This window comes from Novosphingobium sp. (genome assembly GCF_049240505.1).
GTDB lineage: Bacteria > Pseudomonadota > Alphaproteobacteria > Sphingomonadales > Sphingomonadaceae > Novosphingobium.
On the sequence record NZ_JBMLSM010000016.1, the window covers coordinates 1 to 43233 of the forward strand.

36 protein-coding genes and 2 tRNA genes are annotated in these 43233 nt (G+C 62.3%); 21 read left to right on the plus strand and 17 right to left on the minus strand.

From position 1 onward, the window contains the following. Positions 1–85 precede the first annotated feature (85 nt). The gene (locus ACOVQ0_RS01685) at positions 86–712 is read right to left on the minus strand and encodes a gluconate 2-dehydrogenase subunit 3 family protein (RefSeq protein WP_421879367.1); all 627 of its coding nucleotides are present in this window, start codon (positions 710–712) and stop codon (positions 86–88) included. Positions 713–873: 161 nt separating this feature from the next. On the opposite strand from ACOVQ0_RS01685, the gene ACOVQ0_RS01690 reads away from it, so the two are divergent. The 8 genes from ACOVQ0_RS01690 (at position 874) to ACOVQ0_RS01725 (ending at position 7196) form a co-directional block, all read left to right on the plus strand. Further along, a tRNA-Pro gene (locus ACOVQ0_RS01690) sits at positions 874–950 on the plus strand. Between the two features lie 61 nt (positions 951–1011). Continuing rightward, on the plus strand, positions 1012–1590 hold the full coding sequence (locus ACOVQ0_RS01695; RefSeq protein ID WP_421879370.1) for a TetR/AcrR family transcriptional regulator: 579 nt from the start codon (positions 1012–1014) through the stop codon (positions 1588–1590). Between the two features lie 123 nt (positions 1591–1713). Beyond that, a complete protein-coding gene (locus ACOVQ0_RS01700; protein ID WP_421879373.1) occupies positions 1714–2349 on the plus strand; it encodes a Dabb family protein in 636 nt (211 codons plus the stop codon). Positions 2350–2406: 57 nt separating this feature from the next. After that, positions 2407–3612: an aromatic ring-hydroxylating oxygenase subunit alpha gene (locus ACOVQ0_RS01705; RefSeq protein WP_421879376.1), complete on the plus strand. Its 1206-nt coding sequence runs from the start codon at positions 2407–2409 to the stop codon at positions 3610–3612. After that, on the plus strand, positions 3609–3908 hold the full coding sequence (locus tag ACOVQ0_RS01710) for a putative quinol monooxygenase (RefSeq protein WP_421879379.1): 300 nt from the start codon (positions 3609–3611) through the stop codon (positions 3906–3908). The genes ACOVQ0_RS01705 and ACOVQ0_RS01710 overlap by 4 nt, the downstream gene beginning before the upstream one ends. 35 nt (positions 3909–3943) lie before the next feature. After that, the gene (locus tag ACOVQ0_RS01715) at positions 3944–5005 is read left to right on the plus strand and encodes an NADP-dependent oxidoreductase (protein ID WP_421879382.1); all 1062 of its coding nucleotides are present in this window, start codon (positions 3944–3946) and stop codon (positions 5003–5005) included. Beyond that, the gene (locus ACOVQ0_RS01720; protein ID WP_421879384.1) at positions 4998–5498 is read left to right on the plus strand and encodes a nuclear transport factor 2 family protein; all 501 of its coding nucleotides are present in this window, start codon (positions 4998–5000) and stop codon (positions 5496–5498) included. The genes ACOVQ0_RS01715 and ACOVQ0_RS01720 overlap by 8 nt, the downstream gene beginning before the upstream one ends. Before the next feature lie 45 nt (positions 5499–5543). Next, positions 5544–7196, plus strand: a complete 1653-nt coding sequence (locus ACOVQ0_RS01725; protein WP_421879386.1) for an FAD-dependent oxidoreductase — start codon at positions 5544–5546, stop codon at positions 7194–7196. A gap of 10 nt (positions 7197–7206) precedes the next feature. On the opposite strand, the gene ACOVQ0_RS01730 is transcribed toward ACOVQ0_RS01725, so the two are convergent. Next, complete coding sequence (locus tag ACOVQ0_RS01730; protein WP_421879389.1) at positions 7207–8697, minus strand: aldehyde dehydrogenase (NADP(+)); 1491 nt, start codon at positions 8695–8697, stop codon at positions 7207–7209. Positions 8698–8768: 71 nt separating this feature from the next. After that, complete coding sequence (locus ACOVQ0_RS01735) at positions 8769–11564, minus strand: TonB-dependent receptor (RefSeq protein ID WP_421879392.1); 2796 nt, start codon at positions 11562–11564, stop codon at positions 8769–8771. A 378-nt stretch (positions 11565–11942) separates the two neighbouring features. Here ACOVQ0_RS01735 and ACOVQ0_RS01740 point away from each other — a divergent pair, with 378 nt between their 5' ends. Both ACOVQ0_RS01740 and ACOVQ0_RS01745 read left to right on the plus strand, forming a co-directional pair. Then, positions 11943–13280, plus strand: coding sequence for an MFS transporter (locus ACOVQ0_RS01740; protein WP_421879395.1), 1338 nt, complete (start codon positions 11943–11945; stop codon positions 13278–13280). Then, positions 13277–15121, plus strand: coding sequence for a hypothetical protein (locus tag ACOVQ0_RS01745; RefSeq protein ID WP_421879398.1), 1845 nt, complete (start codon positions 13277–13279; stop codon positions 15119–15121). The genes ACOVQ0_RS01740 and ACOVQ0_RS01745 overlap by 4 nt, the downstream gene beginning before the upstream one ends. A gap of 3 nt (positions 15122–15124) precedes the next feature. Here ACOVQ0_RS01745 and ACOVQ0_RS01750 read toward each other — a convergent pair whose 3' ends face one another. From ACOVQ0_RS01750 to kdgD, 3 genes are read right to left on the minus strand one after another with little or no spacing between them, the layout of a single operon-like run. Beyond that, the gene (locus tag ACOVQ0_RS01750) at positions 15125–16609 is read right to left on the minus strand and encodes a carboxylesterase/lipase family protein (protein WP_421879401.1); all 1485 of its coding nucleotides are present in this window, start codon (positions 16607–16609) and stop codon (positions 15125–15127) included. A gap of 10 nt (positions 16610–16619) precedes the next feature. Beyond that, entirely contained in the window at positions 16620–17513 is an 894-nt protein-coding gene (locus ACOVQ0_RS01755) for a LysR substrate-binding domain-containing protein (RefSeq protein ID WP_421879404.1), read from the minus strand. Between the two features lie 17 nt (positions 17514–17530). Continuing rightward, positions 17531–18460 carry a 5-dehydro-4-deoxyglucarate dehydratase gene (gene kdgD / locus ACOVQ0_RS01760; RefSeq protein WP_421879407.1) on the minus strand — a complete coding sequence of 310 codons (930 nt, stop codon included), beginning with the start codon at positions 18458–18460 and terminating at the stop codon, positions 17531–17533. A 244-nt stretch (positions 18461–18704) separates the two neighbouring features. Between kdgD and ACOVQ0_RS01765 the strand changes: the two genes are divergently transcribed. From ACOVQ0_RS01765 to ACOVQ0_RS01790, 6 genes are all read left to right on the plus strand, one after another. Beyond that, positions 18705–20297, plus strand: coding sequence for an NAD(P)/FAD-dependent oxidoreductase (locus tag ACOVQ0_RS01765; protein ID WP_421879410.1), 1593 nt, complete (start codon positions 18705–18707; stop codon positions 20295–20297). A 13-nt stretch (positions 20298–20310) separates the two neighbouring features. Beyond that, the gene (locus tag ACOVQ0_RS01770; RefSeq protein ID WP_421879412.1) at positions 20311–20766 is read left to right on the plus strand and encodes a c-type cytochrome; all 456 of its coding nucleotides are present in this window, start codon (positions 20311–20313) and stop codon (positions 20764–20766) included. A 154-nt stretch (positions 20767–20920) separates the two neighbouring features. After that, the gene (locus tag ACOVQ0_RS01775) at positions 20921–22210 is read left to right on the plus strand and encodes an adenylosuccinate synthase (protein ID WP_421879414.1); all 1290 of its coding nucleotides are present in this window, start codon (positions 20921–20923) and stop codon (positions 22208–22210) included. An 86-nt stretch (positions 22211–22296) separates the two neighbouring features. Beyond that, the gene (locus ACOVQ0_RS01780) at positions 22297–22827 is read left to right on the plus strand and encodes a L,D-transpeptidase family protein (protein WP_421879417.1); all 531 of its coding nucleotides are present in this window, start codon (positions 22297–22299) and stop codon (positions 22825–22827) included. Positions 22828–22912: 85 nt separating this feature from the next. Then, positions 22913–23962, plus strand: coding sequence for a MarR family transcriptional regulator (locus ACOVQ0_RS01785; protein ID WP_421879420.1), 1050 nt, complete (start codon positions 22913–22915; stop codon positions 23960–23962). A gap of 253 nt (positions 23963–24215) precedes the next feature. Further along, positions 24216–24935, plus strand: a complete 720-nt coding sequence (locus ACOVQ0_RS01790; protein WP_421879422.1) for a cupin domain-containing protein — start codon at positions 24216–24218, stop codon at positions 24933–24935. Here ACOVQ0_RS01790 and ACOVQ0_RS01795 read toward each other — a convergent pair. From ACOVQ0_RS01795 to ACOVQ0_RS01810, 4 genes are all read right to left on the minus strand, one after another. Next, complete coding sequence (locus ACOVQ0_RS01795; RefSeq protein ID WP_421879425.1) at positions 24901–25536, minus strand: SCO family protein; 636 nt, start codon at positions 25534–25536, stop codon at positions 24901–24903. The genes ACOVQ0_RS01790 and ACOVQ0_RS01795 overlap by 35 nt on opposite strands. A 138-nt stretch (positions 25537–25674) precedes the next feature. After that, a complete protein-coding gene (locus ACOVQ0_RS01800) occupies positions 25675–27243 on the minus strand; it encodes a hypothetical protein (protein ID WP_421879428.1) in 1569 nt (522 codons plus the stop codon). Between the two features lie 83 nt (positions 27244–27326). Beyond that, positions 27327–28856, minus strand: coding sequence for a DUF4139 domain-containing protein (locus ACOVQ0_RS01805; RefSeq protein ID WP_421879431.1), 1530 nt, complete (start codon positions 28854–28856; stop codon positions 27327–27329). Between the two features lie 8 nt (positions 28857–28864). Continuing rightward, positions 28865–30337 carry a DUF4139 domain-containing protein gene (locus tag ACOVQ0_RS01810; RefSeq protein WP_421879434.1) on the minus strand — a complete coding sequence of 491 codons (1473 nt, stop codon included), beginning with the start codon at positions 30335–30337 and terminating at the stop codon, positions 28865–28867. 264 nt (positions 30338–30601) lie between these two features. Between ACOVQ0_RS01810 and ACOVQ0_RS01815 the strand changes: the two genes are divergently transcribed. From ACOVQ0_RS01815 to ACOVQ0_RS01825, 3 genes are all read left to right on the plus strand, one after another. Next, positions 30602–32353, plus strand: coding sequence for a cation:proton antiporter (locus tag ACOVQ0_RS01815; protein ID WP_421879436.1), 1752 nt, complete (start codon positions 30602–30604; stop codon positions 32351–32353). Between the two features lie 55 nt (positions 32354–32408). Next, a tRNA-Val gene (locus tag ACOVQ0_RS01820) sits at positions 32409–32484 on the plus strand. A 135-nt stretch (positions 32485–32619) separates the two neighbouring features. Continuing rightward, a complete protein-coding gene (locus ACOVQ0_RS01825) occupies positions 32620–33285 on the plus strand; it encodes an extensin family protein (protein ID WP_421879439.1) in 666 nt (221 codons plus the stop codon). A gap of 72 nt (positions 33286–33357) precedes the next feature. Here the strand turns inward: ACOVQ0_RS01825 and ACOVQ0_RS01830 are convergent, their stop codons facing one another. The 5 genes from ACOVQ0_RS01830 to ACOVQ0_RS01850 all read right to left on the minus strand — a co-directional run bounded on the left by ACOVQ0_RS01830 (position 33358) and on the right by ACOVQ0_RS01850 (position 38310). Beyond that, entirely contained in the window at positions 33358–33978 is a 621-nt protein-coding gene (locus tag ACOVQ0_RS01830; RefSeq protein WP_421879442.1) for a response regulator transcription factor, read from the minus strand. Between the two features lie 269 nt (positions 33979–34247). Beyond that, positions 34248–35006 (minus strand): peptidase, encoded by a 759-nt coding sequence (locus ACOVQ0_RS01835; RefSeq protein ID WP_421879444.1) that lies wholly within the window; start codon positions 35004–35006, stop codon positions 34248–34250. Between the two features lie 97 nt (positions 35007–35103). Further along, positions 35104–35916 carry a transglutaminase family protein gene (locus ACOVQ0_RS01840; protein ID WP_421879447.1) on the minus strand — a complete coding sequence of 271 codons (813 nt, stop codon included), beginning with the start codon at positions 35914–35916 and terminating at the stop codon, positions 35104–35106. A gap of 11 nt (positions 35917–35927) precedes the next feature. After that, the gene (locus ACOVQ0_RS01845) at positions 35928–36875 is read right to left on the minus strand and encodes an alpha-E domain-containing protein (RefSeq protein WP_421879450.1); all 948 of its coding nucleotides are present in this window, start codon (positions 36873–36875) and stop codon (positions 35928–35930) included. 1 nt (position 36876) lies between these two features. Continuing rightward, positions 36877–38310, minus strand: coding sequence for a circularly permuted type 2 ATP-grasp protein (locus ACOVQ0_RS01850; protein ID WP_421879453.1), 1434 nt, complete (start codon positions 38308–38310; stop codon positions 36877–36879). Positions 38311–38494: 184 nt separating this feature from the next. On the opposite strand from ACOVQ0_RS01850, the gene ACOVQ0_RS01855 reads away from it, so the two are divergent. Further along, positions 38495–40549: a molybdopterin oxidoreductase family protein gene (locus ACOVQ0_RS01855; protein WP_421879456.1), complete on the plus strand. Its 2055-nt coding sequence runs from the start codon at positions 38495–38497 to the stop codon at positions 40547–40549. Here the strand turns inward: ACOVQ0_RS01855 and ACOVQ0_RS01860 are convergent. Then, entirely contained in the window at positions 40546–41346 is an 801-nt protein-coding gene (locus ACOVQ0_RS01860) for an esterase/lipase family protein (RefSeq protein WP_421879459.1), read from the minus strand. The two genes, ACOVQ0_RS01855 and ACOVQ0_RS01860, sit on opposite strands and share 4 nt — an antisense overlap. A 93-nt stretch (positions 41347–41439) precedes the next feature. Then, the gene (locus tag ACOVQ0_RS01865) at positions 41440–41988 is read right to left on the minus strand and encodes a DUF3617 domain-containing protein (RefSeq protein ID WP_421879462.1); all 549 of its coding nucleotides are present in this window, start codon (positions 41986–41988) and stop codon (positions 41440–41442) included. Between the two features lie 124 nt (positions 41989–42112). On the opposite strand from ACOVQ0_RS01865, the gene ACOVQ0_RS01870 reads away from it, so the two are divergent. Beyond that, on the plus strand, positions 42113–43233 hold a 1121-nt coding region (locus ACOVQ0_RS01870), incomplete at its 3' end, for a DEAD/DEAH box helicase family protein (RefSeq protein ID WP_421879465.1).

Consider the following 43233-nt stretch of genomic DNA (forward strand, 5'->3'; position numbering starts at 1 on the left):
GCCGCCCAGCCGCCGGTGATCCCGGAGCCGACCACGATTGCGTCGAATTGCATGTTCATTTCCCCTGTGCGTCAGCCGATGCGTGTCAGCCGAAATCGACGGCGGTCCAGTCGTTGGAAATGGCCCGGTCGCCGGGCTTCAACGGCAGATCGGGATCAAAGCGTCCGGGCACTGCCTCGTAACGCAATTCTTCCGACCCACCCGGTTCGCTGGTGTAATACCCGGTCACGATCAGCGCCTTGATCGCCTTCCACGGGCTTTCACTTTCCCTGCTGGCAAAGGCCTCCGCATCAAGCGCGCTCAACAACGCAGCGCGGCGCGCACCATCGGCACCAAGAAAATCCCCGCCCGCGCCCAGATCGAGTTCGCGTTCCAGCCATGCCACATGGCGCACCGAACCATCGTTGCGCAGAAAACGGGCATAGGCTGCCGCATCCTTCACCGGCTTGCGGCTGTTTTCCAACCCATGCGCCAGTGCGAGAATCGCAAAGTCTCCCGCCCCAACATCGCCTGCGCCGGGGGTTGCCGAGCGCGGAATGACGAGCTGGCTCACCTCCTTCATCAACGCGCGCTGACGAGGTGTCGGGGCGTCCTTGTCGTCCAGTTCGGTAAAGGCAACAGCTGCTGTGGGCAGGCCAAGGGCAAGCGCCACCAATGCCGCTGCCCCCATGAAATCACGCCGACTCCAGCCACTGCGCTGACTGTCCTGCATAGGTCACATTCTCCCCGGACCCGCAGCACCGCCTGCCTTGATCCATATAAGAATGAATACTCTAATTTTGACCTGAACCGCAAGAGGGCTTTCAAAGATCACGCAATGCAAACAATCCCCCTTGCCCCGCCGCCCGCATCGGCCTAGGGGCCTCCGGGTGTCGGGGAGTAGCGCAGCCTGGTAGCGCATCTGGTTTGGGACCAGAGGGTCGTAGGTTCGAATCCTATCTCCCCGACCACTTCAATCGTTCAGCCCGTTGGCCCGTTGCGGGACCAAGGCGATGCGATCAGGTCTAATTCATGCCAATAATCGTCAACCGGGAAGAACGTCGCGCCGAAGTGGTCGCAATGGCATTCGAACTCGTGGCCGACCGGGGCATCGAAGCACTGACATTTCGCGAGATCGCGGCGGCGGCGGGATGCAGCACCTCGATCGTTTCGCACTACTTCGGCAACAAGAACGAACTGCTGTTCACCGTCTATCAGGTGGCCAACCAGCGAGCGACCGCGCGTATCCAGTCCATGCGCGAATCTGGTGCAGCCCTGCCTGCCTGTTTCGAGACGATCCTGCCCATCGGCGCTGAGGCGCAACGCAACTGGCGGGTTTGGCTTGCGTTCTGGGCGCGCGCGCATCTGGACCCTGCCTATTTCGAGGAACGGCGGCGCGCTGCTGAATTGAGCCTTGCCCTCTATCGCGAGATGATCGCACGATCCGCAGGACTGGAAGACGAGGCTCAGATTGATCTGGCAGCGCGGCGGCTTATTGCCGCAATTGCCGGGATCGGCCTTGAAGCCTGCTTCGCACCGGATGACTGGCCACCCCATCGCATTCGGGAAGTGCTCAGCGCCGAACTCGAATCGCTTGGCCTTGCGGAATAAAATCGCGCCCACCTGCTTAATATGACAGGCGTCATATCAAAGGCTACGGGTTAGCCTCCCTCTCATCAGGCACGCAGCTTCCGGCACAAAGCCGAGGCGCCACAAGCCCGAGGGAGAGACAAGATGATCCGCCATGTGGTCATGATCAAGTTCAAGAAGGACGCCCCGCAGGACAAGATCGACACCTTCCTGACCGAGGTGAAGAAATTGTCGCACCTCAACCGCGAAGTGCGCGATTACAGCCACGGCCTGTGTGTGAAAACCCGCTACCATTCGGGCGATTTCGATTTCGCCAACTGCTGCGACATCGACAGCTACGAAGCGATGGACCGCTACATGTCGCACTGGTCGCACTTGCGGATGACCCCGTTTCTGCCTGACATCCTCGACAACATGATCTCGTTCGATTGGGAAATCGACTATCACGGGCCAGAGTTCGACGAGAAGCTCGCCGCCGAGGAAGCCGCGCGCGAATCTGCCCGCGTGCTGCAGATCCATGCCGATCCGGCCAAGGCCTATGTCCCCGAAGTGCGTGGCCAGACCCGCGAACGTGCTCGCGAAATGTGCGATGCGGTGGGGCTTGTCCTGTCAGGCGATGAAGAGGAAATCATCGGATCGGTCTGGGCACCCAATCGCATCATGTTCGTCACGCCCGATGCGGGCACCGAAGTGGACAAGGGCAGCACCATCAAGATCGGCATCACCGGCAATTGGCTGACCGGCCCCGCCGTGCCCGAAGGTGACGGCCCCGCCTGGTGACATGCCGCCGCCGGGAAACCGGCGGCACCTTGCGGTTCTCCGGCGCGGGAGGATGCGATGACGACTATGCGTGAGGCCTACGGCAACGTGGCCGAGAAGCTGCTCGAATTCGTCGAACAGCGGACCACCGATCAGACGGGCGCCACAATGCAGGTGCCGGCGCGGGCCTATCTCGATGCCGACCAGTGGCAGCGCGAAATCGACCTTATCTTCAAGCGCCTGCCACTGATGCTCGCGTTGAGCATCGAACTGCCCGGCAATGGCGATTACAAGGCGATGGAGCCGCTGGGCATCCCCGTGCTGATATCGCGCGGGACGGATGGCCGCGTGCGAGCCTTCCTCAACGTATGTCGTCACCGTGCGATGAAGCTGGTGGACGAAGGTTCCGGCTCCTGCTCGCGCTTTTCATGCCCATATCACGGCTGGACCTATGGCAGTGACGGCAGGCTGATCGGCGTTGCCGAGGCCAGCACATTCGGCCCGGTAGACAAACAGCAGCTCGGCCTGCAGGAACTGCCGTGCGAAGAAGTTGCGGGCATGATCTTCGTGATCCTGACGCCCGGCATCGCTATCGACGTGCGCGAATTCCTTGGTGGAATGCTCGACGATCTGGCCGCGTTGAAGCTGGAAACGTGGTATTTTCACAAGTCGCGCAGCATGACCGGGGCCAACTGGAAAGTCGCCTATGACGGCTATCTCGAAGGCTATCACTTTCAGGCCGCGCATCCCGAAACGGTAACCCCGCGCACGCCTTCGAACCGCGCCTATTATGAGGCATTCGGCCCGCACATCCGGCTGGCCTATCCGCAGCACCGCATTGTTGAACTGCGCGATATCCCGCGGGATGAATGGGGCCTGCGCGAGAACCTGAACTACGATTTCATCCGTATGCTGTTTCCCAACTTCGCGATGTTTCTGGCGCCTGAGATGTGCCAGGTCGCGCAGCTTTTTCCGGGGTCCACGCCCGGAAGCAACGTCACCGTGATGAACTACATCTTCCCCCGCGCTCCGGCTGACGAAGCGGCACTCAAGACGCTGGACGAGATGTGCGACTTCTTCTTCGATGTGGTGGAGCGCGAGGATTATCACATGGGCCTGCGCGTGCAGCAAGGGCTGGAAGCCATGCCCGATGGGCACATCACGTTCGGGCGTAACGAGCCGGGCAACCAGTACTTCCACAAATGGGTGGACTACTACCTTTCCGAAGGCACCCTTCCCCCGCCCGCGCTGCGAAATGCGCCCGATGGAGACACACAGCCATGATCATTCTTGCCGGACACCTCAAGACCAGCCCCGCCAACGTCGATGAACTCTACGCCGCGTTGCGCTCGCTTGTGGCCGATACCCTGCAGGAGGACGGCTGCCTCGATTATCACTTCGCCATCGACGATCACGCCGCCGGGTCCATTCTCGTCTACGAACGCTGGCGCGATCAGGACGCGCTGAATACCCACCTTGCCCTCCCCGCAATCGGCGCAGTGCTGGGCGGCTGGGCCGACCGTATCGAGATTGCCGTGCGCAAGTTCGATGCGTCCAACGAGCGCGCCTTCACCGACTGAGGCACAACAAGAAAAAGCATTCCGGGAGAACCCTCATGGCCATGATGAACCGCCGCATCGTTTTGCAATCGCGCCCCACTGGGCTGCCGGTGGCGGAAAACTTCCGCGTTGAGGAAGTGCCTCTTCCCGATCTGGAAGAGGGACAGGTTCTGCTGGAGAACCGCATCTTTGCAATCGATCCCGCCGTCCGCGGAATGCTCGATGATGTGAAAAGCTATCTGCCGCCGGTCCAGATCGGCGGGTTGATCCCCACAATGGTGTTGGGCCGTGTGGTGGCATCACGCAATCCCGATTTCCGCGAAGGCGATTATGGCCGCGCCTTCATCGGCTGGGAAACCCATTCCGTCATCGCGCCGGGCAGCGTGGGCTTTGAAAACGTGAACGTTGCCACAGACCTTCCGCTCACCGCCTATATGGGCGCGTGCGGCTGGTCGGGCATCACCGCTTACGTCGGCCTCAAACGCTATGGCGAAATGCGCGAGGGCGACGAAGTTCTGATGAGCGCGGCAGCAGGCGCGGTGGGATCGGTCGGCGGCCAGATTGCCAAACTTTCCGGCTGCCGCGTGGTCGGCACGGTCAGCTCGGATGACAAGGCGCGCATCGTCACCGATGTCCTGGGCATGGATGCCGCGATCAACTATCGCGATTGCGCCAGCCTTGAGGATGAAATTGATCGTCATTTCCCCAATGGTATCGATCTGTATTTCGACAATGTTGGCGGGGCCACGCTCGATGCCGTGTTGCCGCGCATGAAAGCCTTCGGGCGCATCCCGGTGTGCGGCATGATCGCCAATTACAACAACCAGACCGATCCCTATAAGCTGCGCAACATCTGGCAGGTTCTGGTCAACCGCATCACCATGCGCGGCTTCCTTGCCTATGAAGCCGCAGACATGCTGCACGAAGCGGAAACTGCGCTGGCCGACTGGGTGCGTAATGGGAAACTGGTGGCAACCGAGAATGTGGCGACAGGGCTTGAAGCCGCGCCTGAATCGTTCATCCGCCTGATGTCTGGCCAGACGACGGGCAAGACACTGGTCCGGCTCGATGATCGCGTCTCCACTCTGGCTGATTGGCAGGCTGCGCGTCATGGCTGATGCAACGCACGAACGGCTCGCCACCCGCGCAGCCTTGCAGGATCTGGTGGCGGAATATGCCGCGCTGATGGATTGGGTAGACTGGGACAGGCTGGATCACGTCTTCTGGCCCGATGCACAGTTCGATTTCGGCATGTTCAAGGGCGATCTGGCCGCATACCGCGATTTCGTGGCGGCGCTGGAAGAACCCTATGCCCGCCGCCTGCACCTGTTCGGCCTGCCGGTGATCCGCATCAATGGTGAAAAGGCGCGCGTCGATGCGGGAAGCCTGATTACCTGCCGCACGGCAGACCCGGCCCCCGGCATCGATGACACCTTCTGGGGGCGGTATCTGTTCGACGCCGAGTGCCGCGATGGCGAATGGCGCTTTGTCCGCCTCACTTATCTGCTGAACCTTGCCGAACGGGTGGAACGCACTGTCGACGATACTAAAGGACCGATGAATTTCAGCGCAGACCTTTCGCCTGCACATCCGCTGGCATCGCGCAACTGAACGACTGTCACGCCGCTGGCACAAAGAACAAGAGAGGGTTGACCGATGGCTGAGGACCAGAACTGGGATCTCGAAATGGATGTGGTCGTGCTCGGATCAGGTGGCGCGGCGATGACAGCTGCCATCGCCGCGCACGATTTCGACGCGAAGGAGGTGGTGATCCTTGAAAAGAGCGGCATGGTCGGGGGTACAACCGCGATGTCGGGCGGAATGCTGTGGATTCCGAAGAACCATCACCAGACCGAAGCCGGGATCGACGACAGCGACGAAGATATCGTGGCCTATCTCGATTCCCTGTCCCCCGGCGCGCTCGATCCCGAAACACTGTGGGCTTTCATGGAAAACGGCCCGGAAATGGTCCGCTTCCTTGAAGAGAAGACCCCTGTCCGCTTCCACGCCTTTGCCGATTTCCCGGATTATCAGCCCTATATGCCCGGCGCGAAGCCCGATGGCGGGCGCTCGCTCGACAATGACGCCTTCTCGTTCGAACGGCTGGGCAAATGGGCGGGCCGCGTCAATCCCACCAAGATGGCCTACCCTGTTCGCGGCAGCCTGATGGAAGCGATTCAGGGTTCGCTCGACGAGGCGACCTTGGCTGAACGCGAACGCGGCGATTATCGCGGGTTGGGTCAGGCACTGGCTGGCGCGCTGTTCCTTGGCCTGATCGAACGCGACATTACGGTTGAGTTCGAGAAACGCGCCCGCAAGCTGGTGAAGGACGGCGATCGGATCATCGGCGTCATAGCCGAAGACGCCAGCGGCAAGGATTTTCGCGTGCGTGCCCGGCGCGGCGTGGTGATCGCCACGGGCGGGTTCGAATGGAACGAGATGCTGGTCAAGACCTTCCTGCGCGGCCCTCTTACCGGCCCGGTAAGTGTGCCGGAAAACGAAGGTGACGGTCTGCTCATGGCCATTGAGGCCGGCGCACAACTCGGCAACATGCAGAACGCCTTCTGGCAGCAGAGCGTGCTGGAAATGAAACCACAGCACCGTGCGGCCAAGCCCAACTACATGCTGGGATCGGACGAACGCGCCCGCCCCGGCGCGATCCTGGTCAACCGCGCGGGCAAGCGCTTCGTCAATGAAGCGGCAAACTATCACGCTATGGGCAAGGCGCTTCACGCCTTCGATGCAGGCACGCACACCTATGCCAACCTGCCCTACTGGCTGGTGATCGACCAGCGCTACAAGGACAAGTATCCCACCTTCACATCAACACCGGGATCGCCCATCCCGTCCTACATGATGCAGGCCGATACGCTTGAGGAACTGGCTGCGATGGCCGGGATCGATGCCGTCGGTCTGGTCGCCACGGTGGACCGCTTCAACCAGATGGTGCGCAATGGCCGGGACGAGGATTTCCATCGCGGCGAGAACACTTACGACAACTATTACATGTGGGGCGATACCGACTTCGAACCGCCTTACCGCACGCTGGGCCTGATCGATCAGGGACCGTTCTATGCCGTCAAGATGGAGGCAGGCGCTCTTGGCACCGCAGGCGGGCCGAAAACCAATGCCGATGGCCAGGTCGTCGATTGGAACGGCAACCCCATCCCCGGTCTTTACGCGGCAGGCAATGCAATGGCCGCCGTTCTCGGTGAAGCCTATGGCGGCGCGGGCGGGACGCTCGGCCCCGGCCTTACCTTCGGCTATATTGCGGGCCGCCATCTCGGCACGCACATATCAAACCACTGAGCGTCAGCCCTTACCCCGCAAGGTCATCCGGCAGGAGGCCTTGCGGAAAATTCTGGTAGCAGACGGGGCGCAGGAAACGGTCGATGGCAAGGCTGCCTACCGATGTCGTGCGCGCATCGGTGGTTGCCGGGAACGGGCCACCATGCACCATCGCATCACACACTTCGACACCGGTGGGCCAGCCATTCACAAGGATCCGGCCAACCTTGTGCTCCAAGATGGGCAACAGGGTTTTGGCAGCGGGCAGATCTTCATCGGCCATCTGCAGCGTTGCAGTAAGTTGCCCTTCAAGGCTGCGCAGAACGGCGGCAAGTTCATCTGCATCCGCACAGGCGACCACCAGCCCCGCCGGGCCGAACACCTCTTCATGCAGGCGCGGATTGGCAAGGAAAGTCGCGGCACTGGTGCGAAGCATCATGCTGCTGGCCTTGCGTTCCTCGGCACATGCTGCACCGTTCGCGGCAAGGGCAACGCCCTCAGCTTGTACCAAGGCGGTGGTATGCCGATCATAAGCATCGCGGATGCCATCCGTCAGCATGACCTGCGCAGAAACTTCGCTGATCGCCGCGCCCGCAGCCGCGCAGAACGCATCAAGTCCTTCACCCGCCACGCCAAGCACAAGCCCCGGATTGGTGCAGAACTGCCCTGCCCCAATCGTCAGTGACTGCGCAAATCCCTGCCCGATTGCCGCTGCGCGCGATTGCAGCGCGTGCGGCAAAAGCACGACCGGATTGATGCTCGACATTTCGGCATAGACAGGGATCGGCACCGGGCGTTCCTGCGCGATGCGCGCCAGCGCCAGTCCACCGCCGCGCGATCCGGTAAAACCCACAGCCGCGATGCGCGGGTCACGCACCAGCGCTGCGCCCAGTTCTGGCGATGGCCCCTGAACCTGCCCGAAAACGCCCGCTGGAAGACCCGACGCGGCAACCGCACGCCGGATGGCGTCAGCCGCCAGCAGGGCGGTGCGTGGGTGTGCAGGGTGCGCCTTGACCACAACCGGGCACCCCGCCGCCAGCGCCGATGCGGTATCTCCCCCTGCGGTAGAGAAGGCGAGCGGGAAGTTCGATGCGCCGAACACCGCCACTGGTCCCAGCGGGATCATCCGCATCCGCAAGTCAGGGCGTGGCAGAGGCTGGCGATCGGGCAAGGCCGGATCGATGCGGCGCTCCAGCCAATCGCCCTTGCGCACCACGTCGGCAAACAGGCGCAACTGGCCCACCGTGCGCCCACGCTCGCCTTCCAGCCGTGCGCGGGGCAAGCCGCTTTCGCGCATCGCGGTTTCGATAAGTTCGTCGCCAATGGCCACAAGCTCGTCACCAATCCTTTCGAGCAGGCTGGCGCGCACTTCGTGATCGGCCATGCGGAAAGGGTCGAAGGCCGCCTCCGCAGCGGCACAAGCAGCGGCCACTTCTGCCGGACCGTCGATGGGCAAAGGATCGCCAAAGCGCTCTCCACTGGCTGCATCGATCGAGAACAGGGGAGCGTCAGCAGCGGCCATCGTCAATTCGCCTCAAATGAAAAAGGCCCGGTCCGCGTAGCAAGGCGGACCGGGCAGGGAGCAGCGTCAAATCAGAACGTGAACTTGGCCCCAAGGTTGAACTGGCGGCCGCTGTGGGTCAGCACGTTCAAGCGGTTGGTTTCGTCCACGAACTGGTCGTTCTTGGTATCGAGCAGGTTGATCGCCTCAAGGCTGACCTTGAGATTGTCGGTGATCGCATAGGACATCTGCGCATCAAGGTTGGTCGTGCTGTTCGTGCCGTTGAAGGCATTGCCTTCGGTGCCCGGAACGGCGGTCAGATACTTCGAACGATAGGCCACCGAACCACGCACCGAGAACTTGCTGTCCTCGTAATAGAGCGTGAGGTTGGCTGCATTCTTCGACAGGCCGAGCAACGGCGCCGTGACCGAAGACTGCCCGTTTGCCGAAGTGAGATATTCGATATCCGACTTTACATAGGTGTAGTTTGCCAGCGCGCCAAAGTTCGCCAGCACGCCCGGCAGGAAGCTGAAGGGCTGCTGGACGTTGACCTCGAAGCCCTGCAGCTTGCCGCCATTGGAATTGACCGGACGGCTGACGATGAAATCATCGGTCGGGCTGGCGGTTGTGCCAGCCAGCAGCGAATCCGGCAGGCCCAGCGCCGCGAAGGGCACTGTCACCGCCAGCGTCTGCACAAAGGTGCCGATGTCTTTCTGGAACAACGCCACCGAATAGATCGCGCCCTTCGCCGGATACCATTCCACCGCGAAATCGAGGTTGGTCGATTCCGTGGGCTTCAGGTCAGGGTTGCCCGAACTGAAGCTGCGGTTGCCGCCCGAAACGTTCAGATTGCCACCGGGCGAAAGCGAGGCGATGCCCGCGCGGGCCAGCGTCTTGGCAGCGGCAAGGCGCACCAGCAGTTGCGGGGTCACGTCGAACACCAGATTGGCCGATGGCAACCAGCGATCGTAGCTGCGTTCTGCGGTCACGAAATTGATGCTCGCACCCTGGCTGGCATAGCCGGTCGAGAACTGCTTCGTGTTGACATAGCGCAGGCCCACATCACCGCGCAGCGGCAGCCCCGCGTCGGCCATGTTGAACGCGGTCATCGCCCACGCGCCCAGATCCTTCTCGGTCACCGTGATGTACGATCCGCGCGCCGTGGCGTTTTCCACGCCACCGGTCTGGTAAACCGGGTCGCTGTAGATGCCATAATTGTTGGCAAAGTAGTCGAGGTTCGGCACCACCCATCCGGTCGGCGTCCCCTGCGGCAGATTCAGCCCGCGTCCGAAGCCGCTGAACAGTTGCGTGCCCGCCGCAAGCTGCGATGCGGTAAGCGAATTGACCCGCGTCTCGCCCTGAATGCGGCGCTGTTCGGTGGAATTGTAGCTGAACCGGCGCCAGTCGACCCCGCCCTTGAACGTCAGGATATCGCTGGCCTTCCATTCCAGCGCACCCTTTGCCGTGGTGAAGGAATTGTCCACCGTCTGCGGGCGAATGCGCACTTCGGATGTGCCGTTGACGAAGCCGAAGCTGGCGGGTGACGTCACGTCAACGCCCGGCACGATGGCGGGGAAACGACTGGAGAAATCGTACTGGAAGTTCTGCGTGTTGACCGCATCGATGGTCACGGTCGTCTGCACCGGATTGCGGAACGCGGACTTCGAATAGCCGACAAGGCCTGTGAACTTGAGGCTTTCGCCCAGTTCCTGCTCAAGATTGCCGGTTACTTCATAGAAATCGGTCACCAGCTTGTCGAACCGCGCCTGCGAACGCAGGTCCACATTGTCGAACCGGCCGCTGACGATGTTGTTATCGGCATCGACCACGCCGTCACGAATGATCGTCTGCGGCTTGCCCGAACCTGATCGCGAGAAGCTGATCGCCTGAAGCTGCGCTTCGGCGCGCGTGCCATCAAGCCGCGAATACAGCCCGTCGATCGAGATCAGCGTGCTTTCGGCAGGGCGCATCTGCACGGCCAAGGCCGCACCAAGGCGCTTCTGGTTGATGTCATAGGAAACCAGGCCCGGAATGCGCGGGTGGAACAGGCCGTTACCGGTCGCATTGCTGTCATTGATCTGGGCAATGGTCTTGCCCGGCAGGGTGGATGCCGCATTGAAACCGCCGTTGAACCCGCCATAGGTCCAGCGCGTGATGTTCGCGCCCTCTTCCTTGATGCGGCGCTCTTCATAGGAGATCGACATGAGCACGCCGAACGTGCCTGCATCGTTGGTGGTTGTTGCCAGCGTTGAGATGCGCGGCGTCACCTTGCGTGACAGGTCATTGTAGCTGCCCTGCGCCGAGATGCTGACCGTCGGCTTGCGGAAGTCGAAGGGCCGCGCAATCGTCAGATCGACCGTCGCCCCCAGCGAACCTTCCTCGACATCGGCCGACGCCGTCTTGCGCACGGCAAGGCTGTTGAACAGGTCTGACGAAAAGATGTTGAAGTCAAAACCGCGACCACGGTTCACGCCGCCCGAATTGTCGGTGCCGCCGGTGGTGCCGATGGCTTCCATGCCGTTGATGCGGACGCGGGTATATTCAGGGCCAAGGCCGCGCACCGAGATATTGCGCCCTTCGCCGTTCACGCGGCTGATCGCCACGCCGGGAATACGCTGCAGCGATTCCGCAAGGTTGAGGTCGGGGAACTCGGCAATGTCCTCGGCCTTGATCGCGTCGATCGCCGCCGTCTCGTTCTTCTTCAGGCCCAGCGCACTGGAAAGGCTTTCGCGGAAACCGGTCACGATGATTGCCGATTCGGGCGGTGCCGCCTCATCCGCCACCGATTGCGCGGCATCCTGGGCAATCGCGGGGACGGCGGTCAAAGACGCCAGAGCCGATGAACAAGCCAGCGCAGCCCGTGCTGCGCGCAGATCGAAAAGTGCCATTTCGTATCCCCTCATACCTGGCCGTCGCGAAGCCGCGTGCCGACCAAATCATTCCCGGTCATGTTTGCCGGAGCGATCTTTGGATAGCGACGGTGCCTTGCCCAAGGCCAACCTCAATCGCGCATGGATCATTGCGCAACTTGCACCGATCGCGGCCACTCACTGCCGAGCGGCCACTCACCACCACGTCCGATACCCGCACCTGCTGCGCGATCAATGCGGTCCTTGGCTCAATCCCTGCGGAATTGGACTTGGACCGGCAATGCCGCTTTGGCTACCACAGCGTGGACAGCCTCCGGCAAGTGCGCGCAAAGCCCAGAAACACTGGGTGGGCCGCATCGGATGAGGGGCCGCGATAACGATCACCCGGAGAAGACGATGCCCAGCGAACCAGCGCCCAGCGGAACTGCCACGCGCCCTACCCGGATTCGCTTTCAGATCATCGCCCTGATCTTCCTGATCACCTCGCTGAACTATGCCGATCGCGCAACGTTCTCCATCGCTGGAGAAGCCGCTTCCACCGAACTCGGCCTCAGCGCAGTGCAGACCGGCTTCATCCTGTCCGCGTTCGCATGGGCTTATGTGCTGGCACAGGTGCCGGGCGGCGCACTGCTTGATCGCTTCGGGACAAAGCGGGTCTATGTCGCCGCCATTACCTTCTGGTCGCTCTGCACCGCGTTGCAGGGGTTCGTCGGCTGGATTCCCGGCTTGGCTGCGGTCACCACGCTGTTTGTCATGCGCTTCCTCGTCGGATTGGCAGAGGCTCCTTCGTTCCCCGGCAACGCGCGGCTTGTGGCCGCCTGGTTTCCGGCACGCGAACGCGGCACCGCATCGGCCATCTTCAATTCCGCGCAATACTTCTCGCTGGTAGCCTTCGCGCCGCTGATGGGCTGGCTGGTCCACACCTTCCACTGGCGCGCGGTATTCTGGGTGATGGGCGTGCTGGGGATCGCCGCCGCCGCAATTTTCATGGCGTTCATCCACGGGCCTGACCGGCACCCGTCCATCAATCAGGCAGAGCTTGATCTCATCCGCGAAGGCGGCGGCGAAATCGCCATGGAGCGCCCCTCCACTGCCGCTGCACAGCCAACATTCACATGGCACAACGTGCGGCAACTGCTGGCCAACCGCATGATGCTGGGCATCTATCTTGGCCAGTACTGCATCAATGTGCTGACCTATTTCTTCGTCACCTGGTTCCCGATCTATCTGGTCAAGGAACGCGGGCTTAACATCATGGAGGCGGGCTTTGCCGCCGCAGTCCCTGCGGTCTGCGGCTTCATCGGCGGACTGGCCGGCGGCATCGTGTCCGACCGCATCCTTGCCCGCACCGGCAGCATCGATCGCGCCCGCAAGGTGCCGCTGGTGCTGGGCATGACGCTGGCCACGCTCATCCTCGGATGCGTGTGGGTCGATGCCGAATGGCTGGTCATCCTGCTGATGTCGCTGGCTTTCTTCGGCAAGGGCGTAGCCTCGCTCGGCTGGGCCGTCATGGCCGATGTCGCGCCGCGCCAGCTTGCCGGGCTTTCGGGTGGCGTGTTCAACATGTTCGGTAACACGGCAGGCATCGTCACGCCCATCGTCGTTGGCTATATCGTCGCGGCAACCGGATCGTTCGACCTCGCGCTGGCGTTTGTTGCCCTGCACTGCGTTCTCACGATCCTTGCCTACACCGTTGTCGTCGGCCCGATCCGCAGGCTGGAGCTGGCGGCGTGAGGATTGACCGGCGCGCTGCCCTCATCGGCCTGACCACATTTGCCGCCAGCGGTTGCGCGCCTCTCCCCGCCCGTCCGCACGGCCTGCCAGCAGCGCCGCTGATGATCGATACGCCCATGTCCACCCCACGCTGGGCAGCCCTGCAGCGCGATCTTCTCGCCGCCCATGCCGAAGCGTGCGAGGCCTATTATGCCCGCTATGTCGATCAGAACGACGCGCTGCGCTGCTTCGTGCGCTGGGGCGCGAATGATGGGCCTGACGATGCGGCCGAATTCACCAACGACTGGGTTCTGCTCCACGCCCTCGGGGCGTCGGACCGCCTGCTCGACCTGTCGCAGCGTTTCTGGGAAGGGCACCTGCGCCAATACGCCACCGCCCGCACCAGCGAAGTGCCCATCGCGCGGCAGGGCATGTACCACCGCGATTTCCCGGTCCAGATGGACTGGCAGCACAACGCCGAAGGCCTGACCACCTTCAACGTCATGGGCCTCAGCGCGCCTTCAGACCCGCGCCTTACTGCCCGCACCCGCACTTTTGCTGATCTTTACACCGGGCATGATCGCTCTGTCGGCAACTATGATCCGCAAGCCCGTGTCATCCGCAGCCTGCTCAATGGCAGCCGTGGCCCCATGCTGCGCAAGGCGACACCGCTGGACTGGGCAGGCGATCCTTTCGATGCCTCGCGCTTTCACCTTGAACATGGTGAGGACGACTACAGCCAGTTCCTTGCCCATTACGCCGAATATACCGACGTTGTCGGCGACAATCCGCTGAACCTTCAGGCCACCACGCTCGGCCTCAATGCCTATGCGCTGGGTTTGGGGGAGCGATTCCGCACATGGACGCTCGATTACTTCGGCGCATGGGCAGACCGGATGCGCGCGAACGGCGGCATTCTGCCCAGCAAGATCGCGCTGGATGGCACTATCGCGCCAGACTGGTGGGGCGGCACCTATGGCTGGAACTTCTCCCCCGTGGTGCCGCAAACGGGCGAACGCGAACACCGCAACCGCGTGCCCCGCTCGATCACCGCGTTCTACAACGCGCTGCTGCTCAGCGGTGATATGGAATTCATGCGCCTGTGGCGAAAGCAGACCGCGATCATCAACGATGCCGGACGCATGGTGGACGGCACGTTCTCAACGCCAACGATGCACGGCCCGCAAGGCTGGCATGGCTGGAAGCCCGGCCCCTATCGCACCAGCGCTTTCGAGATCTGGTACGCCACGCAGGCACCTGAAGACCGCGCCATCGCAGGCGACGATCCGTGGATCGCTTTCCTCGAAGGCCGTGATCCCGACTACGCCGAACGTGCATTGCTGGCCGACCGCCAACGCCTTGATGCGCGCGTCGCCACCATGCGTGCCGATACCTCAACGCCCGAAACCCGGCTGGCGGACTGGACGCTGGACTTCAACCCCGCCAGCGCAAAAGCCCTGGTGCAGACCATGACCGGCGGTCTTCATATCGCCCGCCCCACATGGTCACGCACCAGCCCGCCACAGGGTGGCGTACCCCTGCACTGCCGCCTGCGCTATTTCGATCCGGTGCGCAAACGCGCAGGCATTCCCGAAGGCATAGCCGCGCTGGTCACGGCCATGTCGGACCGCGAAACCAGCGTCACGCTGATAAACACTGGCACATTCCCGCGCGAAGTGGTGGTTCAGGGCGGTGCCTATGGCGAGCATCGCATAGATGCGGTGCACAGCGGTGGCGTTCGCCGCGAAGTGGGCGGCAAGGCCTTTGCCATCCAGCTTGCGCCCGGCTGTGGCAGCGAACTGGCACTGGAAATGACGCGCTATGCTGCCCGCCCCACGCTTGCCTTCCCGTGGGACCAGTAAAGCTCAGCCACCGGGCTTGATATAGGGGATCGGGGCCAGCAACCTGCGCTCCGCCCCGCGCGGGTCGTTTTCCACGCGCACGGTCCTGTCAAAAATCATCGTCGCCCGCTGTTCCAGCGTAAAGCGCGGCCAATGCGGCAACGTCCCGCCGTTCGGATCGCCCGCCCGCGCCAGCCGGATAAAGGCATCCGCCATTTCCCCCGCCAGCCTCGCGGCGTCGGGCGTGTTTCCGGTGCGCGCTGCGAGCAAATGCGTGTTGGCAAAGACCAGCCCGATATCCAGCGTGTGGAACGCCCCCAGCACCCCGCCCGCTTCGGGCGAGGGATAATCGAGCTGGTACATCCATGTCGGCCCATTCTGCCGCGCCCGCGCTTCGGCCTGCACCAGATGGCCCGACCATGATCGTGCCGCAGTAGACATCGCCAGCAGCAGTTGCCCTGCCGACCGGTCTGGATAAAGCACGCGATACTGCGCCACCAACCACGCCGGGTCCGCGTCCTTGACGATCTGCCGCGCCACCCGCGCCTCGAGATTGTCCCAATCGGTATCCCCGGCCTTCAGGATCGGTGCGAGCCAGTACCCCGTCTCGTCATGCGTGTTGCCGATGATCAGGGGAATGTGCGCCGCTTCGGACGGGGCATCGGGATGAAACGGGTGCCGCTTCAGCGCGCGATGGTCGAGCGTGGATGCAAAGCTGATCTCGCCCTTGCCTTCGATCGGATCGGTGGCGCCCATCGCCTCGACCAGCCGCTCCATCGGCATCTCGCGAAGCGATGCGAAGCTCTCCGCACCCGCCGCTGTCATCCACGCAGCGGCGCGGCGTCGCGCGTTCATCGGGCCGATGGCGGTCACATGCTGGCCGCTCATCGTCGCAGCCGAATGAAACAGCGGTCGCGCCTCTTCCATCGCCATCAGCGAAACCACTTTGGCCCCGCCACCAGATTGGCCGAAGATCATCACCCGCCCCGGATCGCCGCCGAACGCCACGATGTTGTCCCGCACCCAGCGCAGCGCCATGCAGATATCAAGATTGCCGACGTTGCCCGATTCCTCAGGCCCGCCCACTCCTGCGAAATAGCCATAGCCGAACCCGGCAAGCCGGTGGTTCAGCGTCAGCACCACCACATCGCCACGGCGCACCAGATTGCCGCCATCATATAACGTGTCGGAGCCGGAACCATGCGCGTGCGCGCCGCCGTGCAGATAGACCATCACCGGGCGACGTGCATTGTCCAGCGCCGGGGTCCAGACGTTGAGGAAAAGGCAGTCCTCGCTGACAGGCTCGTCTGCGTGGGTCTGTGGAGCCGCCGCGCCATAGGCTGTGGCCGGGGCAATGTCCTGCCAAGGCGCAGGCAAGGCTGCGCGGGCAAAGCGGGTCGTCTGCGTGTCCGCGCCATAACGGACGCCGCGAAACACCAGCACCCCACCCTCGCGCAGGCCCCGCACCCGGCCATGCCGCGTCACGGCAACAGGATCGGTTGCGTTCACAAGTGCAAACCTAGTGCGCCAGGCAATCAAGGCACAGGCGGCGCACCGCGTCCAGCGCGGGATTGGGATTGCCGCGCTTCCACGCCATGAACAGTTCCACCGGCGCTTCGGGCGTGGTCACCAGCCGTCGAAACCGCACGGCATCGGGATGGAGGTCCACCGCCGAACGCGGAACGATCGCCGCCGCCACGCCTGCGCGCACCAGTCCCAGCATCGAATGGATTTGCGTAACATGCTGCACCACCACCGGACTGAGCGCGGCCTCATCGAAAAAGCGCATCAGCATGTCGTGGAAATATCCCGCGCCCTTGCGGGAATACATCGCCAGCGGCACGTCCTGCAGATCGGTCAGGGTCAGTTCTTCCTTGTCGCCACGCGGATCGCCATCGGGCAGGGCAACGACCAGCGGCTCTGACAATGCCAGCGCCGTCTCGAATTCGTTGCGCACGATGGGCGGGCGCATGAACGCGATGTCCACCAGCCCGGTCATCAGCGCCTCGGTCTGTTCGCGCGATACCATCTCATGCAGTTCAAGGTCTATGTTCGGCAGTGCCGTGCGCGCCTGCGCCACGATCCCCGGCACCAGCGAATAGCCGGAAACAGCGGTGAACCCGATGGAAACCTTGCCCGCATCGCCACGCGCCACGCGCCGGGCAGCAAGCGCCGCGTTCTCTGCCAGCCGCACGATCCGCTGCGCTTCGATCAGGAATACCCGCCCCGCAGGCGTCAGCGCCACATTGCGGCTGGTTCGCTCCAGCAGGGTCACGTCCAGAATGCGTTCGAGCAGCTGGATCTGCCTGCTCAGCGGCGATTGCGTCATGTTAAGGCGCTTCGCCGCCCTGCCGAAGTGGAGTTCCTCGGCAGCGGCGACAAAGCAACGGAGCTGGCTCAGTTCGAACATCATCTCCGTTGCTAACCCATTTACTCGGCCACCGCGAGAGAGCCTGCCGAAACCTTCTCCACCAGCGCGCGCAGTTCGGCGTGCTCGGCCTCGCTCAGATCGGTCAGCGGTGACCGCACCGGCCCCACATCGCGCCCGATCACGCGGCATCCCGCCTTCACGATCGACACCGCATAGCCCCGCCCGCGATTGCGCAGCGTGATGTATGGCAGCACGAAATCGCGCAGTTGCTTCTGCACTTCGGCATGATTGCCAGCGCGCACCGCGTGATAGAACGCCAGCGCCCATTCCGGCATGAAGTTGAAGATGGCGGAAGAATATGTCGTCACCCCCATCGTCAGATAAGGCGTGGCAAACGTCTCTGCCGTGGGCAGCCCGCCGATATAGGTCAGCCGGTCGCCCATGCGGTTATAGATGCGCTGCATCAGCTCGATATCGCCCACGCCATCCTTGTATCCCACAAGGTTGGGATTGCGCTCGCACAGGCCTTCCAGCGTATCGTCATCAAGGATCGCGTTGTCGCGATTATAGACGATCACGCCCAGCCCGGTGGACCGGCACACCGCCTCCACATGCGCGGCAAGGCCTTCCTGCTTCGACCCGACGAGGTAAGGCGGCAGCAGCAGAATGCCGTCTGCTCCCGCTTTCTCCGCACCCCGCGCAATTCCGGTGGCGATGGCAGTGCCATAACCGCAGCCCGAAATCACCGGCACGCCCGCCTTGCGCACGTCCACGGCGGCGCGCACCACATCGACCACTTCCTCAGGCGTCAGCGAGAAGAACTCGCCCGTCCCGCCAGCGGCAAACAGGCCTGACAGATCGTGGCGCAGCATCCAGTCGCAATGATCCTGGAACGCGGGGATATTGACCGCACCGTCATCAGCAAACGGCGTTACGGGGAATGACAGCAGGCCTTCGCCAAGCCGGCGTGCCATTGTGACGGGATCCATTCGAAGCTCCTCTCCACTGCGGCAAAGCGCAGACTTTCGGCTGCCCCGGAATTAGGCTGCGCGTCGCTTCGGGTCCAAACCAAACGCGCGATGAACCAATGCACGGATTGGCTAGATCGACCGGACCGGGCGCCGCCTCGCCGGTCCGAATGCGTCAAACGACGTATGCTCAAGGCGCGGGAACCATCCGACAACGCTGCACTGCAGCAAATGCACCAGAGCCGCGCTGCGCGGGGACACATCGATGCCATTCGATTCAGCGCTTCAGGTCAGCAAGCGCGATCTGCTCGCCCTGATCGGCAAGGCGGGTGGGGCATCGGCCATGTATCTCGCCATGACCAGCCTCGGTCAGGCGCAGGCATCTCCATTCAAGGGCGTGCCCCGCCTCGATGGCGGATCGAAGGGCGCCTCCGTGCTGATTCTCGGCGCAGGGCTGGCAGGCCTCACTGCCGCTTATGAACTGCGCCGCGCCGGGTATTCGGTGCAGGTTCTGGAATACAATGATCGCGTGGGCGGCCGGTCATGGACCCTGCGCGGCGGAGACACATTCACCGAACTCGGCGGCGCAACGCAAACCTGCACATTTTCGTCCGGCAACTATATCAACCCCGGCCCGTGGCGCATTCCGCACAATCACTATGCGATCATGCACTACTGCCATGAACTCGGCGTCGCGCTCGAACCGTTCATGCAGTTGAATTACAACGCCTATGTCCATTCGACCAAGGCCTTCGGCGGCACCCCGCAGCGCTACCGCCACATTCAGGCAGACTTCCTCGGCCATGTCAGCGAACTCCTGGCAAAGGCGGTGAAGAAAGACGCTCTGGCCGACACGGTGACCAAGGAAGACGGCGAAATCCTGCTCGAAGCGCTCCGCGACCTTGGCGCGCTCGACAAGGACTACCGCTATGTCGCAGGCAAACCATCAAGCGAACGGCGCGGCTGGGCGAAGGGGCCGGGCGGCGGCCTTTCGGCAGAACCCATCGCCTCCCAGCCGCTGACCTTCGAATCCGTCCTGCGGTCCGGCCTGTGGAATCACATTTCCGACAGCATGGGTTCCACCCACCATACCGCCATTTTTCAGCCCGTGGGCGGCATGGATATGGTCCCCCGCGCCTTTGTAAGGAAAGTGGGCGATTCCGTCCACCTCAACGCCAAGGTCACGCAGATCACGCAGGATGAAACCGGCGTCACCGCCGCCTATGTGGATACCAGAACAGGCGCAAAAGCCACCGCCCGCGCCGACTGGTGCCTCTGCACCATCCCGCTGTCGATCCTCAGCCAGATCGAAATGAATGTGGGCAACGATATGGCCGCCGCCATTGGTGCCGTGCCCTATGAAGCCTCGCTCAAGGTCGGCCTCGAATTCAAACGCCGCTTCTGGGAGCAGGACGAACATATCTACGGCGGCATCACGATGACCGATCTGCCCATCGGCCAGATCAGCTATCCCAGCACCAATTATGGCACCCCCGGCCCCGCCACGCTGCTCGGCGCCTATGGCTTTGGCGCATTCGCCTATGAATTCACCTCGCTCCCTCCGGCAGAGCGCGTGGCCCGCGCGGTCGAATGGGGCAGCCGCATCCACCCGCAATACAGGCAAGAATTCATCAGCGGCGTCGCGGTCGGCTGGCATCGCGTGCCGTGGACCCAGGGCTGCTTCGGCAACTGGAGCGATGAAGCCCGCGCCGAGCATTACAAGAACCTGTGCCAGATAGATGGCCGCATCCTGCTGGCTGGCGAACACGCCTCGTACATTCCCGCATGGCAGGAAGGCGCGATCACCTCGGCGCTCGATGCCATCGGGCGGCTGCACCAGCGCGTTTTGGCCGGATAAGGGGAAAGTAGTGATGAAACGCGGAACCGTCATCCTGAATGCAACTGCCGCCTTTGCGTTGGGCAGCATCGCGGCAAACGCTCTGGCCCAGTCGGCGGCAGAAGCATCAGGCCCGGCAGCGTCCGCTTTTCTGCAACCGGGAGATGCCGACGGCGCTTTCGTCAATGCCCGCCAGTTCAGTGAACCCGATGGCGAACGGCTTTACCGCCGCGTCTGTGCGGGGTGCCATATGTCCGATGCGCGTGGCGCAAATGGCGCAGGCACGTATCCCGCGCTCGCCGCAAACCCGAACCTCGCATCCGGCGATTATGCCGTGTTCGTGGTGTTGAAAGGCCTCCACGGAATGCCCGGCGTGGGCCGCATGATGACCGACGATCAGGTGGCCGATGTGGTCAACTACGTCCGCACGCATTTCGGCAACAAATACCGCGACAGGGTGACCGCTGCTCAGGTCAAATCCGTGCGCTGACAACCGACCACCGTTACAGCCTTGACTTGCCCGCCCTTCCCCTCCTAGGGCGCGCACCGAAATGCGGGGCCGCGCCTCGCCCATCCATCCGCTACGCCGAGTCCTGTCGAAGGGCGTTTTTGGATCCACCCTGGCAGGGTGGAGGAGTGTATTCATGGCCAACGTAACCGTGATTGGCGCCCAGTGGGGCGATGAAGGCAAAGGCAAGATCGTCGATTGGCTGGCCAGCCGTGCCGATGCCGTCGTCCGCTTTCAGGGCGGCCACAATGCCGGGCACACGCTCGTCGTGGGCGAACAGGTTTACAAGCTGTCGCTGCTGCCTTCGGGCATCGTCACCGGCACGCTGTCGATCATCGGCAACGGCGTGGTGCTCGATCCGTGGGCGCTGAAGGCAGAGATTGAAAAGCTCACCGGACAGGGCGTTGAAATCAATGCCGAAAACTTTGCCATTGCCGATAATTGCCCGCTGATCCTGCCGCTCCACCGCGATCTGGATGGCCTGCGCGAACAGGCCGCTGGTGCAGGCAAGATCGGCACCACCGGGCGCGGCATCGGCCCGGCCTATGAAGACAAGGTCGGCCGCCGCGCCATCCGCGTTTGCGATCTGGCCCATCTCGATGCACTCGATTCGCAGCTTGATCGCCTTTGCGCGCATCACGATGCGTTGCGTGCAGGCTTCGGCCAGCCGCCGGTCGATCGCGCTGCCCTCATCGAAGAACTGCGCGAAATCGCGCCTTACGTACTGCAATTCGCGCAGCCGGTGTGGAAGCGGTTGAACACCGTGCGCAAGGCTGGCGCGCGCATCCTGTTCGAAGGCGCGCAGGGCGTGCTGCTCGATGTCGATCACGGCACCTATCCGTTCGTCACCTCGTCGAACACCGTTTCGGGCACCGCTGCTTCGGGTTCGGGCCTCGGCCCCAATTCCACCGGGTTCGTGCTGGGCATCGTCAAGGCCTATACCACGCGCGTCGGCTCCGGCCCGTTCCCCACCGAGCTTGAGGACGAAACCGGTCAGCGTCTGGGCGAACGCGGCCACGAATTTGGCACCGTGACCGGGCGCAAGCGCCGCTGCGGCTGGTTCGATGCCGTGCTGGTTCGCCAGTCCTGCGCGATCTCCGGCGTCACCGGCATCGCGCTGACCAAGCTCGATGTGCTTGACGGTTTTGACAAGGTGAAGATCTGCACCGGCTATCGCCTGCGCGGAAAGGTGCTGGACTATTATCCTTCGCACGCCGCCGATCAGGCGGAAGTCGAACCGATCTACGAAGAAATGGACGGCTGGGACGGCACCACCGCAGGCGCGCGTTCATGGGCCGATCTGCCTGCGCAGGCGATCAAGTATATCCAGCGCGTGCAGGAACTTATCGAAACGCCGGTGGCGCTCGTCTCCACCAGCCCGGAACGCGAAGACACGATCCTCGTGCGCGATCCGTTTGTAGATTGATGCGCCAGAGGGCGGCAGCGCCGCCGTCCCCCTGACATACCAAACTTGGCATTCCCGCCGCTTGCCGTCGGGGCTATGCTGGGCACATGCGCCGCCGGATCGTCCTGTTACTGCTTCCCGCGGTTGTCGCGGCAACGGCATGGGGCGTGTTCCCCGGCTCTCCGCAGCCAGCCCGTGCCAGCGCGATCCGCGCCGAGGATGTCGCCTCCATCCGTGTCGAAAAATCGGCGCGCCGCCTGCTTCTGCTTGATGCTTCAGGCACCGTGTTGCGCCGCTATGATGGCATCCAGTTGGGCGATGCGTCGCAGGGGCACAAGCAGTTCGAAGGTGATGAGCGCACGCCCGAAGGCCGCTATGTCATCGATCATGGCAACCCGGATAGCGCCTACCATCTGTCGCTCCACATTTCCTATCCGAACGCGGCAGATCGAACCTTTGCCGAATCGCGGGGCAGATCTCCCGGCGGGCAGATTTTCATTCATGGACAACCAAACTGGATCGATATTGGCCGCGTTCCGGGGGATTGGACTGATGGATGCATTGCCTTGTCCAATGAGGAAATCGAAGAATTATGGACACTTGTGGGCGATGGCACGCCCATCGAGATCGTATCTTGATCCAAAATCGAGATAACCGGCCTTGACGTACCCCCTGTTTGTTCCACACCTGTTCGCATAAGTAGCGATACTAAGGAACAGGGCAATGGCACAGACAGTGGCACCGTTCGAATATCCCGGCAGCGCGGATCGGGGCTGGTCTGATGGCGCAGGTGTTGAAGATACCGCCCTGTTGCGCACCTTCTCGCCGCTCGCAGTCTCGATCTTTGCCGATCGCGCGTGGCTGCGCAGCGAAATGGCCGAAGATGCCGCCGCTGCGGGCTTGCGCGTCGCGCGCACTGCCGATCTGGCAACCATTGCTGCCGGGGCCGATGATGCCCCGCTGGGCGATCTCGTGCTGGTCGATTGCCCGGTTCTCGAAGGCACTGAAATGGCCGCCCTCGCCCGTCTGGATCAGCGGGTCGCCAATGGCGGCGCGCAGATGGTGGTATCCACCAGCATGGGTTCGCTCGATGATGTGTTCGGCTGCCTCGATCAGTCCGAAGCACAGATTCTGGTCAGCCCCAGCCGGGCGGATCGCCTGATGGCGCTTGGTCAGGTGCTGTGCGGCCAAGGTTCGCGGGTGCGCGAACTGTCGGACATCGATCGCATGTCGCTCCTCCGGCTTACTCAGCAGGTTTCCGAAATCGCGCACAAGCTTGAAGCGCTGTCAGGCAGTCCGCTTGAGGATGAAAGTGGCGATCGCGTTGGCGCTTCGGCGTTTTCGTTTGATGGCAGCAACGCGCGCGATCCCGCCACGCAGCGGCTCGTGCAATCATCGGCCCAGGCCGCACGCACTGGCCGCCCCTCGCTTCCCGATCCCCGCCTCGTGCGCAAGATCCTCCGCCAGCGCCAGTTGCGTTCGCGCTTTTTCGAAGGTGAACTTTTCGCCGATCCTGCATGGGACATGCTGCTCGATCTCACCGCCGCCCGGGCAGAGCATAAGCGCGTATCCGTCACCTCGCTGTGCATCGCATCGGGCGTGCCGCCCACAACCGCGCTGCGCTGGATTACGCAGATGACGAACGCAGGCCTTTTCTGCCGGGCCGAGGATGCTACCGACCGGCGCCGGGCATTCATCACCCTTTCGGACACCGCGACAGAGGCGATGGCCCGCTATTTCGCCGAAGTGGGCAGTGATCTTCTGGCGCTGTAACCGGTGTGTTTCTGAAGTGCACCTAGATGCACCTAACTGCACCTAAGCGCGCCTGAGCGACCTTTGGAATCACCTGCAAGGCGCTGAAAGGCGGGCAGAATGCACCCGTTTTCCTGGCCGCTCCGCACCGCAGTTTGCCATGCCGTCTGCGCCATCACGACCAGCCAATCCTGCCGTCAATCGTCGGACTTCGCCAACATCTGTGCCTGCCGCCCCGCTATCATCGCCTGCAAATCCAGCAAAAGCAGGCCCCATGACCGAAGCCCCCACCCGCGTCCGCTCCTTCATCGATCTCGCCGCCTTCGCCGCCCAGTCAGACCTCCTCGCCGCCAGCGGCGACGGAGCCTGGACAGCGAACCGTCAGGCGCTTTTCCTTCCCGATGGTCCGGTCAGCGTCGCGGTTCTGCGCCTTTCGGGTGAGGGAACGGAAGCGGCGCTGGCGGCGGATGAATTCGCAATCGTGCTGGACGGTGCGTTGGCCTTGCAACAAGGCACTGATCTTGTTGATGTTCCTGCACGCCGCAGCGTGGTAATCCCTGCAGGCCTGCCCTTCGCATGGACGGCGCGCACGGCCACCACAGTCATCATAATGCGCTGCTCCAGTGGCCCTGCAGGCGCAGATCGCCTTGTCCCGATCGATGAAGCCGCGCGACTCAGCCCATCCAACCCGCCGCTGGCCGAACTGCTCGTCGGGCCGACGCCATCGTGCCGGAACTTTACCGACTATCGCTCTGCCAACGGCGAATTCGTCTGCGGCACCTGGGATTCCACGCCCTACACTCGCATTGCTATGCCCTATCGCCATTATGAACTGATGCACCTGACGCAGGGCGCAGTTACGTTCGTCGATGGTGCTGGGCGGAAAGCAACCTATTGCGAAGGCGATGTTTTCCTTGTGGAACAAGGTGCCGAATGTTCGTGGGAAAGCACGGTGCAGGTCAAGAAGGTCTATGCGATTTATCGACCGGGGTGACATCTCCAGTCTGATCGGTCACCTTGAAAACGCCGCGCAGCTTTGCCAGTGCCGCCGCATCGCTGTCCTTCGGGCTGATCCGCGCAAAGAAATCGTCGTTGGCATCGTAGAGATAGGCATCACTGGTATGCTCTATCTGCGTGACACCGCCCGGCAGCATGGCACGGCGGACGAATATTCCGGCATTGTCGGCCACTTTCGCCACGACTTCGGCATTTCCGGTAAGCGCAATCACTCCACCGCCTACGCGATCAACGAACTGGCGAAGACGTTCGGGTGTATCGCGCCGCGGGTCGAGCGTGATCATCACGATCCGCACCGCGTCGTCACCCTGCCCATTGGCCTTGCGCAACCGTACCAGTCGAGCCAGCGTATCTGCGCTGCCATCCGCGCAATCGATGCAGCCATACCACACGAGAGAAGGTCGACCTTTGAGCATGGCGCGATCAAATACCGTGTTCCACGGCGTGACCAGTTGGTAGCGACCGTCGGCATCGACGCGCGATTGCGGCTGTTCAGGCTGGCTGCTGCCAGCGGTCAGCATCAGGAACGCTGCAGCGAGGCCGAGCAGCAGACCGGGAACGGCGACGCCGGGCAACATTGCTCTGGCCACGCCAAGCCACGAACCGCCTGAAATTCCGCCCCTATTCCCACCCATGACGGCTCGGTATCATCATGAAGCCATGACGTCAGCGACTTTTTGTTGCTGATGGCAGGTTCACGGGCGGCGCGCTTACTTTCAGGGTTGCGCAGTTGCCGCGGATGGCACGGTTTTTTGTGCCTCTGCCGCAGGACTTTCCGGTTTGGCCGGAGAATGCAAACCATCCAGCATCTTCCGCGCGGTATCGGCCAGATCGCCGCCGTGAGGATCATAGGCAACCGGTACCAGATGGAGCCGCGCCAGATCGGGCTTCCCCTCGGCGATATATTGCGTTGCCAGCGACAGATGCACCCCTTCGTCATAGGGTGCGAGTTCCGACGCCTTTTCAAGACCTTGGACTGCATTCTCCGGCGGCTTCACACCGCGTTCGGTAAAGCTGCGGTGAAAATAGATCAGCGGTATCGGATGATCGTTCTCCACCGCGTTGAGACGGAGGAAAGCGTTGTTCGCGATGCGGAAATCCTTGGCCTGCCCCGATTTCTGCGCCTGCGCGAACAAGGCATAGCCCTTTTGCACATGCGCCTGAACCTGTGCCGGATTGAGCGCAAGCGCGGCATCGGCGGCAACGATGGCTTCGGCATGGTTGCCAGCGTCGTATTCCGCTTCGGCCAGCACGGCCATCACGGCAGGATCTTTGGGATATTGCTGGGCGAATGTGCGCATCGCGGCGAGCAGGGTTTTGGCTGCCGCTTCGTCCACCCCGCGATTCTGGCGAATGCGCAGCGTCATGATCGCGGCTTCGCCTTCACGCAATTCGCGCACGGCGACGGGGCCAACCTTCAAGGCTTCCGCCTTGATCGTATATGTCATGAAGCCGCGACGCTTGGAATAGCCATCAAGTTCGCGGTCAAAAGCGGCGAGATCACCGAAGGCAGATTTGGCCGCGTCGAGCGAGGATTGACCAGAAACCAACCCATTGTAATAGCGGGCAAGCTGCCCCTGCCGCTTCGGCGACATCACCAGCGCGTGATAGAGCAGCCAGCTTCGCCCGTAGAAGGAATCGTAGAACTTGCTGCGTTTGGCAGCATAGAGTTCCGGGTCCATGAGTTCGGGCAAGGAAACATCGACCGCATAGGTGTTTTCGAGCAGGCGGCCGGGATTGGGGCGGCCGATACTGACCGAGCCGTCGCGTTTGAACGCGGCGGAGGCGAAAAATTCCGCAGTGCCTTCGTTCGCCCAGCGCGGCAGAGGGAAGCGGCTGGTGCTCATCACAAAATGGTGGGCATATTCGTGCAGCAGCACCTGAAGCGTATCGTTCCAGTCAGCTACCGTGGCCCCGATGATATCGGGCACTATGGCAAATGTATGGCCCGCGCGCGGAACATAGAACCCGCTGAGGTAGCGACTGGCCTCTTTCTCTCCATAGAGCTTGCGGACCTGATCGAGACTGCCCACCGAATAGACAGTGACGCGGTTGGACGGACTGGGATCGGGCACGTCCTGTTGCGTCGCCAGCGCCAAAGCCGAATGATACTTTTCCAGATTTTCGGCAAACTTGCGCAGCACGCTTTCGGATTCTTCGCCATAGATGACGAAATGCGTGGTGGAGGCTTCACGCCATGCAGCGTGAGCGGAACCGGTGATCAATAGCGCGGATGCGGCAAAAACCAGTTTGCCGCCGTACTTGCACCAATGCGACCAATTCATTGAACCACGCCCCCGATCTGGATGAGCATGGTTCAATATTGCCTGCCCATTGGCAAGCGCGAGTCATCCGATTGTGATCAAAATCACTCTGCTTCTACGAGGCGATAGGTCAGCGTCATTGTGCCGTTGGCAGGCACGGTGGCCGACCAGATATCGCGACCATCCTTGCGGGTGAGCCTTGCGCCGATGGGCTTCAACTGCGTTTCCGGGTTGCGCGCAATGCGGGCTTCGAAGCTGATGGGCACAGGCCGGGCGTTGGTGGCCGTAAGACGCACGGTGCGGGTGCGACCTTTACGGTCCAGTTCCTCCACCGTGGCGGTGACCTGGGTGGATGGGGAGAGAAGAATTTCAACGTCTTCGCCCACGGCGCGGTCCTGCAACCCGCCTTCGCCTGCGAGCAGTGTGGTTTCACCAAAAGGTTCGAACACTGTCACAGGGCCGCCGGGCAGCGGAAGGCCAAGGCCTTCTTCCTTGCGGTTGCGGGTGCGCAGCATCTGACGGACCGGTTCGTTACTGTCTTCCCAGATTTCCGTGCGATAGAGCGCGTCCATCTTGACGCCCGGCTTCTGCGCCAGCGCGACCTGCTTTTGGGCATTGGCGGCGACGGTGACAGGAACGGGGACGCGATAAAGTTTGAGGTCGCCCAACCCTTCCTGCTGGACGGTGACGGGGACATTCATGGCCTTGGCGCGCTGGGCCGTTACGACGATATCGGCGCTCTCCATCATCATCGCAGGCGCTGGAGCCATTGCCATCGGCGGAGGTGGCGGTGCAGGCGGCGGGGGCGGCCGCGAAGACAGGACGCAGCGCAGTTCGAGATCGCCGCCCGATGGCGCTTCGCCCCGTTCCGTATCTTCGCGGTTCACTTCGCCAGCAATCACCGCGGTTTCCGCATCGGCAAAGCTGGTTGAATCGCTGCTGGCCAGCGTGACCCATGCCGCAAGGTCTGCCGTGCGACCATCGGGGTTCATGTGGATCACATAGTTCGATTGCCAATCAAAACCCCAAGCGAGATAGGACAGCGACAGCGTGACCTTTTGCGGGGTGGCGCTTTCGGTTTCTATCGAGAGGGTGGGACGGGCCGACAAGTCCTCTGGTGCTTCGGCATAGAGGATTTCATCGTTCAGTCCGCCGCAATTGGCCACTTCGAACCCGGCGGCGGTTTGAAGAATCGCTGCGCCGTCGGGGCCGGAACGAATGACCGCGCGCTCTTCACGAATGCCGCCGTTGCCGGGAAGCGTGCGCCGCAGGATTACGGGCCTACCGAACATGCGCGCGTAGAGGCTGCGCGGGGACAGCAGATCAGCGTCGAGGTTCTTTTCCCGCACGCCGGACGGCAGGCCGGTGACTATGGCACTTTCGGGAAAAAGCCCTGCCGCCACGCCTTCAAAGCGGATCGTGGCCTTGCCTGCGGGGATTTCAACGGTGCGCTTTTCGGTGACCAGCGCGTAGCCTTGCAGCCAGTTAAGCTCCATCGCGGTGTCACTGCCACGATCGGGCGCGCGATAGACGCTGACCGAGACGGATTCAGGCGCGGCGGACGTGACCATGCCCTGCCCCAACGCGGGAGCGCTGGCGCATAACAACAGCGCGGCAAATAGTGCGCGGCGCACCGGGCGGCTCAATAACGTGTGTCGAACTGGACGGTGAGCGTCGTCTCGCCATTGGCGGGGACAGGCACCTGCCACACACGTTCATCGGCTGAGCGCTGTTCGCCCTTGATCGTCTCGCTGGGAACGCGCGTATCGTGCCACCAGTTGTCGAGGCCGCCCTGCACCACTTCGACGGTGACGGGCGTGGCCTTGGCATTGGTGACCTTGTAGGTCATCGTCGTGCGCCAGAAGACCTTTTCGGTTTCCACGGTGACTTCGGTGGGGGATTTGCCGGGCGTGGTCACGCGGTAGCGAACCGAGCGTTCCCATTCTCCGCTGTCGATCCGATCGCGCTTTTCCAGCATGGGCTGGACTTTCACGTCGAACGCCTCGCCCGTTTTCAGCGCAAGCGCGGACCCCATCGGGGTGTGCCCGATACCATTTTCGCCAATGAACTGCGGCTGTCCCCGCGCATCGCGCATATAGACACGCACGGTGCCAGCGGGCAGCGCATCGCCAAGGCCCGCCTCGCGCGCGGTGGAAAAGCGCAGCACGGTGTCGGCGCTTTGCGGTTCGGTCTGGTTCTGCAGCCACCCATTGCGGAAGTGATAAGCCTTGGTCGCTGGGGCGCCCGCCACATCAAGGAAGCTGACCTGCTTCTGCTGGGCATTGGCCACGGTGGTGCGGCCCGCGATGGGATAGACATAGAAATCGCCAAGGCTTTCGCGGTTGGCGGTCTGCGTGCCGGGGCGGTTGCCGGGCATGACCGGACGCTGCGGGCGGTAGCTTTGGTAACCGTTGTTTTCCTGCCCCACGGCCCCTGCAACGAGCAGCACCTTGGCCTGACCGAACGTGGTGCCGCTGTTGTTATTGAGCGTGATCCAGCCCTGCACGTCGATCTTGCCTGCAGCCTCATCGAACAGGGCGACATAATCCGCCTTCCATCCGAAACCGCGCGAGAGATAGCTGAGCGAGACGGGGCGGCTGCCGGGCGTGGTGGTATCGAGCGTGACCGATAGCGTGGGGCGCGCGCGAAGGCCTGCGGGCAGGCTGGGGAAGATTACCCGCGCGCCATATTGGTTGAGCACCTCGATCCGGTCACCAATGCGGACCACGGTGCCGCCATTGTTGGCAAGGATCGTTGCACTTTCGCGCGTTTCGGCCCCCGTGGCAGGATTGGTGCGGACGACGGTTACGGTTTGCCCCACGGCTTTGTCCATCAGCTTTTCCGGCGTGAGCAGATCATAGTCGAAGTTCTGTTCGACGATGCCGGTGCCGCCTGCATTAAGCGTAACCGTTTCGGGCCGGATTGCGGCGGATACATCGGGAAATTCCTGCCGGGTGCGGCCTGTGGGCAGGCTCATCTGGCGCACGTCCTGCACCAGCGCGAGATCGTTGTTATAGATGGTGAGCGAGACATCGCCCTGGGCGGAAGGTGGGTTTGACTGGGCTGAAGCGATTGCGGGCAGCGTTGCCGCCGCGAGTGCCAGAACCTTGCGCATGAATACCCCTCTGCCGTTTCGCTGCTTCGATCAAAACAAAACTCGCTGACAGGTTACCCGTCACCCTGAACTTGTTTCAGGGTCCATTTCTCGCCACGGACCGCCGCTCGGTGCCGTGGGATGGATGCTGAAACAAGTTCAGCATGACGAGTTATTGTGACGAATGTCGTTCTCGCATCTTTCTGGCTAGACTTTCCGCGACCGCAGATCAACGCAAGCTGAACGGTGGTTGCGGACACGCGCTGGTCGCCTAAAGGTAAGCGCATGGCCGAACACACTTCCATGTTGCGCGACGGGTTCCTCCTGCTGGGCTTTGCGCTGATATTCGTGCTGGTGTTCAGGCGGCTGGGCCTGGGTGCCACGCTGGGCTATCTCGTGGCAGGCGCTGTTGTAGGGCCGCAGGTGTTGGGATTGGTGGGCGATGCCGAACAGAAACTGGGCATTGCCGAACTCGGCATAACGCTGCTGCTGTTCCTTGTCGGGCTGGAACTGAACCCGGCACGGCTGTGGCGGATGAAGCGGGACATTCTGGGACTGGGCCTGTTGCAGGTCGTCTTCTGCGGGCTTGCGGTGACGGCGGTGATCGGCATGTTCACCGAATTCAGTTGGGAAGCGGCGCTGGCCCTGGGCCTGCCGCTGGCGCTTTCGTCCACCGCGCAGGTCTTGCCGATGCTGCAATCGTCGGGGCGACTGCGCACGCCCTTTGGCGAACGCGCCTTTGCGATGCTGCTGTTTCAGGACCTTTCGATCATCCCGTTGATCACGATCATCAGCGCGATGAGCCGCAATCCGGCTGATGCCGGTGGCCCTCCGGGCTGGCTGCTGGCGCTTTATACCTTGGGCGCGCTGGCCGGACTGATCGCGGCGGGGCGGTTCGTGATCCGTCCGCTGTTTCGCCTGATCGGTAATCTGGGCGAGCGCGAGATGTTCGTGGTGGCAGCACTGTTCACCGTCATGGCATCGGCGGCGGTCATGGAACTGCTGGGGCTTTCGACGGCGCTGGGCGCTTTTGTGGCGGGCGTAATGCTGGCGGACAGCCCATACCGGCACGAACTGGAGGCCGATGTCGAACCGTTCCGTTCGATCCTGCTGGGTCTGTTCTTCCTTGCCGTGGGGATGATGCTGAACCTTGAAGCGATTGCCGAACGGCCGCTGTTCGTGGCGGGCATGGCGCTGGCACTGATCGCGGTGAAGGGCGCGGTGATCTTTGGCATCGGCATGGCATTCGGCATGGCATGGCGCGGGGCGATGGCGCTGGGCCTGTTGCTGAGCCAAGGCGGTGAATTCGGCTTTGTGCTGTTTGCGCAGGCGCAGAGCGCGCTGCTGATCGCACCCGATGCGGCAAGCCTGTTCGGCGCCGTCGTCACGCTTTCGATGGCGACGACGCCGTTCCTGATGATGGCCACCGCCCGGTTCCGGCGCGAGGCGGAAAGCGCGCCCGGAGAACGCGAAGGACCGCAGCCCGATGGCGCAAATGCGGTGGTCGTGGGCTTTGGCCGCTTTGGGCAGAGCGTGACGCAGATGCTGCTGGCCAGCAATATCCCCGTGACGATGGTCGATACCGATATCGAGATGATCGATGTGGCCGCAGGCTTTGGCGCGAAGGTCTATTTCGGTGACGGCACCCGGCTGGACCTGTTGCGGCAGGCAGGCGCGGGCGATGCGGAGATGATCTTCTTCTGCATGGACGGCGATCAGGTCTCATCGGATTTCGTGGAAGCGGTGCATGAAGCCTTCCCTCGTGCCGCGCTTTATGTCCGGGCTTTCGACCGGCGAGCGGTGATTGCCCTGCGCGATGCGCCGGTAAATGCCGTGGTGCGCGAAGTGATGGAATCGGCGGTAAAGATGGCGCGAATCGCGCTGGCCGACGCAGGGCTTTCGGCAGAGGCGGTTGCCCGCAGCGAAGACATGTTCCGCGCGAACGACAAGGAGCGACTGAAACTGCAGAAGGAAGCGGGTGATATTCGCGTGGCGCGCGACCGTATCATCACCACGCCGCAGCTATCCGAAGGATAATACCAACCTGCACGGTTGACTGCCCCGCACTTTCCGCGCAATAGCGCAACCGCCGGGGCGCTTAGCTCAGTTGGTAGAGCATCTCGTTTACACCGAGAGGGTCGGCGGTTCGAGCCCGTCAGCGCCCACCATTTCTCCCGGCATTTTCCCTATCAACGAAAACGGATAGCTGGTGCCGCACTTGCGGTGCACGGTTTGCGACAGGCTGTGGCTTTGTCGCGCGCTGCTTTAACCCATTGATAACCATGAAGTGTCAATTTCACGCCATGTCCCGGCGCGCGATCCTTGTTGCGGCTTTGACCGCTTTGCTTTCGGGCTGCATCGGTGCGCCGGAGCAGCCAAAACGCCAACCTGCGCGCGGCACGGGCGCGTCGCTTTCGCAATCACCACAGGCGCGGGCCTGCCTGGCCAATCTGGGAACGACGCAGGCAAAGTTCACACCGCTGGCCGACCAGTATTTCGGCACTGGCTGTTCGAACCTTGGCACTGTGCGGCTGGCCGAACTGCGGGGCGACGACGCCCGACTGGAAGTGACCAATCTTGGGCCGGTCACTTGTCCGGTGGCAAGTTCGCTGCAAGGCTGGGCACGGTTCGGGGTGGACAGGGCAGCGCGGCAAATTCTGGGCAGCCCACTGGTGCGGATCGAGACGATGGGCAGCTATTCCTGTCGCAATGTGGCCGGCACCAACCGCCTTTCCGCCCATGCTACGGCCAATGCGGTGGACGTGGCGGCATTCCGGCTGGCCGATGGGCGGCGGATCAGCGTGGTTTCAGATTGGAACAGCCCCTCACCCCAGATCCGCGCATTTCTACGCACGGTGCGCGACAGCGCGTGCAAACGCTTCGGCACCGTCCTCACCCCGGATTATAACGCCGCGCACCGCGATCACTTCCATCTGGAACCGGGCGGGTTGAAGCCCTTCTGCCGGTGACAACAAAAAAGGCGGGATCGCTCCCGCCTTTTTGCGTTCTGGTTGTCGCCCCTGAAGCGTCAGGCCACAGCGTCAAGCCGCCACTTCATCCAGCCCGCTGGCTTCGATGCGAAGGCGGACAGCTTCGGCGGCATGGCGCGCGCCGAGTTTGCCCATCATCTTCATGCGATGGATTTCGACAGTGCGCGGGCTGATATCGAGTTCGCGGGCGATGGCCTTGTTGCTGCAACCTTCGGCAAGGCGGTCCAGCACTTCGCGTTCACGCAGGGAAAGGCGGGAGATGCGCTGGCGGGCTTCGGCCGCGCGGGCACGCTGAGCACGGTAGGAGTCTGCTTCTTTCGCGGCGTGGGCCACAGCATCGTTCAGCGGCGCGATCTGCGAGGGCATGGCGAGATAATCAAGCGCGCCAGCCTTGATCGCACGGACCACGGCAGATGTTTCTGGCGTTTCGGCAATAGCGATGACGGGCAACCAGTGCCCGGCGCGCATCATCGCCGCGATCAGGCGGGGGATGCCTTCGCCGACCGGCTCGTCCTGCGCCAGCACCAAGCCGCCTGACGGGGCGTGGGCCAGCAGCTCATCAGCCGAGGCATAGATTTCAGCATGATGGCCTGCCGCAAACGCCAAGCGTGCGAGCTGCGCCCTGCGGGCGGTATCACCATCGAGGATGTGGAGTGTGACGCGATCAACCATGTGGGCAGGTATGCGCCAGCAGAAATATTTGGCCACAAAGGTTAGTTTCGGAATGAACCGAAACTGAACCCTGTCAGGCCATCCTACACGTTTTTCCTAAGGAAGATCGCTTCGGGAACGGATGCAATCGTTTCAAAACGACCGACACCGGAGGACAAATTATGGAACGTTTCGACCAATCCGCAGAGAATCTGTTATTTTTCGGCAAGATAGCGTTAAGGGTGTCGAGCGGCTGTGAGCCGTCGTTCTGACCGCACCCGCGCAAGATTTCAGGCGCGGTGTTCACCATCTTCGGCAAAGGTATAATCGGGCAGCGAATGAAACGCCTGCCGCAGCGCTTCGCTCCAACTTGAAGAGATCGATTTGAAATAGGGATCGCTGGCAAGAATACGGCGCTGGTGCAGGGGTTCGAACCGGTCACGTTCCAGCACCATGAGATCGAACGGCAGGCCGACCGAAAGGTTGGCCGCCAGCGTTGAATCGAACGACACCATCAACAGCTTGACCGCATCTTCAAAACTCATCGTCCGGTCATAGCCGCGCAGCAGGATCGGGCGACCATACTTGGTTTCACCGATCTGGAAGAACGGTGTATCAAAGCTGGCTTCGATGAAGTTGCCTTCGGGATAGATCATGAACAGGCGTGGTTCCATGTCCCTGATCTGGCCTGCCACGATCATCGACGCTGTAAAGCGCGGGCCTTCGGACTGCATTCCGCCTTCCTGACGCCCCTCGATGACGCTGCGCAGCAAGTTGCCCACCTGTGTGGCAACCTGAAACATCGTGGGCGCTTCAAGCACCGAAGGGCGGCGGTCACTTGGCGCCTTGTTCCGCTCTTCCAGTTGCGAGATCACGGCTTGCGTGGTGGCAAGGTTTCCGGCCGTCATGATCGTGATCTGGCGTTCGCCCGGAACCGACCAGTGATACATCTTTCGGAAGACCGAGATGTTATCGACGCCGGAATTTGTGCGTGTGTCGCTCATCAGCACGAGGCCCTTGTCGAGCACCATTCCCACGCAATACGTCATCGATCTGCCCCGTCAGCCCGTTTTATCCGCAGACATCCAAGATCCGGTTATGACCGAATCCCGCCCCATTGTCTGCATCGGCGTGTCTTATCCCGGCTTATTGTTCCACACGCTGCTGTTCGACGGCAAGCTTCACATGCATGGATTCGTCACGCGCGCCGTATCGGATACCCGTGATGGGAGCCGCATCACGATAATCCCGACCGGTCGCCACGCGGACATAGCGGGCATCGGGACTGATGCCGTTGGAAATATCGAACCCGACCCAGCCCAGCCCTTCGACGAACGCTTCAGCCCATGCGTGGCCTGCGTCCTGCTCAACCCGGTCGTTCATCATCAGGTAGCCGCTGACATAACGCGCGGGAATCCCCAAAGCGCGGGCTGCACCGATGAAGACATGCGCATGGTCCTGACACACGCCCCGCGCCGCCGCGAGGACGCCTTCGGCCGTGGTCGCGGCATCGGTGTGGCCGGTGGAATATTCCACCCTTTCGCGGATCAGCGCGGAAAGGCCGTGCAGCATACCCAGCGTGTTGCCATCCTGCGTCAAGCCCGCCAGCAGAGCGCGGGTGCGCGGGCCAGAGCGGGTAAGGTCTGTCTGTTCCTGAAACTGCCACATCGGCATGAAACCCGAATGCTTCCCGATGATGCCGGATTCGTCGTTGGTATCGACCAGTCCTTCGCAGCGGATGGTCACTTCCTGCACGCCCGGTTCGAACGAGATCAGGGTGACGTTATTGCAGTTCGGATCATCGTATTCGACCTGCGCCTGCGCGCCATCGAAGTGCATGCTCCATTCAAGCACGCGCTGGCCAGAGGATGTCTTGGGCTTCAGTCGCAGACGCTGCATCCCGCGACTGACTGGGCCGGAAAAAACGTAATGCGTGGTGTGATCTATCGCGAGGCGCATGGCGTTCTGGCCTAATCGATGAAGCGGTAGTCGCGCTGGACTTGCAGCGCGAGCGAGGTGTTGTTGCGGATGAACCGCCCGATAAATTCGTGCAGGCCCTGTTCGAATATCCCTTCGATCGTGGCCTGATGGAACTGGCAATCGGCATCGCGCAGCAGTTCGTGGCTGTGCATTTCACCGCCATATTCGCGCGCAAGGCTGGCAAGATTCGACCGCAGCTTGGAATAGCAGAACGCAAGGCTGCGCGGAAACCGCCCATCAAGGATCAGGAATTCGGCAATGCCGCGCGGGTCCATCCGGCCCGCGTTCAGCCAGCGATAGGCACGTTCCCCGGCGACCGAGCGCAGCACGTTTTCCCACTGCACGTTATCGAGGCTTGATCCGACATAGGATATCGACGGGAGCAGCACGTAATATTTCACGTCGAGGATGCGCGCGGTGTTGTCAGCCCGTTCGATGAAGCTGCCCAGCCGCGCGAAATTGTAAATTTCATTGCGCAGCATAGTGCCTTCCATCGCGCCGCGCACTTGCGTTGACTGGCGGCGGACGAGATCGAGCACATCGCCAAGGCGGGTTTCCGGCACCGGGCGGGCCAGCGCATCCTTGAGCTGCATCCAGCCGTCGTTGACAGATTCCCACACCTCGCGCGTGATCCCGGCACGGACCATTCGGGCGTTCGTGCGCGCGCCCTCGGTCATCGCCAGAACGCTGCCGGGGTTATCCTTGTCACGCAGAATATAGTTGAACACGTGCGGCCCGGTATATTCCGAACCATAGCGCGCCTCATACCCCGGCCGCAGACCGAGCGTGACGATGAGCGAGCGCCATTCGTCCGAAGCGTCTGAAGCATCGCGGGTAAGCGCCATGCGAAAGCCCGCCTCGATCAGGCGTGCGGTGTTCTCCGCCCGTTCAAGATAGCGGAACAGCCAGAATATGCCGTTTGCAGAGCGTCCCAACATATCAGTCGTCCAGTACCCAGCTATCCTTGGTGCCGCCGCCCTGCGACGAGTTCACCACCAGCGATCCCTTTTTCAACGCAACGCGGGTCAGCCCGCCCGGCGTGATATCGATCCCGTTGGGGCTGACCAGCACGAAGGGGCGCAAGTCCACGTGGCGCGGGGCGAGGCCCGCCTTGGTCAGGATCGGCACAGTGGAGAGAGAGAGCGTGGGCTGCGCGATGTAGTTTTCAGGCTTGGCCCGTAGCTTGGCCTCGAACGCGGCGAGTTCCTTTTTCGAAGACGTTGGCCCGATCAACATGCCGTAGCCGCCTGAACCGTGCACTTCCTTCACCACCAGCTCGGCAAGGTTGTCCAGCACGTATTTGAGCGCTTCGGGTTCAGCGCAGCGCCAGGTCGGCACGTTCTGCAGGATGGGTTTTTCGCCAGTATAGAACTCGACGATTTCGGGCATGAACGAATAGATCGCCTTGTCATCGGCAATGCCGGTGCCGGGGGCGTTGGCGATGGTGATACCGCCGCCGCGATAGACGTCCATGATGCCTGATACCCCAAGCACCGAATTGGGATTGAAGGTCAGCGGATCGAGGTATTCATCATCAACCCGGCGATAGAGCACATCGATCGGTTCATACCCGCGCGTGGTGCGCATGGCGATGCGCCCATTCTCCACACGCAGATCGCTGCCTTCGACCAGTTCGGCGCCCATCTGGTCGGCCAGAAAGGCGTGCTCGAAGTAGGCCGAGTTGTAGATCCCCGGAGTCAGCACCGCGACGACGGGCTTCTTGCCTCCGAACCCGGAAGGCGCACAGGCGGCAAGGCTGCGGGCAAGACGGCGGGGATAGTCTGAAACCTCCCGCACGCGGACGCGGGTGAAGAGTTCCGGGAACATCGCCATCATCGTTTCGCGGTTCTCCAGCATATAGGAGACCCCGCTGGGCGTGCGGGCATTGTCTTCCAGCACCATGAAATCATCTTCGCCCGTGCGGACGAGATCGATGCCGACGATGTGGGTGTAGACCCCGCCCGGCGGCGTGAAGCCGACCATTTCGGGCAGGAACGCTTCATTGTTTTTTAGCAGGCGCGCAGGCAGGCGGCCCGAACGGACAATTTCCTGCCGGTGATAGAGATCGTGGAGGAAGGCGTTCAGTGCCCTCACCCGCTGTTCAATCCCGCGCGAAAGCTTGCGCCATTGCTGCGCGGTGATGATGCGCGGCACCATATCGAACGGGATCAGCCGCTCTTCCGCGTCCTCATTGCCATAGACGTTGAAGGTGATCCCGGTGCGACGGAAAAAAGCCTCGGCCTCACTCCCCTTGCGCCTTAACAGGTCGGGCGGTTGCTCATCATACCATTCGCGATAACCCGCGTAGGCAGAGCGCACCGAACCATCGGCGTGGAGCATCTCGTCATATGACGAGGGCGAGGTTTTTTTCATAGGCACATCCCGTTCATCGACGAAGCTTGCACAATGAAACGGCTTTGCCAAGCGCGCTCATGTTGCACCTGCGAAATAAATTTGCGCCGCATTGGCTGCGCCCATCGGACAAGCATTTGCGCTTGCCCGAATGGGTCAGGGATGCGATTTAATCGATCAGCTAAAATGATCCGGGAGAAGCGCGATGCCGACGATCCATCATCGCACCTGCCATATCTGCGAAGCCAATTGCGGCGTGCTGGTGGAAGTCGATGCCGGAAGGGTGCTTTCGATCAAGGGTGATCCAGACAACCCATTGTCGCGCGGGCATATTTGCCCGAAAGGCACGGCCTTGCAGGACTTGCAGGAAGACCCGGATCGGCTGCGCAAACCGCTGAAGCGAGTGGGAAGCGACTGGCACGAAATCAGCTTCGAACAGGCCTTTGCCGAGATCGGCGAAAAGACCCGCGCGATCCTTGCGAAAGATGCCGGTGCCTCGGCGGTCTATATCGGCAATCCGAATGCGCACTCCTATGGCAATGCGCTCAACGCGGAATATCTGGGGCAGGCGCTTCGGACGAAGAACAGGTTCTCGGCCAGCACCGTGGACCAGATGCCGCATCAGGTGGCGAATCTGCGGCTGTGGGGCCACGCCAGCATGTTCCCGATTCCCGATGCGGACCGCACGCAGACATTGGTGATCCTTGGCGGCAATCCGATGGCATCGAACGGATCATTGTGGACCGTGCCCGATTTCCGCAACCGGATGCGCGATCTGAAAGCGCGCGGCGGCAAGCTGGTGGTGATCGACCCGCGCCGCACCGAAACCGCGAAGATTGCGGACCAGCATCTGTTCATCCGCCCGGCCAGCGACGTGTTCCTGCTTGTGGCACTGCTCAAGGCGGTAATGGCGCGCACGCCTTTCCGCCCGGTGCAGGATTTCGTGACCGGACTGGATGAAGTGGCGACTCTGATAGGCCGATTTGACAGCGCCGCCTGCGCGAGTGCGTGCGGGATCGCGCTGGACGAGATCGAAGCGCTGGCCGAGCGGTTCACCAGCGGCCCCGCCGTGCTTTATGGACGCATGGGCGTGGCAACGCAGTCGCATGGCACGCTCAACGCCTGGCTGATATCGCTGATCAACATCGCAGCAGGCCAGCTCGACCGCGAAGGGGGTTGGGTGTTCGGCCTTCCTGCCGTCGATACGGTAAGCGTTCTGCCACCCGGCTCCATCGGCAAGTTCGCATCGCGCGTTTCCGGGCACCGGTCAGTGCTGGGTGAATTTCCTGCCGCCGCGATGGCTGAGGAGATCGAGACTCCCGGCGAAGGTCAGATCAGGGCGCTGTTCGTCGTGGCGGGCAATCCGGTGCTGTCCACGCCCAATGGCGCGCGGCTGGCAAAGGCTCTGGGCAATCTTGACCTGATGGTTTCCATCGACATCTACCGCAACGCCACCAGTTCCCACGCGCATTACATCCTGCCCCCTTCCGGGCCATTGGAACGTGATCACTACGGCCTGTTCCTGCTGCCGATGGCCGCGCGAACTATTGCGGTCTATTCGCCGCCGACGTTGCCGCAGGAAGAAGGCACACTGCACGACTGGGAAATCCTGCGCGGCCTTGCCCACGCGATCAGCGGAGAACCTGTGCAGGCCCCTACCCCGCGCGAAGCGCTGGACGGTCTGCTGCGTGCGGGGCCGTATGGCTTGACGCTGGAGCAGGTGGAGGCCGCCCCCTCCGGCATGGATCTGGGGCCGCCGCCTGTCGGCCAACTACCGGCAAGATTGCGGACCAAGGACAAGCGGGTAGCCTGCAACGTGGCCGAGTTCATGGACGCCCTTTCCGCGCTGGATCCGCCGGTCGAAGAAACTGCGCATGGCTTACGCCTGATCGGCCGACGTCATTTGCGCACGAACAATTCATGGCTGGCCAATAGCCGCCGCCTGATCAAGGGCCCGGATCGCTGCACCGTGATGATCCATCCTGACGACGCGAACGCGCGCGGCATCGCAGATGGCGCACAGGTTACCGTGCGCTCGGATGCCGGAGAGATCGCACTTTGCGCCGAAGTGACCGACGACATGATGCCCGGCACCATCTCCATCCCCCACGGCTGGGGCCACGCCCTGCCCGGTGTGGCAATGGCAAATGCAATGGGCAGGCCGGGGGTAAGCGTCAACGACCTTACGTTGAGCGAAATTGACCCGTTATCGGGGAATGCAGCGTTGAGCGGAATAACCGTCGAGGTTGAAGCCGCTTAATCTGAAACCAGCAGTCGCTTCAGCACGTCCGCAACATCGGGATGGGCGGCGAAACCCAGATGGGTGCAGCGCAGCGCCACGGCCAGATCACGCTCGCCCTTGCGCCCACAGGCGGAGCGGGCGGAGACGATGCCATCGCGCGGACTCCACAACGCGACCGTCGGCACTGGCGGCTTCTGCGCAAGGTCGGTGCCAATGGGCGGTGCGTCAACCGAATGCCCGGCGATCAGTTGATAGGCCCGCCAAGCATTGTTCGCACGCCGATCGCCTGAAAACGGTGTGCCCATTGTCACCACCATGCGCACCGCTTCGGGGTGAGCCTTGGCCACTTCGCGCGCGAACAGCCCGCCAAGGCTCCAGCCGACCAGCACCAACGGTTCGCCTTCCTTGCGCGCCATCGCCACGACACGTTCGCACAGCCGCGTAAAGCGGTCTTCGGTCGCGCCCATGTTGAAGCCCAGCCCCCAATCGCTGACGCGGTGCCCCGCCGCTTCCAGTGCGCGGGCCAACGGCCTCATCCGCATGGGGTGCGTACCGAAGCCGGGCAGGAGCATGACCGGGCAGGAATGGACCGGCTGCTCATCCGCACGCGGCGGCTGGCGCGTGGCCTGCCAGTGCTCCACCGGCGTGCGCAATTCGCCCAGCAAAGCCTGCCACTTTGGCCCACGCACACCTTGCGGACGCGGCTGGAGCGCCAGAGCGCCCCGCCGTGCCACTTCATCGCGCAGGGTTGAAATGCGGGCGGTAAACTGCCCCATTCCGCCTGCCGGTTCCGGTTGCCTGAACATCATTGCCATTGCCTGCGCCCTATCGGACTAACCGCCGATGAACGCCAGCTTTGGGTGTTTGTTTCAAATTCGTGTCAAGAATATGAAATATGCGCGGCCCGATCAGGACGTTTCATCGCCCTTGCAATCGCCCACATGCTTTGATGCCATTCCCATTTCGATGGACATCGTTTTGCCATTGGGCGCAGTGCCGTCCATGTTCATCGTCATGTCATAGGAATCCGCGCTGTAGGTTCCTGCCATCTTCATCCTGGCTGATGTGCCAACGTCACTGCCGGAACCCTTGCAGGTCATCGTCGCGTCGATCTTGCCACCGCCCATCGTGAAGCTGTCATAACGACAATCCTCACCCTGCTGACCGAAGAAGCTGCCATCGGGCTTTTCCGCTTCTTCCTTGGTCAGGCACGAAGCGAACGTGCGGCTTTGCCCCATCATCTGTTGCATGGCCTGCTTGGCTTCGGGCGGCATTCCTTCGACATCGAACTTCTTGAAGTTCATCGTCAGTTCCCACCGCCCCGGTTGCAGCTTCATCCCGGCATCAGCAACTGATTTGGCCACTTCGGCGGTAGTGGCATCCTTCCTTTCAACCGTCGCATCGTCGCCGCAGGCGGCCAGTGCGAGCAGCGGAAGCAGGGCAATCATGGCGCGCATGGGACTCTCCGTTCGTCGTTCCTGCGGCAAGGCTACCACCCGCACGCAAAAGCGCCAGTGCGGCAGTTCACTCCGGTTGCGCGCCACAGTTGCATGGACGCGGTTTGTTCCCCATATCCGGGGCATGGCCGAACTCGTTATCCGCAGGGGACTCGAAGAGCCCGATACCTCTGGCACCTTCGTGCCCCACCGCCCCGCCCGACCTGACAAGGTGGAGGGCGGCAAACCGTTCAAGATCGTATCGGAATACGAACCGGCGGGCGACCAGCCAACCGCCATTGCCGATCTGGTGGAAGGCATCCGGGCCGATGACCAGACGCAAGTGCTGCTCGGCGTGACCGGCTCGGGCAAGACCTTCACGATGGCGCAAGTGATCCAGGCGACGCAGCGCCCGGCCCTGATCCTCGCCCCCAACAAGATCCTTGCCGCGCAGCTCTATGGCGAAATGAAGAGCTTCTTCCCCGACAACGCGGTGGAATATTTCGTCTCCTACTACGATTACTACCAGCCCGAAGCCTATGTCCCCCGGTCTGACACCTATATCGAAAAGGAAAGTTCGACCAACGAGGCGATCGACCGGATGCGCCACTCGGCCACCCGGTCTCTTCTCGAACGCGACGATGTGATCATCGTGGCTTCGGTTTCGTGCATCTACGGCATCGGGTCGGTCGAAACCTATTCGGCCATGATCTTCGACCTGAAAGTGGGCGCAAGCGTCGACAGCGGCGAGATCATCCGCAAGCTGGTGGCGCTGCAATACAAACGCAACGATGCAGGTTTCGCACGCGGCAACTTCCGCGTGCGGGGCGACAATCTGGAAATCTTCCCCTCCCACTATGATGACACCGCATGGCGCATCAGCTTCTTTGGTGACGAGGTTGAGGAGATCGTCGAGTTCGACCCACTGACCGGCAAGAGCGGAGCGAAGCTGAGCAACGTGCGCGTTTACGCCAATTCGCACTATGTGACGCCGGGACCGACGATGAAGCAGGCGGCAGACGCGATCCGGTTTGAATTGACCGAGCGGTTGAAAGAGCTGGTCGAGGAAGGCAAGCTGCTGGAAGCGCAAAGGCTGGAGCAGCGCACCAACTTCGATCTTGAAATGATCGCCGCGACGGGTTCCTGCGCGGGGATCGAGAACTACAGCCGCTTTCTCACCGGACGCCTACCGGGCGAACCGCCGCCGACGCTGTTCGAATACCTGCCCGACAACTGCCTGCTGTTCCTTGACGAAAGCCACCAGAC

Excerpts from the sequence above, each read along its gene's own strand:
- ACOVQ0_RS01685 (WP_421879367.1), bottom strand. The coding sequence starts at position 712 with ATGCAGGACAGTCAGCGCAGTGGCTGGAGTCGGCGTGATTTCATGGGG.
- ACOVQ0_RS01695 (WP_421879370.1), top strand. The coding sequence starts at position 1,012 with ATGCCAATAATCGTCAACCGGGAAGAACGTCGCGCCGAAGTGGTCGCA.
- ACOVQ0_RS01700 (WP_421879373.1), top strand. The coding sequence starts at position 1,714 with ATGATCCGCCATGTGGTCATGATCAAGTTCAAGAAGGACGCCCCGCAG.
- ACOVQ0_RS01705 (WP_421879376.1), top strand. The coding sequence starts at position 2,407 with ATGACGACTATGCGTGAGGCCTACGGCAACGTGGCCGAGAAGCTGCTC.
- ACOVQ0_RS01710 (WP_421879379.1), top strand. The coding sequence starts at position 3,609 with ATGATCATTCTTGCCGGACACCTCAAGACCAGCCCCGCCAACGTCGAT.
- ACOVQ0_RS01715 (WP_421879382.1), top strand. The coding sequence starts at position 3,944 with ATGGCCATGATGAACCGCCGCATCGTTTTGCAATCGCGCCCCACTGGG.
- ACOVQ0_RS01720 (WP_421879384.1), top strand. The coding sequence starts at position 4,998 with ATGGCTGATGCAACGCACGAACGGCTCGCCACCCGCGCAGCCTTGCAG.
- ACOVQ0_RS01725 (WP_421879386.1), top strand. The coding sequence starts at position 5,544 with ATGGCTGAGGACCAGAACTGGGATCTCGAAATGGATGTGGTCGTGCTC.
- ACOVQ0_RS01730 (WP_421879389.1), bottom strand. The coding sequence starts at position 8,697 with ATGGCCGCTGCTGACGCTCCCCTGTTCTCGATCGATGCAGCCAGTGGA.
- ACOVQ0_RS01735 (WP_421879392.1), bottom strand. The coding sequence starts at position 11,564 with ATGGCACTTTTCGATCTGCGCGCAGCACGGGCTGCGCTGGCTTGTTCA.
- ACOVQ0_RS01740 (WP_421879395.1), top strand. The coding sequence starts at position 11,943 with ATGCCCAGCGAACCAGCGCCCAGCGGAACTGCCACGCGCCCTACCCGG.
- ACOVQ0_RS01755 (WP_421879404.1), bottom strand. The coding sequence starts at position 17,513 with ATGATGTTCGAACTGAGCCAGCTCCGTTGCTTTGTCGCCGCTGCCGAG.
- kdgD (WP_421879407.1), bottom strand. The coding sequence starts at position 18,460 with ATGGATCCCGTCACAATGGCACGCCGGCTTGGCGAAGGCCTGCTGTCA.
- ACOVQ0_RS01765 (WP_421879410.1), top strand. The coding sequence starts at position 18,705 with ATGCCATTCGATTCAGCGCTTCAGGTCAGCAAGCGCGATCTGCTCGCC.
- ACOVQ0_RS01770 (WP_421879412.1), top strand. The coding sequence starts at position 20,311 with ATGAAACGCGGAACCGTCATCCTGAATGCAACTGCCGCCTTTGCGTTG.
- ACOVQ0_RS01775 (WP_421879414.1), top strand. The coding sequence starts at position 20,921 with ATGGCCAACGTAACCGTGATTGGCGCCCAGTGGGGCGATGAAGGCAAA.
- ACOVQ0_RS01780 (WP_421879417.1), top strand. The coding sequence starts at position 22,297 with ATGCGCCGCCGGATCGTCCTGTTACTGCTTCCCGCGGTTGTCGCGGCA.
- ACOVQ0_RS01785 (WP_421879420.1), top strand. The coding sequence starts at position 22,913 with ATGGCACAGACAGTGGCACCGTTCGAATATCCCGGCAGCGCGGATCGG.
- ACOVQ0_RS01790 (WP_421879422.1), top strand. The coding sequence starts at position 24,216 with ATGACCGAAGCCCCCACCCGCGTCCGCTCCTTCATCGATCTCGCCGCC.
- ACOVQ0_RS01795 (WP_421879425.1), bottom strand. The coding sequence starts at position 25,536 with ATGTTGCCCGGCGTCGCCGTTCCCGGTCTGCTGCTCGGCCTCGCTGCA.
- ACOVQ0_RS01800 (WP_421879428.1), bottom strand. The coding sequence starts at position 27,243 with ATGAATTGGTCGCATTGGTGCAAGTACGGCGGCAAACTGGTTTTTGCC.
- ACOVQ0_RS01810 (WP_421879434.1), bottom strand. The coding sequence starts at position 30,337 with ATGCGCAAGGTTCTGGCACTCGCGGCGGCAACGCTGCCCGCAATCGCT.
- ACOVQ0_RS01815 (WP_421879436.1), top strand. The coding sequence starts at position 30,602 with ATGGCCGAACACACTTCCATGTTGCGCGACGGGTTCCTCCTGCTGGGC.
- ACOVQ0_RS01825 (WP_421879439.1), top strand. The coding sequence starts at position 32,620 with ATGTCCCGGCGCGCGATCCTTGTTGCGGCTTTGACCGCTTTGCTTTCG.
- ACOVQ0_RS01830 (WP_421879442.1), bottom strand. The coding sequence starts at position 33,978 with ATGGTTGATCGCGTCACACTCCACATCCTCGATGGTGATACCGCCCGC.
- ACOVQ0_RS01835 (WP_421879444.1), bottom strand. The coding sequence starts at position 35,006 with ATGACGTATTGCGTGGGAATGGTGCTCGACAAGGGCCTCGTGCTGATG.
- ACOVQ0_RS01840 (WP_421879447.1), bottom strand. The coding sequence starts at position 35,916 with ATGCGCCTCGCGATAGATCACACCACGCATTACGTTTTTTCCGGCCCA.
- ACOVQ0_RS01845 (WP_421879450.1), bottom strand. The coding sequence starts at position 36,875 with ATGTTGGGACGCTCTGCAAACGGCATATTCTGGCTGTTCCGCTATCTT.
- ACOVQ0_RS01850 (WP_421879453.1), bottom strand. The coding sequence starts at position 38,310 with ATGAAAAAAACCTCGCCCTCGTCATATGACGAGATGCTCCACGCCGAT.
- ACOVQ0_RS01855 (WP_421879456.1), top strand. The coding sequence starts at position 38,495 with ATGCCGACGATCCATCATCGCACCTGCCATATCTGCGAAGCCAATTGC.
- ACOVQ0_RS01860 (WP_421879459.1), bottom strand. The coding sequence starts at position 41,346 with ATGGCAATGATGTTCAGGCAACCGGAACCGGCAGGCGGAATGGGGCAG.
- ACOVQ0_RS01865 (WP_421879462.1), bottom strand. The coding sequence starts at position 41,988 with ATGCGCGCCATGATTGCCCTGCTTCCGCTGCTCGCACTGGCCGCCTGC.